The organism is Rhizobium sp. 42MFCr.1, from assembly GCF_000377185.1.
In the GTDB taxonomy this organism is placed as follows: domain Bacteria; phylum Pseudomonadota; class Alphaproteobacteria; order Rhizobiales; family Rhizobiaceae; genus Rhizobium; species Rhizobium altiplani.
Genome location: NZ_KB897827.1, coordinates 1 through 55,377 on the forward strand (window position 1 = coordinate 1; position 55,377 = coordinate 55,377).

59 protein-coding genes and 1 tRNA gene (1 of these 60 only partly in view) are annotated in these 55,377 nt (G+C 59.8%); 31 read left to right on the forward strand and 29 right to left on the reverse strand.

The genetic code is table 11. The features are described from left to right. Window positions 1-626: 626 nt before the first annotated feature. Both C934_RS0111930 and C934_RS0111935 read right to left on the reverse strand, forming a co-directional pair. Window positions 627-1,460, reverse strand: coding sequence for an SDR family NAD(P)-dependent oxidoreductase (locus C934_RS0111930; RefSeq protein WP_018856950.1), 834 nt, complete (start codon window positions 1,458-1,460; stop codon window positions 627-629). A 100-nt stretch (window positions 1,461-1,560) separates the two neighbouring features. Then, window positions 1,561-2,202, reverse strand: coding sequence for a ChrR family anti-sigma-E factor (locus C934_RS0111935; RefSeq protein ID WP_083929853.1), 642 nt, complete (start codon window positions 2,200-2,202; stop codon window positions 1,561-1,563). A gap of 230 nt (window positions 2,203-2,432) precedes the next feature. Between C934_RS0111935 and C934_RS0111940 the strand changes: the two genes are divergently transcribed. The 5 genes from C934_RS0111940 to C934_RS0111960 all read left to right on the forward strand — a co-directional run bounded on the left by C934_RS0111940 (window position 2,433) and on the right by C934_RS0111960 (window position 6,240). Further along, on the forward strand, window positions 2,433-3,473 hold the full coding sequence (locus C934_RS0111940; protein WP_018856952.1) for a cysteine synthase A: 1,041 nt from the start codon (window positions 2,433-2,435) through the stop codon (window positions 3,471-3,473). A 6-nt stretch (window positions 3,474-3,479) separates the two neighbouring features. Beyond that, a complete protein-coding gene (locus tag C934_RS0111945) occupies window positions 3,480-4,217 on the forward strand; it encodes an alanyl-tRNA editing protein (protein WP_018856953.1) in 738 nt (245 codons plus the stop codon). Window positions 4,218-4,235: 18 nt separating this feature from the next. Next, a complete protein-coding gene (gene sseA / locus C934_RS0111950) occupies window positions 4,236-5,105 on the forward strand; it encodes a 3-mercaptopyruvate sulfurtransferase (protein WP_018856954.1) in 870 nt (289 codons plus the stop codon). 4 nt (window positions 5,106-5,109) lie between these two features. Further along, on the forward strand, window positions 5,110-5,673 hold the full coding sequence (locus tag C934_RS0111955; protein WP_025659110.1) for a GNAT family N-acetyltransferase: 564 nt from the start codon (window positions 5,110-5,112) through the stop codon (window positions 5,671-5,673). A gap of 99 nt (window positions 5,674-5,772) precedes the next feature. Continuing rightward, window positions 5,773-6,240: a DUF1203 domain-containing protein gene (locus C934_RS0111960; RefSeq protein WP_018856956.1), complete on the forward strand. Its 468-nt coding sequence runs from the start codon at window positions 5,773-5,775 to the stop codon at window positions 6,238-6,240. Between the two features lie 52 nt (window positions 6,241-6,292). Here the strand turns inward: C934_RS0111960 and ald are convergent, their stop codons facing one another. Beyond that, window positions 6,293-7,411 (reverse strand): alanine dehydrogenase, encoded by a 1,119-nt coding sequence (gene ald / locus C934_RS0111965; protein WP_018856957.1) that lies wholly within the window; start codon window positions 7,409-7,411, stop codon window positions 6,293-6,295. Between the two features lie 156 nt (window positions 7,412-7,567). Here ald and C934_RS0111970 point away from each other — a divergent pair, with 156 nt between their 5' ends. From C934_RS0111970 to C934_RS0111985, 4 genes are all read left to right on the forward strand, one after another. After that, window positions 7,568-8,029 carry an Lrp/AsnC family transcriptional regulator gene (locus tag C934_RS0111970; protein WP_018856958.1) on the forward strand — a complete coding sequence of 154 codons (462 nt, stop codon included), beginning with the start codon at window positions 7,568-7,570 and terminating at the stop codon, window positions 8,027-8,029. Between the two features lie 90 nt (window positions 8,030-8,119). Further along, on the forward strand, window positions 8,120-9,016 hold the full coding sequence (locus C934_RS0111975; RefSeq protein WP_018856959.1) for a DMT family transporter: 897 nt from the start codon (window positions 8,120-8,122) through the stop codon (window positions 9,014-9,016). A gap of 69 nt (window positions 9,017-9,085) precedes the next feature. Next, window positions 9,086-9,421 (forward strand): PilZ domain-containing protein, encoded by a 336-nt coding sequence (locus C934_RS0111980; protein ID WP_018856960.1) that lies wholly within the window; start codon window positions 9,086-9,088, stop codon window positions 9,419-9,421. 87 nt (window positions 9,422-9,508) lie between these two features. Further along, window positions 9,509-11,497, forward strand: a complete 1,989-nt coding sequence (locus C934_RS0111985) for a bifunctional 2',3'-cyclic-nucleotide 2'-phosphodiesterase/3'-nucleotidase (RefSeq protein ID WP_018856961.1) — start codon at window positions 9,509-9,511, stop codon at window positions 11,495-11,497. Window positions 11,498-11,531: 34 nt separating this feature from the next. Here the strand turns inward: C934_RS0111985 and C934_RS0111990 are convergent, their stop codons facing one another. After that, on the reverse strand, window positions 11,532-12,500 hold the full coding sequence (locus C934_RS0111990) for a LysR family transcriptional regulator (RefSeq protein ID WP_018856962.1): 969 nt from the start codon (window positions 12,498-12,500) through the stop codon (window positions 11,532-11,534). A gap of 141 nt (window positions 12,501-12,641) precedes the next feature. On the opposite strand from C934_RS0111990, the gene C934_RS0111995 reads away from it, so the two are divergent. Continuing rightward, complete coding sequence (locus tag C934_RS0111995) at window positions 12,642-13,256, forward strand: FMN-dependent NADH-azoreductase (RefSeq protein ID WP_026371757.1); 615 nt, start codon at window positions 12,642-12,644, stop codon at window positions 13,254-13,256. Between the two features lie 47 nt (window positions 13,257-13,303). On the opposite strand, the gene C934_RS0112000 is transcribed toward C934_RS0111995, so the two are convergent. After that, window positions 13,304-13,882: a TetR/AcrR family transcriptional regulator gene (locus C934_RS0112000; protein ID WP_018856964.1), complete on the reverse strand. Its 579-nt coding sequence runs from the start codon at window positions 13,880-13,882 to the stop codon at window positions 13,304-13,306. Between the two features lie 104 nt (window positions 13,883-13,986). Between C934_RS0112000 and C934_RS0112005 the strand changes: the two genes are divergently transcribed. Then, a complete protein-coding gene (locus C934_RS0112005) occupies window positions 13,987-14,769 on the forward strand; it encodes an SDR family NAD(P)-dependent oxidoreductase (RefSeq protein ID WP_018856965.1) in 783 nt (260 codons plus the stop codon). On the opposite strand, the gene C934_RS0112010 is transcribed toward C934_RS0112005, so the two are convergent. From C934_RS0112010 to ilvA, 3 genes are all read right to left on the reverse strand, one after another. Continuing rightward, entirely contained in the window at window positions 14,766-16,037 is a 1,272-nt protein-coding gene (locus C934_RS0112010; RefSeq protein WP_026371758.1) for a GGDEF domain-containing protein, read from the reverse strand. The two genes, C934_RS0112005 and C934_RS0112010, sit on opposite strands and share 4 nt — an antisense overlap. A 197-nt stretch (window positions 16,038-16,234) precedes the next feature. Next, the gene (locus C934_RS0112015) at window positions 16,235-16,561 is read right to left on the reverse strand and encodes an HlyU family transcriptional regulator (protein ID WP_018856967.1); all 327 of its coding nucleotides are present in this window, start codon (window positions 16,559-16,561) and stop codon (window positions 16,235-16,237) included. A 35-nt stretch (window positions 16,562-16,596) separates the two neighbouring features. Then, on the reverse strand, window positions 16,597-17,847 hold the full coding sequence (gene ilvA, locus C934_RS0112020) for a threonine ammonia-lyase (protein WP_026371759.1): 1,251 nt from the start codon (window positions 17,845-17,847) through the stop codon (window positions 16,597-16,599). A gap of 178 nt (window positions 17,848-18,025) precedes the next feature. Between ilvA and C934_RS0112025 the strand changes: the two genes are divergently transcribed. Both C934_RS0112025 and C934_RS0112030 read left to right on the forward strand, forming a co-directional pair. Next, on the forward strand, window positions 18,026-18,385 hold the full coding sequence (locus C934_RS0112025) for an antibiotic resistance protein VanZ (RefSeq protein WP_018856969.1): 360 nt from the start codon (window positions 18,026-18,028) through the stop codon (window positions 18,383-18,385). A gap of 53 nt (window positions 18,386-18,438) precedes the next feature. After that, window positions 18,439-18,523 (forward strand) — tRNA-Leu (locus tag C934_RS0112030). Between the two features lie 465 nt (window positions 18,524-18,988). Here the strand turns inward: C934_RS0112030 and C934_RS36435 are convergent. The 12 genes from C934_RS36435 to C934_RS0112090 all read right to left on the reverse strand — a co-directional run bounded on the left by C934_RS36435 (window position 18,989) and on the right by C934_RS0112090 (window position 32,063). Beyond that, entirely contained in the window at window positions 18,989-19,225 is a 237-nt protein-coding gene (locus tag C934_RS36435) for a hypothetical protein (protein ID WP_442965922.1), read from the reverse strand. Then, window positions 19,189-19,491: an amino acid permease gene (locus tag C934_RS36440; RefSeq protein WP_026371761.1), complete on the reverse strand. Its 303-nt coding sequence runs from the start codon at window positions 19,489-19,491 to the stop codon at window positions 19,189-19,191. Before C934_RS36440 ends, C934_RS36435 begins: the two co-directional genes overlap by 37 nt. A gap of 310 nt (window positions 19,492-19,801) precedes the next feature. After that, on the reverse strand, window positions 19,802-20,008 hold the full coding sequence (locus C934_RS0112045) for a CsbD family protein (RefSeq protein ID WP_018856970.1): 207 nt from the start codon (window positions 20,006-20,008) through the stop codon (window positions 19,802-19,804). Between the two features lie 323 nt (window positions 20,009-20,331). Next, complete coding sequence (locus tag C934_RS0112050) at window positions 20,332-22,311, reverse strand: ABC transporter ATP-binding protein/permease (RefSeq protein ID WP_018856971.1); 1,980 nt, start codon at window positions 22,309-22,311, stop codon at window positions 20,332-20,334. A gap of 448 nt (window positions 22,312-22,759) precedes the next feature. After that, complete coding sequence (locus C934_RS0112055) at window positions 22,760-23,701, reverse strand: LysR family transcriptional regulator (protein WP_018856972.1); 942 nt, start codon at window positions 23,699-23,701, stop codon at window positions 22,760-22,762. A 189-nt stretch (window positions 23,702-23,890) separates the two neighbouring features. Further along, entirely contained in the window at window positions 23,891-24,598 is a 708-nt protein-coding gene (locus C934_RS0112060) for a class II aldolase/adducin family protein (RefSeq protein WP_018856973.1), read from the reverse strand. A 7-nt stretch (window positions 24,599-24,605) separates the two neighbouring features. Beyond that, window positions 24,606-25,595 carry an ABC transporter substrate-binding protein gene (locus C934_RS0112065; RefSeq protein ID WP_018856974.1) on the reverse strand — a complete coding sequence of 330 codons (990 nt, stop codon included), beginning with the start codon at window positions 25,593-25,595 and terminating at the stop codon, window positions 24,606-24,608. 42 nt (window positions 25,596-25,637) lie between these two features. Next, window positions 25,638-26,744 carry an ABC transporter ATP-binding protein gene (locus C934_RS0112070; protein WP_018856975.1) on the reverse strand — a complete coding sequence of 369 codons (1,107 nt, stop codon included), beginning with the start codon at window positions 26,742-26,744 and terminating at the stop codon, window positions 25,638-25,640. A 96-nt stretch (window positions 26,745-26,840) separates the two neighbouring features. Then, the gene (locus tag C934_RS0112075; protein WP_156828751.1) at window positions 26,841-27,896 is read right to left on the reverse strand and encodes an ABC transporter substrate-binding protein; all 1,056 of its coding nucleotides are present in this window, start codon (window positions 27,894-27,896) and stop codon (window positions 26,841-26,843) included. A 38-nt stretch (window positions 27,897-27,934) separates the two neighbouring features. Beyond that, window positions 27,935-28,996: an ABC transporter substrate-binding protein gene (locus C934_RS31915; RefSeq protein ID WP_018856977.1), complete on the reverse strand. Its 1,062-nt coding sequence runs from the start codon at window positions 28,994-28,996 to the stop codon at window positions 27,935-27,937. A gap of 34 nt (window positions 28,997-29,030) precedes the next feature. Beyond that, entirely contained in the window at window positions 29,031-30,776 is a 1,746-nt protein-coding gene (locus tag C934_RS0112085; RefSeq protein WP_018856978.1) for an ABC transporter permease, read from the reverse strand. Between the two features lie 36 nt (window positions 30,777-30,812). Beyond that, window positions 30,813-32,063: a flavin-dependent oxidoreductase gene (locus C934_RS0112090; RefSeq protein WP_018856979.1), complete on the reverse strand. Its 1,251-nt coding sequence runs from the start codon at window positions 32,061-32,063 to the stop codon at window positions 30,813-30,815. 545 nt (window positions 32,064-32,608) lie between these two features. Between C934_RS0112090 and C934_RS35125 the strand changes: the two genes are divergently transcribed. Further along, entirely contained in the window at window positions 32,609-32,746 is a 138-nt protein-coding gene (locus C934_RS35125) for a hypothetical protein (RefSeq protein ID WP_018856981.1), read from the forward strand. 68 nt (window positions 32,747-32,814) lie between these two features. Here the strand turns inward: C934_RS35125 and wrbA are convergent, their stop codons facing one another. Then, window positions 32,815-33,411 (reverse strand): NAD(P)H:quinone oxidoreductase type IV, encoded by a 597-nt coding sequence (gene wrbA, locus C934_RS0112105; RefSeq protein WP_018856982.1) that lies wholly within the window; start codon window positions 33,409-33,411, stop codon window positions 32,815-32,817. 216 nt (window positions 33,412-33,627) lie between these two features. Here wrbA and C934_RS0112110 point away from each other — a divergent pair, with 216 nt between their 5' ends. The 8 genes from C934_RS0112110 to C934_RS0112145 all read left to right on the forward strand — a co-directional run bounded on the left by C934_RS0112110 (window position 33,628) and on the right by C934_RS0112145 (window position 43,885). Beyond that, window positions 33,628-34,404, forward strand: a complete 777-nt coding sequence (locus tag C934_RS0112110; protein WP_018856983.1) for a competence/damage-inducible protein A — start codon at window positions 33,628-33,630, stop codon at window positions 34,402-34,404. 109 nt (window positions 34,405-34,513) lie between these two features. Continuing rightward, entirely contained in the window at window positions 34,514-35,356 is an 843-nt protein-coding gene (locus C934_RS0112115; protein ID WP_018856984.1) for a universal stress protein, read from the forward strand. Between the two features lie 182 nt (window positions 35,357-35,538). After that, window positions 35,539-36,036, forward strand: coding sequence for a xanthine phosphoribosyltransferase (gene gpt, locus C934_RS0112120; protein WP_025659992.1), 498 nt, complete (start codon window positions 35,539-35,541; stop codon window positions 36,034-36,036). Between the two features lie 196 nt (window positions 36,037-36,232). Then, window positions 36,233-36,820, forward strand: a complete 588-nt coding sequence (locus C934_RS0112125; RefSeq protein ID WP_018856986.1) for a hypothetical protein — start codon at window positions 36,233-36,235, stop codon at window positions 36,818-36,820. Between the two features lie 591 nt (window positions 36,821-37,411). Continuing rightward, entirely contained in the window at window positions 37,412-41,233 is a 3,822-nt protein-coding gene (locus C934_RS0112130; RefSeq protein ID WP_018856987.1) for a vitamin B12-dependent ribonucleotide reductase, read from the forward strand. 157 nt (window positions 41,234-41,390) lie between these two features. Continuing rightward, window positions 41,391-41,630 carry a cupin domain-containing protein gene (locus C934_RS34660; protein ID WP_156828752.1) on the forward strand — a complete coding sequence of 80 codons (240 nt, stop codon included), beginning with the start codon at window positions 41,391-41,393 and terminating at the stop codon, window positions 41,628-41,630. A 369-nt stretch (window positions 41,631-41,999) separates the two neighbouring features. Beyond that, window positions 42,000-42,830, forward strand: a complete 831-nt coding sequence (locus C934_RS0112140; RefSeq protein WP_025659988.1) for an alpha/beta fold hydrolase — start codon at window positions 42,000-42,002, stop codon at window positions 42,828-42,830. Window positions 42,831-43,021: 191 nt separating this feature from the next. Next, the gene (locus C934_RS0112145) at window positions 43,022-43,885 is read left to right on the forward strand and encodes an MBL fold metallo-hydrolase (protein WP_083929854.1); all 864 of its coding nucleotides are present in this window, start codon (window positions 43,022-43,024) and stop codon (window positions 43,883-43,885) included. Between the two features lie 10 nt (window positions 43,886-43,895). On the opposite strand, the gene C934_RS35130 is transcribed toward C934_RS0112145, so the two are convergent. Then, window positions 43,896-44,069 carry a hypothetical protein gene (locus C934_RS35130; RefSeq protein WP_018856991.1) on the reverse strand — a complete coding sequence of 58 codons (174 nt, stop codon included), beginning with the start codon at window positions 44,067-44,069 and terminating at the stop codon, window positions 43,896-43,898. A gap of 212 nt (window positions 44,070-44,281) precedes the next feature. On the opposite strand from C934_RS35130, the gene C934_RS0112155 reads away from it, so the two are divergent. Together C934_RS0112155 and C934_RS0112160 are read left to right on the forward strand one after the other, a co-directional pair. After that, window positions 44,282-44,536, forward strand: a complete 255-nt coding sequence (locus tag C934_RS0112155) for a DUF2188 domain-containing protein (protein WP_026371762.1) — start codon at window positions 44,282-44,284, stop codon at window positions 44,534-44,536. A gap of 2 nt (window positions 44,537-44,538) precedes the next feature. Further along, on the forward strand, window positions 44,539-44,865 hold the full coding sequence (locus tag C934_RS0112160; RefSeq protein WP_018856993.1) for a hypothetical protein: 327 nt from the start codon (window positions 44,539-44,541) through the stop codon (window positions 44,863-44,865). A gap of 217 nt (window positions 44,866-45,082) precedes the next feature. On the opposite strand, the gene C934_RS0112165 is transcribed toward C934_RS0112160, so the two are convergent. From C934_RS0112165 to ftsZ, 3 genes are all read right to left on the reverse strand, one after another. Then, on the reverse strand, window positions 45,083-45,286 hold the full coding sequence (locus tag C934_RS0112165; RefSeq protein WP_018856994.1) for a hypothetical protein: 204 nt from the start codon (window positions 45,284-45,286) through the stop codon (window positions 45,083-45,085). Between the two features lie 92 nt (window positions 45,287-45,378). Then, complete coding sequence (locus C934_RS0112170; protein WP_018856995.1) at window positions 45,379-46,227, reverse strand: oxidoreductase; 849 nt, start codon at window positions 46,225-46,227, stop codon at window positions 45,379-45,381. A gap of 149 nt (window positions 46,228-46,376) precedes the next feature. Beyond that, entirely contained in the window at window positions 46,377-47,405 is a 1,029-nt protein-coding gene (gene ftsZ, locus C934_RS0112175) for a cell division protein FtsZ (RefSeq protein WP_018856996.1), read from the reverse strand. A 195-nt stretch (window positions 47,406-47,600) separates the two neighbouring features. Here ftsZ and C934_RS33635 point away from each other — a divergent pair, with 195 nt between their 5' ends. Continuing rightward, window positions 47,601-47,816, forward strand: coding sequence for a hypothetical protein (locus C934_RS33635; RefSeq protein ID WP_029792471.1), 216 nt, complete (start codon window positions 47,601-47,603; stop codon window positions 47,814-47,816). Between the two features lie 88 nt (window positions 47,817-47,904). Then, window positions 47,905-48,909, forward strand: coding sequence for a ketopantoate reductase family protein (locus C934_RS0112185; protein WP_018856998.1), 1,005 nt, complete (start codon window positions 47,905-47,907; stop codon window positions 48,907-48,909). A 78-nt stretch (window positions 48,910-48,987) separates the two neighbouring features. On the opposite strand, the gene C934_RS0112190 is transcribed toward C934_RS0112185, so the two are convergent. Further along, on the reverse strand, window positions 48,988-50,145 hold the full coding sequence (locus C934_RS0112190) for a pyridoxal phosphate-dependent aminotransferase (protein ID WP_018856999.1): 1,158 nt from the start codon (window positions 50,143-50,145) through the stop codon (window positions 48,988-48,990). 211 nt (window positions 50,146-50,356) lie between these two features. Between C934_RS0112190 and C934_RS0112195 the strand changes: the two genes are divergently transcribed. The 5 genes from C934_RS0112195 (at window position 50,357) to aat (ending at window position 54,174) form a co-directional block, all read left to right on the forward strand. After that, window positions 50,357-51,115 (forward strand): DsbA family protein, encoded by a 759-nt coding sequence (locus tag C934_RS0112195; RefSeq protein WP_018857000.1) that lies wholly within the window; start codon window positions 50,357-50,359, stop codon window positions 51,113-51,115. Window positions 51,116-51,259: 144 nt separating this feature from the next. Further along, on the forward strand, window positions 51,260-51,697 hold the full coding sequence (aroQ, locus tag C934_RS0112200; protein ID WP_018857001.1) for a type II 3-dehydroquinate dehydratase: 438 nt from the start codon (window positions 51,260-51,262) through the stop codon (window positions 51,695-51,697). Window positions 51,698-51,719: 22 nt separating this feature from the next. Continuing rightward, complete coding sequence (gene accB, locus C934_RS0112205; protein WP_018857002.1) at window positions 51,720-52,196, forward strand: acetyl-CoA carboxylase biotin carboxyl carrier protein; 477 nt, start codon at window positions 51,720-51,722, stop codon at window positions 52,194-52,196. 10 nt (window positions 52,197-52,206) lie between these two features. After that, entirely contained in the window at window positions 52,207-53,553 is a 1,347-nt protein-coding gene (accC, locus tag C934_RS0112210; protein ID WP_018857003.1) for an acetyl-CoA carboxylase biotin carboxylase subunit, read from the forward strand. A 6-nt stretch (window positions 53,554-53,559) separates the two neighbouring features. After that, entirely contained in the window at window positions 53,560-54,174 is a 615-nt protein-coding gene (gene aat, locus C934_RS0112215) for a leucyl/phenylalanyl-tRNA--protein transferase (protein ID WP_018857004.1), read from the forward strand. Window positions 54,175-54,177: 3 nt separating this feature from the next. Here aat and C934_RS0112220 read toward each other — a convergent pair whose 3' ends face one another. The 3 genes from C934_RS0112220 to C934_RS0112230 form a co-directional block, all read right to left on the reverse strand. Then, the gene (locus tag C934_RS0112220) at window positions 54,178-54,609 is read right to left on the reverse strand and encodes a DUF2155 domain-containing protein (protein ID WP_018857005.1); all 432 of its coding nucleotides are present in this window, start codon (window positions 54,607-54,609) and stop codon (window positions 54,178-54,180) included. A gap of 105 nt (window positions 54,610-54,714) precedes the next feature. Next, window positions 54,715-55,113: an NADH:ubiquinone oxidoreductase subunit NDUFA12 gene (locus C934_RS0112225; protein ID WP_007792741.1), complete on the reverse strand. Its 399-nt coding sequence runs from the start codon at window positions 55,111-55,113 to the stop codon at window positions 54,715-54,717. A 104-nt stretch (window positions 55,114-55,217) separates the two neighbouring features. After that, a protein-coding gene (locus C934_RS0112230) for a GNAT family N-acetyltransferase (protein WP_018857006.1) crosses the window boundary here: on the reverse strand, window positions 55,218-55,377 show its 3' end. 302 nt of this gene lie beyond the right edge of the window; 160 of the gene's 462 nt are visible here — the last part of the coding sequence; the start codon falls outside the window, past its right edge; the stop codon is at window positions 55,218-55,220.

A 55,377-nucleotide genomic window follows, 5' to 3' on the forward strand; every position in this document is an offset into this window, starting at 1 on the left:
CAGCTTCACGGGCATCGCTATGCCCGCTTTCGAAGTCTCACCCGCGTCGCATGCCAGTGCCTGCTGGCTGCAGCCGCCCAAAACATCAAGAAGATCGCCATGGCGCTCACCAAGCCACCCAGACCAGCCATGGCATGAGGGCCAGAGGCCGCCAACTTCGCCCCGCCTCAGAACCCAACTAAAACAACCAACGTCCAAAAAACAAACCCGCCGAAAATATCGACGGGTTTGTCAGCAGTCTGAAGGGCCGGTGTAACCGGCCCTTCCCCTTTTGTACTGCCGACCCGCTCGGCGGAGGAAGCCACGGTGGCAATACCGCTCCCAGAAGCTGAATTGTCACTGGTCAGAGACTTTTGTTTCTGATTAGACTGCGCCATTCTCCTGCCGAAAGGCGCGAGCGTTTTTGGTCGACATTGGAGCGCATTCGCCTATTTGGTTTTGATGAGCGCTTCAAACGGCCGTTGGGAGTTCGAGTTATTTCGATTGTGAGCAGACTTCCGCACTAGAACATAGACGTTCGCCAGGACGTCTATTCGCGGAGCTGACGAGAGCGGATGGCGGCCCTTTTAGGCAGATGACCTCCTGTCTGGCCGTCATCCGCCTCGTCCTTGCCTGGAAACTGAACATCACTCCGCAGGATGCGGCATCGCCGGACGGGCGTGCTTTTCAAGCGGTCGCTCCCGCCATCCCGTCGAGCGATTGACCAGCCAGAAATAGAGCCCGTAGGGAAGAAAATTGACGAGCTTCATCATGTAGGTGAAGCGCTTCGGGAAGGTAATCTCGAAGCGTTGAGACTTGAGTCCTGCCGAAATCTGTTCGGCGGCCTCCTCGACCGAGACCAGCGAGGGCATCGAGAATTTGTTCTTCTTAATCGCAGGGGTATCGACGAAGCCCGGATTGATGAGCTGAATGCGGATGCCCATCTTGTCGAGATCGAATTTCAAGCTCTCGGCCATGTTGATCAAGGCGGCTTTGGTCGCGCCGTAGGCCGCGCTTGTCGGCAGGCCGCCATAGCCTGATACCGATGAAACGACGGCGATCTGCCCCTGCCCTTTGGCCTTCATGTGCCGCACGGCCGGGATGAGGCAATTCACGACACCCTGCAGATTGACCGCGAAGCTCTGCTCGAAATCGCTGAGCTTCAGTTCTTCCGCGTGGACGGGGAAATAGACCCCCGCATTGAAAACCGCCAGCGCAAGTGCGCCATGTTCATATTCGATTGACGCAAGCACGTGCTCCATGTCTTCGGCGTTGGTGACATCGCCGTCGAGCACGATGATGCTGCCGGGTAGGTCCGAAGCCTCGGCCTGCAATTCCGCAAGCTTCTCGTGGTCGCGAGCGGTGACGGCGACCTTGTATCCGTCTCCGGCGAGCTTCAATGCCAACGCTCGCCCGATTCCGGAACTCGCGCCCGATATCCAGGCTATTCCATGTTCGGGACGGGCGACGAAATCTGGCATGGCACATCTCCTCCGGGCTGTTTTCCAAACGTCAAAACAGGTCCGGGAGTTCCTCGCCATCTCCCGGTTTCAAGGGAATATCACGCCATTGTGGCTGCTTTCAGCCGATCAGGTCTCGGATGAACTGGGGGAAGGAGCCGGTGAGCTTGATCGGCGCGTCAAAAACCGAAAACGCGATGCAGGGACGATCTTTTTCGGCAACAGGTCGGTGGTCGACGCTCTCGTCCGCTACGGAGATGTCGCCAGGCCCGAAATGGCCGCGACTGTCGTTGAACGCGCCGTCCAGGATCAAGGTGAGCTCCATGCCCTTGTGGGTGTGTGCAGGCAGAGCCCGGCCAGCCTTGATCCACATCAGGCTGACTTCGCAGCCATCGATATCGGTCGAGTACTCCTTGAAGCCGGGAAGCTTCGTCTTCCAGGGGACCGTATCCACATCATAGCCGACCAGGTTGCGAATCGCCTTCGGGAAGAACCCCTGTTTTGTCGGCAGGTCGGCTGGCTTTTCAGCTGGCAGCGCAGAGGCGAAGACCGCGGCGAGGCGCACCTGGCGATCGCCCATTGCGGCTTCGGGTGTCTCCTCGAGGGCCTCCCCAGCAAGGGATTCCAGATCTCTCACCAGCAAGCGATGATCGGGCTTCATTTCAAGATGCGATTCGACCAGCACGCGTGCCGGCTCAGGAAGGGATCCGGCGACGTAATGCGCCATCAACGCATCGACCGTGTCGATATGCTCATGAACCATGACGGTTTCGGTTGTTTTTTCTTCTAGAGACTGCTTTGTCGTCATCCCTACGCTGAAAGTCAATCTCCGGATCACAAGGCCGGCGAACGGCTCTGGCTCGAGTGCCTGGACGGCAGCGAAGTCTAATTTTGTCGCTGCGCTCAAAGGGATGGAATAGCATTTCTTGCCAACCTAGCCTTGTGAAGGGAAAAGACCGTTCCTAAACTAAGCGTTCAAAAGAGGCAGAGTCCATGACCGTCCATCCCTCCGTTCTAGAGGCAATCGGCAACACCCCGTTGATCAAGCTCAAGGGTGCGTCGGAAGCGACCGGCTGCACTATTCTCGGCAAGGCGGAATTCCTCAATCCCGGCCAGTCGGTCAAGGATCGCGCGGCGCTCTACATCATTCGCGACGCAGAGAAGAAGGGCGTGCTGCGGCCGGGCGGCGTCATTGTCGAGGGGACCGCCGGCAATACCGGCATCGGCCTGACGGTCGTTGCAAAGGCGCTCGGCTACCGGACCGTAATCGTCATCCCGGAGACGCAGAGCCAGGAAAAGAAGGATGCGCTGAAGTTGCTCGGCGCCGAACTCGTCGAGGTGCCCGCCGTTCCCTACAAAAACCCGAACAATTATGTGAAGGTCTCAGGAAGGCTGGCCGAACAGCTGGCGAAGACGGATCCCAACGGCGCGATCTGGGCGAACCAGTTCGACAACGTCGCCAACCGGCAGGCGCACATCGAAACGACGGCCAGCGAGATCTGGAACGATACCAACGGCAAAGTCGACGGCTTTATCTGCTCCGTCGGCTCTGGCGGGACGCTTGCGGGTGTGGCCGCCGGCCTCAAGGCATTCAACAAGGACATCAAGATCGGCCTGGCCGACCCCGACGGAGCCGCGCTCTACGAATTCTACAAGAACCGCGAATTGAAAGCGTCGGGTTCCTCGATCACCGAAGGGATCGGTCAGGGACGGATCACAGCGAACCTTGAAGGCTTCACGCCCGATTTCGCCTATAGCATTTCGGATACGGAAGCCCTGCCCTACGTCTTCGATCTCGTCGAGCATGAAGGCTTGTGCCTGGGCGGATCGACGGCAATCAACATCGCCGGCGCAGTACGCCTTGCCAAGGAGCTCGGTCCCGGCCATACCATCGTGACAATCCTCGCCGACTACGGCAACCGCTACCAGTCCAAGCTTTTCAACCCCGATTTCCTGACGTCGAAGGGCCTGCCGGTTCCGGCGTGGCTCGCCAAGACGCAAGACATACAGATCCCATACGAACCAGCAGCGTGAGACCCCATGCCCGTCAATGCCCTCTATCGTGACGATTTCTATCTTTCGACATGCGAGGCGGTGGTAACCGCCGTTCACGACGACGGGGGCATTGAGCTGGATCAAACCTGCTTCTATGCGACATCGGGAGGCCAGCCGGGCGATACGGGATTCCTCGAGCGCGCCGATGGCAGCAAGATCACGCTTGGGCAGACGAAGCATGGAGCGACCAAGGACATCGTCGTGCATGTGCCGCTCGAGGGCCAGGAACAGCCGGCCGTCGGCGAGAAGCTGGTACTGCATGTCGACTGGCCGCGCCGCTACAAGCTTATGCGGATGCACACCGCCTGTCACCTGCTCTCCGTCGTCTGCTCCTATCCGATCACGGGTGCAGCTGTCGGCGAGGATGAGAGCCGTGTCGACTTCGATATGACCCAGACGATCGACAAGGACGACGTCACCGAAAAACTCATGGAACTGGTGCGGCAGAACTATCCGGTCTACCTGCAGTGGATCACCGACGAGGAGCTTGCTGCCAACCCTGGTATCGTCAAATCCAAGAACGTCCGTCCGCCGATCGGGCTCGGTCGGGTCAGCCTTGTCTGCATCGGCGAAAACTCTGCGATTGACAGCCAGCCCTGCGGCGGCACACATGTGTCCGAAACTCAGGAAGTCGGTCAGATTCACATTGCCAAGATCGAAAAGAAGGGCAAGGAAAACCGTCGCTTCCGTATTCGCTTCGGCGCTCCCGGCGACGAAGCCTGAAGCCCCAGGGAGAGCAGAATGAGCGAAGAAAAGAGCCGTTTCGTCGTTTCGGCCGATTGGCTGCAGGCGGAATTGGGCAAGCCGGATTTGCGCGTCCTGGATGCGTCCTTCTATCTGCCTGCGCAGAAGCGCGATGCCGACGCCGAATACGCCGCCGGCCATATCCCGGGCGCTATCCGCTTCGATCAGGACAAGATCGCGGATCATTCCGTACTGCTGCCGCACACGATCCCCTCGCCAGAGTTTTTCGCAACCGAAGTCGGCAAGCTCGGCATCGGGGAAAACGATCATATCGTCGTCTATGATGGCATCGGGATGTTCGCATCGCCGCGTGTGTGGTGGCTGTTTCGCGTGATGGGCGCACGGAATGTGTACGTTCTTGATGGCGGACTGGACGGATGGAAAGCGGAGGGCCGGCCGCTTGAGGCAACCGTTCCGCGCCACGAGCCAAAGGTTTTCAAGCCCACCTATGACGCCTCGCGGGTCGTCAATCTCGATGCCATGCGGGAGATCGTTGCACGCGGCGCGCTGCAGATAGCGGATGCCAGGAGCGCGGGCCGCTTTGCAGCGGTCGAGCCTGAGCCGCGCGCTGGCATGCGCTCCGGTCACATGCCGGGCGCGCGAAACCTGCCATCGGGTGTCTTCGCCACCCAGGGCCGCTTCAAATCCCTGCCGGAACTCAAGCAGACGATTGAGGAGGCGGGCGTAGACCTGTCGAAGCCCGTGGTCACGTCCTGCGGTTCGGGCATCACCGCGGCCATCATCACGCTGGCGCTGGAATCCCTCGGCCATACCGACAACAAGCTCTACGACGGTTCCTGGAGCGAATGGGGTGGCCGGGACGACACGCCTGTTGTCACCGGTCCGCCGGAACCGGTCAAAGCCTGACACGATGGTGAAGCCCCCCTCTTCCCTGAAAGCCCATATTACGCGCCTGGAAATGACGGCACCGCCGAAGGCAAGCCTTCCGGTGCCGATCAACATCCAGACGGCGATCATGCGGGCTCCCGACATTCCGCTGCCATTCTATCGCTATCTCTACCGTCAGGTCGGTGCCAGGTGGCAGTGGGTGGACCGGCTGCGGATGCTTGACGAGGATTTGGCCAGGTCGCTGCACGACAAACGCAACAATATCAGCGTGCTCTACGTCAACGGCGCGCCTGCTGGCTTCTACGAGTACTTCGTCGAGGATGAGGACACGATCGAGCTCAGCCACTTCGGGCTGTTCGAGCATGCGCTTGGTCTGGGGATCGGAAAGTGGTTCCTGCTGCAGGCGCTCTACGCGATCTGGACGCTCAATCCGAAGCGGGTGACGACGACGACCAACGATCTTGATCACCCGCGCGCTTTGCAGCTCTACCAGATGTTCGGCTTTTCACCGGTCTCCACCGGTTCGGGCATCGTCCGGCCGCTCAGCGACAAGGAACTTCTGGAGTTGAGCAAGAAGGACTGGTGAGTCGGCCAGGAGCTGGAGCCCTCGAGGGCTCTGGCAGGAATCGGGTGGTTTCTACCCCGATAAAGGCGCATCTCTTGGCAATCATCAAGGAGATCCGCCATGACCGACATCCGCTTTTCCGCCATGCCCACCGCCAACGCGGAGAATCTCTGGAACGGCGGTACAGACGCCTACGGTTTCTTGCCCGAGACGATGGTCTCCGACGGGCCTGGCCATCCCTGCCGTCATTGCCTGAAGAATATCGACGCCGGCGAGGAATTGCTGGTCTTCGCCTACCGGCCGTTTCCGGAGCTTCAGCCCTATGCTGAGACCGGTCCGGTCTTTCTTCACAAGGAGCCCTGCGAGCGCTATGCCGCAGAAGAGGTCCTGCCGCCGGTTCTGACCAGCCCGGATTTCATCGTGCGCGGTTACAATGCCGATAACCGAATCGTGTACGGCACAGGCGCGGTAACTCTGACACCCGATATCCGCTCCTATGCCACCCAGCTCCTCGAGCGGCCTGAGATTGCCTACGTGCATGTGCGGTCGGCACGCAATAACTGCTATCAATGCCGTATAGACAGATGATGGCTGGTCGCAGGAGAATGCGACCAGCCTGCCTCACGTAACGTGATGGGAATTACGCCACGTTTAGTACGCTTTCCGGAGCATAGGCTTCGTAGCCCAGCGCTTCGGCCACCGGCTTATTGGTGACGCGTCCCTTGTGGATATTGAGACCGTTCCTGAGGTGACGATCTTCTGCAATCGCACGCAGGCCGCGATCGGCCAGCGCCAGACCATAAACCAGCGTTGCATTGTTCAGGGCATGTGCCGAGGTGACCGGCACGGCGCCTGGCATGTTGGCGACGCAGTAGTGCACCACGTCATCGACAACGTAGGTCGGTTCGGAATGGGTCGTTGCATGCGACGTCTCGAAGCAGCCGCCCTGGTCGATGGCAACGTCGACGATGACAGAGCCTCGCTTCATCCCCGACAGCATTTCGCGGGTCACAAGCTTCGGCGCGGCGGCGCCCGGAATGAGCACGGCCCCAATGACGAGGTCTGCCGCGAAAACTTCTTCTTCCAGAGCCTGAATGCTGGAATAGCGCGTATGGACGCGACCGACGAAGATATCGTCAAGCTGGCGGAGACGCGGCAGTGACTTGTCGAGGATGCTGACATCGGCGCCGAGGCCCGCGGCCATCCTGGCGGCATGCAGGCCGACGACGCCGCCACCAATAATAGCGACCTTCGCCGGCAGCACGCCGGGAACGCCGCCGAGCAAGATACCCAGCCCGCCATTGGCCTTCTGCAGGGCGGTCGCGCCAGCCTGGATAGACAGGCGTCCGGCCACCTCGGACATCGGCGCAAGGAGGGGCAGACCGCCCCGATCGTCCGTTACCGTCTCATAGGCAACAGCGGTGACGCCGGACGCAAGGAGACCCTTGGTCTGTTCCGGGTCGGGCGCGAGGTGAAGATAGGTGTAGAGAATCTGGCCATCGCGAAGCTGCGCCCACTCGGAGGGTTGCGGCTCCTTGACCTTGACGATCATATCGCACTTCTCGAAGATTTCCTTGGCCGAGGCGGCAATCTTTGCGCCAGCGGCCGCATAGGCCGCGTCATCAGCACCGATGCCGGCGCCCGCCTTGGTCTCAACCCAGACCTCGTGGCCATGGGCGACATATTCACGAACGGATGCAGGTGTCAGTCCGACACGATATTCATGATTCTTGATTTCCTTCGGGCAACCGACACGCATTGAGCGTTCCTCTCTCATTATGTCCGCTTCGCGGAGTGTTTTTGACCGGGAAATCCAACCACCACACCCGCGAAATGTCCTTGCAAAGAAGGTTTGCGCAGCGGGTGATTTTCGAAGAATATTGCGAATTAGAGCAAATAATCGAAAGTTCTTCGAATGTCAGAACCCGACGCCATCGATCTTGCGATTCTGAAGACGCTTCAGTCCGACGCCCGCATTACCAATGCCGACCTTGCAGCCAAGGTTGGACTGTCGCCATCGGCTTGCTCTCGGCGGCTTGATATACTGGAGAAGCGCGGCGTCATCCGTGGCTACCACGCCCATGTCTCTCACAAGGCGCTCGACTACAAGATGATCGCGATCGTGCACATCTCCCTGTCGGGCCAATTTGCGAAGACGCTCTCCGAATTCGAAGCCGCGGTGAAACGCTGTCCGAACGTTTTGGTTTGTTATCTGATGTCGGGCGAATACGATTACATTCTCCGCGTCGCCGCGCGCGACCTCGAGGACTACGAGCGCATCCATCGCGACTGGCTCTCAGCGCTTCCGCATGTCGTAAAGATCAACTCCAGCTTCGCCCTGCGTGAAGTCATCGACAGGCCAAATGTCGGGCTTTGACAGAGAGCTGAAATCGGCAGAATGTCGCAGAATCGGAGCAGCGGCTTCGTCGTCCTCTGCCTGATCCCCCCACAATAAGACCCCGTACGCATGAAATCCAAAACCCAAGGCTATATTTTCGTCCTGCTGGCGATCACCATCTTCTCGCTGCAGGACGGCATCTCGAAGCACCTGGCCTCCGCCTATCCGCCCGTCTTCATCACCATGATCCGCTACTGGGCCTTTGCCGCATTCACCATTGCGCTTGCTTGCAAGATGAGGGGTGGCCTCAAGCAGACAGCCAAGACAAAGAGGCCGCTCCTGCAGGTCTTCAGGGGCGTTTTGCTGGCCTCTCAGGTTGTCGTTGTCATCAATTGCTTCGCCCTGATCGGCCTAGCCCACTCGCAGGCAATCTTTTCCGCAACCCCGATTCTGATTGCGCTGCTCTCGATGCCGATCCTTGGCGAACGGGTGGGCTGGCGCCGCTGGACGGCAATTGGTGCGGGTCTGGTCGGGGTGCTGTTGATCCTGAAGCCGGAAGGCGAGTTTTTCGACGTCAAGCTGCTGCTTGCTGTCTTCTCATGCTTCCTATTCGCATTTTACGTCATCGCTACGCGGCTTGTCAGTCGGGACGACTCGGCGATGACGAGCTTCTTCTATACGGGTGTCGTCGGCGGCATCGCCATGACGCTTGTCGGCCCTTTCTATTGGACCTGGATGTCGGGGTGGGACTGGGGCTGGATGACGCTTGTCTGTCTGACCAGCATCTCGAGCCATTATTTTCTCATCCGGGCCTACGATATGCTGGATGCTGCCGCCGTGCAGCCGCTGACATATCTGCAACTCGTCTATGCATCGATCATCGGCGTGGTGATCTACAGCGAGAAGCTGAGCCTCACCATGATCGTTGGCTCCGCCATCGTCGTGGCGGCAGGCATTTTCACCGTGTGGCGCGAACACGTCGTTGCGCGCAGAGGACGTTTGCAGCGGGGCTCTCCGCAATTCTAGATCGATCAATTAGAGCATTCTTAATGTTCCTCCAGTAGATTTCACTTACATGTTCTGGTGGAGCGTAACATGCAGCGTAATCTGAATATCATTGCCCGAAAGGCCGAGCGGCGGTCCTGCCGTGTATTCGGCAAGGTCCGCTATCTCACCAAAGAAGTTGATGCTCGCATCCTCGATATGTCGGTTACTGGCGTTGCCGTCGAGATCCGGTCGCCGATCCACGCCGCGGCCGGCAGCCGCGTGCAAATCATCGCCGAAGACCTCGGCACGCTTCACGGCATCATCCGCTGGAGCCATAATGGTCGCCTCGGAATTCAGTTCGACCCGAACTCCAATGCCCGTGCGCAGGTGGCCTCATACTTCCGGTTCTTCCACAAGGAAGTAAAGCCAGTCCTCTCGCGATAATTCCCTGTCATTTTCAGGGTTTACTCCTTCGCAAATCACCCTAGTCTCGCCATGGCTGGGCGACGCGTGATTTTCGAAGGAGTTTTCATGTCTTCCATTCTGGATCTGCCACCAGTGACCCGCCGCTCGTTGCTTGGCGGCCTGGCCGCCACGTCAGCGCTCATCCTTCTTCATCCTTTCAGCGCGCGCGCAGCCGCCAATCAGGCGCATCTTCGCCTGATGGAAACGACCGACATTCACGTCAACGTCTTTCCCTACGACTACTATTCCGACAAGCCGAACGACACGATGGGCCTGGCGCGCACCGCGACGATCATCGACAACATCCGGGCGGAAGCTGCCAACTCGCTGCTGATCGACAATGGCGACGTGCTGCAGGGCAACCCGATGGGCGACTACATGGCCTACCAACGCGGGATGAAGGACGGTGACCTACATCCCGTCATCAAGGCGATGAACACGCTCGGCTACACGGTCGGCACGCTCGGGAACCATGAATTCAACTACGGCCTCGATTTCATGTTCAAGGTGCTGAACGGGGCAAATTTCCCGTTCGTCTGCGCAAACCTGACCAAAGGCCAGCTCGCGTCCGATCCGACCAAGGACGAGCTGTTTTTCAAGCCCTATCTCATCGTCGAGAAGACAATCAAGGACGGCGCTGGCAACGAGAGCCCTATCAAGATCGGCTTCATCGGTTTTGTGCCGCCGCAAATCATGCTGTGGGATATCAAGAACCTCGAAGGCAAGGCGCAGACGCGCGACATCGTCGAGGCGGCCAAGGCCTGGGTGCCGGTCATGAAGCAGGAAGGCGCGGATATCGTGATCGCGCTCTCTCATTCCGGCATCGACGGCGCGGCCCCCTCCGAGAAGATGGAGAACGCATCGCTGCATCTTGCCGCGGTCGATGGAATCGACGCGATCTTTACCGGGCACCAGCACCTCGTCTTCCCCGGTCCCAAGACCTGGGATGGCATTCAGAATGCCGATCCGGTGAAAGGCACGTTGCATGGCAAGCCTGCTGTGATGGCGGGCTTCTGGGGCTCCCATCTCGGCCTCATTGACCTCCTGCTGGAAAAGGACGGCAAAGGTTGGAGAATTGTCGACTTCACCTCGGAAGCGCGGCCGATCTACCACCGCGATGATAAGAAGAAAGCCATCGCCGACGTCGCCGACAAAAAGGACGTCATCGAAGCTGCGAAGGCTGAGCATGAGGCCACCCTTGCCTACGTGCGCACTCCGGTCGGCAAGACATCGGCCCCGCTCTATTCCTATTTCGCGCTCGTTGCCGACGACCCATCCGTCCAGATCGTTAGCCAGGCACAGACCTGGTACATCAAGCAGATGCTTGCCGACACCGAATACAAGGACCTGCCCGTGCTGTCGGCCGCAGCGCCGTTCAAGGCCGGCGGTCGCGGCGGCGCGGACTACTATACCGACGTGCCCGCCGGCGATATCGCGATCAAGAACGTCGCTGATCTCTACCTGTACCCCAACACGGTTCAGGCGGTCGCCATCACTGGCGAACAGGTGAAGAATTGGCTGGAAATGTCAGCCGCCATGTTCAACGAGGTGAAACCGGGATCGAAGGACACGGACCTGCTGAACAGTGCCTTCCCATCCTACAACTTCGATGTGATCGATGGCGTCACCTACCAGATAGACCTGTCGCAACCGCGCAGGTTCGATGATGACGGCAAGTTGATCAATGCCGATGCGAACCGCATCCAGAATCTGCAGTTCGACGGCAAGCCTATTGATCTCAAGCAGAAATTTGTCGTCGTCACCAACAACTACCGCGCCGGCGGCGGCGGCAAGTTTCCGGAAATCGCCGCCGACAAGGTCGTCTTCCAGGCGCCGGACACCAATCGTGACGTTATCGTCCGCTTCGTCCATGAAGAGCGCACAATCAATCCGTCGGCCGACGGCAACTGGACCTTCAAACCGTTGCCGGGAACGACGGCCGTCTTCCAGAGCGGTCCGAAGGCCAAGCAGTTCCTCGCTGACGTGAAAAGCGTGAAGATCGAGGACGCAGGTGAAGGCACCGATGGATTCGCCAAATTCCGTCTGGTTCTCTAGGCGTTCAGCTCCCGGCGAGGCCCTTGCGCCTCGCCTATTCCGCCGCTAGGGAGAGATCGCGCGCTGCATACTCCGCCACCTCGGCGGTGAAGTCGGCATGGCTTGGGCATTGCGAAAGCCTGGACCGAAAGGCGTCAACCATCCAGGTGGCAGCCGGTCCGGGCGGGGTTGAGATTCGTCGCATCGCATAAATTGGATACTCGCCTTGCTCGTAGGCCTGGAGATCCAGGTGTACAAGCGCTCCGCTTCTCAACTCGTCTCGAATAAGCGACGCCGGAAGACCACCCCAGCCGAGACCCCCGCGAATAAGAGAGTGCTTCGTCGCGATATCACTAACGCGCCACGTCTTGTAGGAAAGCACATTGAAGTCGCGACCTTTGGTCAATCCCGAAGGGTCGGTGACAACAAGCTGCGTCTCGTCGCGGACATCGGCCAGCGTCAACGGCCGGCCCAACCGCGCCAAAGGATGAGCGCTCGACGCAACCGGCACCATGAAGGAATGGCCGATGCGCTCGGTCACAAGCGAATCATGCTGCTGCAGGATGGCGCCGCCGATCCCGATCGTCGCCTTGCCGTTTGAGACGAGATCCATCACCACGCCGAGTTCACCGACCGCCAGATTGAGCCCGACGGACGGGAACTCGTTGCGAAACTCGCGCAGGACCTCAACCATCGCCTTTGACGGCACCATGACACTGATCGCGACGGAGACCTCGGCCTCCAACCCTTCCTTCAGCCCCTTTACGCGGGCGCGCATCACCTCGAGATCCGAGACGAGTCGCCGTGCGTCTTCGAGGAGTGCCCTGCCCGCCTCCGTCAGCTTCGGTTGCCTCGCACCCGAACGCTCGAAAAGGGGCACCTCCAGCTGCGCCTCGAGGTTGGCGATCGTGTAGCTGATGACCGATTGAGCGCGATTTAGCGTGCGCGAAGCAGCCGAAAAGCTGCCCATTTCCGCAACGGTAAGGAACACTTGCAACTGGTCGAGTGTGGGGTTCGGAAGCATCTTCCATCCAATCTATCGATGATTTTGATCGACATTATCACAGTTTTTTCGATAGTCGGCCAGTCCTATTTTCTGCTTCGAAACAGCGGCTCGAAGCTCCCAAGAACGGCCGCGAACGCAAATTCGAGAGGAAATTCAATCATGCCTTCCATTCTGCTTTTGACTTCCAGCCCGCGTGTAGACTCTCTTTCGACCACGATCGCCGCTGACCTTGCCGAAAAGATCAAGGCTCAGCAGCCGGGCAGCGCCGTCGTTCGTCGCGACCTAGGTGTAAATCCGCTGCCGCACATCGATGATCTCTTCACCGCAGCCATCCGCAAGCCTGCCGATGATCGCACCGTTGAGGAAGCCGCCGCCGTGAAGACGTCGGACGAACTCGTCGCCGAACTGCTCGCAGCCGATACGGTTGTCATCGGTACGGGTCTCATCAACTTCAACATCTACTCGTCGCTGAAGACTTGGATCGACAACGTCGCCCGCGCCGGCCTTACCTTCAAGTACACCGAAAGCGGCCCGGTTGGTCTTGCCACCGGCAAGAAGGTCTACGTCGTTCTTGCTTCCGGTGGCGTCTATTCGCAGGGCCCGGCAGCAGGCATGAACCACGCTGTACCGTACCTGAAGTCGGTCCTCGGCTTCCTCGGTATCACCGACGTCGAAACGATCTACGTCGAAGGCCTCGCCTTTGGTCCGGAAGCTGCCGAGAAGGCAATTGGCGCTGCCAAGGCCCGCGCTGAGGAAATCGCCCTCGCCGCCTAATCGGTGTCGAAATCGATGTTGAAACGGCCGGTTCTCACCGGCCGTTTTCATTTTGTGCCGAACTCGTTCACGAAGGCCTTCACGGTGTCGAGGATCTCGTCGCCAAAGGCTTCATCGTTCGATATCCGTGCAAGGCCCAGCGCTCCACTCATGAGACAGGACATGATGATCGCCTTGCTGCGAGCCTCTGCCTCATCGGTGGCGTCAATGCGCGCCTGCATGCTGTTTACGCTCGTCTTCAGCTGATCTGTCGCAAGCGATCGGCACCTCTCGCCACTGCGGGCCAGATCGGCCGTCAGGGCCGCAAAGGGACACCCGCCGGCTGTATCGTCCCGGTGTTTTCCGCTCAGGTAGATCGCCGCATACTCCTGCAACGGAATGTCCTCTGGAGTCCACCCCTCCGACCGAACCTTCGCCGACCAGGCGCCGAAGGCCGATTGCATTGCCTCGGCCACCAGTTCGTCTCGGGACGCAAAATGCTTGTAGAAGCCACCGACGGTCAGCCCCGCCTCCTTCATCAGATCCGCGACGCCGACGCCATCCAGCCCCTTCTCACGCAGACGCTTCGATGCAATTACGACGATCCGCTCGTGTGTCTTGCGCTTGTCCTGCTGTGAGTGGCCCATAAAAATCTCTCCCCACACCGGTTGACAGATTTAGATTACGATCATAATCCTTCTGGATTCATATCGTAATCCAGATAGCGCAATTTTCCAAGAGGAGTCATGCAATGCGTCTGCAGAACAAGGTCGCCCTCATCACGGGCGGAAATAGCGGCATCGGTCTTGCAACTGCCAAGGTCTTCCTCGACGAAGGGGCGAAGGTGATCATCACCGGCCGGAATACCGAGACACTCGCCGCCGCCGAGAAGGCGTTCGGCAGCAACGTGCTTGCGCTGAGGCTTGATGTAACGGACGTCGCGGCCACGGAACGGGCCTTTGCGGAAGCCGCCGCCAAGTTCGGCAAATTTGACGTGCTCTTTGCAAACGCCGGGATTGGCGGTGCGACTCCCCTTGGTGGAACGTCGCTGGAGCAATTTAACACGATCATCAGCACGAACCTGACCTCCGTCTTCTTTACGGTCCAGTCGGCATTGCCGCATCTGAACGACGGCGGCTCGGTCATCCTAAACGGCTCGGTTCATGCGGTGCTTGGTGCGCCCGGCTATTCAGCCTATGCAGCGACGAAGGGTGCGGTACGTGCCATGACCCGCAATATGGCTTCCGAGCTTGCGCCGCGCGGCATCCGCGTCAACCAGGTCACGCCAGGCGGCACCAAGACACCGATCTGGCAACCGGTGGCGTCGACGGCGGATGCAATGTCGGCGCTTGAAGCCCGGCTGGGCGGAATGAGCCCGCTCGGCCGAATGAGCGAAGCGGAGGAAATTGCCAAGGCCGCGCTCTATTTCGCGTCAAGCGATTCGACCAACGTCACAGGGATTGAAATTGTGGTCGATGGCGGCGCGACGAGCGCCCCGTCCGGCGCCAAAATATTCCGCGCATCGATCGGCTAATCGAACTTCTCGAGTCCGGACTTGCCGACCACACAATTGCGGCCGCTTTTCTTCGCCTGGTAGAGCCTCTGGTCGGCGGCCGAAAGAACCGTTGTGAAGCTCGCGCCGTCAGTATCGGCTGTCGCCACGCCGATACTGACGGTCACGGGCTCGCCATCCGGCGTCTTGACGCTATTCGCGATCGTCCAGCGCAAGCGTTCGGCCAGCCCCATTCCCTCGGCATGGTCGGTTGCCGGGCAGACCGCGACGAATTCCTCACCGCCAAAACGGAAGACACGGTCGGCCGATCGCAAAATGCTGCCGAGACGAAGCGTGATCGCCTTCAACACCTCATCTCCCTGCAGATGCCCGAAGCGGTCGTTGACCTCCTTGAAATGGTCCGCGTCCAGAATGATGACAGTGGCGGAGTGTCCCTGCCGCAGTGCTTCACGAACCATGACCGGCGCTTCCATCTCCATTCGCGCGCGATCGTAGACCCCCGTCAGCACGTCCCTGCCGGTACGATCAAGCAGATCGTTGTAACGCTCCCGGAAGGTCAGGTCACTGAAGACATCACTGATCGGCCGCACGCTCGCGGGAATGCCTTCGCGCCGTATCCAAACTTCGTAGACGGCGAAGAGCAACGCATAGATGCAGACGGCAAACATCTTGCCCTTCCATCCGTCCCAGAAGGCAGAGGCAGGAATCTCGAGGAAGTAGTGGAGCGCACCGAAGAACCCGATCTGATCGAATGTGAGGATGACGAAGCCGCAGATCATAAAGCGCACGATGATCCAGTGCTTCAGGAAGCGACCGAGGCGCTCGTACAGCAGGATAATGCCGATGGAATCGAGATAGAGGAGCGTCGTCCCCCAAACCATGAGCCATCCCATTTCCTTGAGGAAATCGAAGTTCGCGCTGTCGCCCCGAGGGAGCTCGATCGGCGTATGCAGTTGCATCAGCCACGCTACTGCGACCGTCAGGATATTGCCGACAAACAGGCCGTAGATCGGTTGGCGAACGGTAGCAGCGTCCTCTTGCCGATACAGCATGAGAATCATCATCAGCTTGCCAGTGAAGAATACCGACGAACCGGGCGACGCAATGCCGAACGGCAGCGCGACATAAAAGACTGCCGCCAGGTAGGTTTCCATGAAGTGCATGACACCGAGGGCAGTGAGAAACATGCCCAGGCCGAGGCGCTGGCGGAAGTGCAGTAACGTCACCATGAGCGTGAAATAGCCAACGGCGGCAATGGCAAACAGCAGCAGGTTAAAGGCTTCCATCAGCTGCCCCTCTCACCAGCCAGCGCGCATCCAGAGGCGGTCCACCACACCAGCAATTAATGGCGGCGAACATGAGCGGTGGTCTGTGTTTGTCGTAAGGCACGTGGCTGTCCTGCAAGGCTGCGGACACCAAGATTCCTCGTAATCCTTTAAGATTGCGTGAGTATTAGTATCGTCCTACCGACGCCGCGGAAAGCGAATCAGACCTGGCGAACTTTTGCGCCGTCGTTGAACAATGACGGCCCGTTCTGGTCGATGATCTGCTGCGCCTTGCGCACCGTGCACTCGATCGCATCATCCGAAGATCCGAACATGTCGGCGCGAATGAAATTGCGTACGAGGACCTCGTCCCCGACAGTTTTCTCGATCCGGCCGGCAAGGCGGTACTGGCCGCCTTCCTTTTGCGGCTCGGCATAGATCGTGCAGTCCCCATAGAGCTGCGGCTCGGAAGAGACGCCAACCGGCGCGTCAGGCGATTTGCCGCCGCCTGAAAACATTGAGAAAATACTGGAGAAGATCGAAGCCATATTTCGCCTTATCATGGCAGCGCGTGCCGGAAAAGTTAAATGATGAGGTTTGCGAGGATCTCGTTTTCGGTGATGTCCTCGAAGCCGATGGCCGCATTCTCGAAGTTCGCGATGAGCTGCGCGAAATTCTCGGGCGCCTTGGTCTCAATACCGATCAATACCGAGCCGAAATTGCGAGCCGTCTTCTTGAGATACTCGAAACGGGCGATGTCGTCGTCGGGGCCAAGCAGGTTCAGAAAGTCGCGCAAGGCGCCGGGTCGCTGAGGCATCCGCAGGATGAAGTACTTCTTCAATCCGGCATAGCGCATTGCGCGCTCCTTGACATCGGGAAGGCGTTCGAAATCGAAGTTGCCCCCGGAGACAACGGCGATGACGGTCTTGCCTCTCAGCACTTCCGGATCCATCGCGGCAATTGCGGTCAGCGATAGTGCTCCCGCCGGTTCGAGGACGACTCCCTCTACGTTCAGCATCTCGCCGATGGTCACGCAAATGGCGTTTTCCGGCATCAGCATGACCTGCTCGGTGGGAAAGCCTTCCAGGGCGGCGAAGTTCAGATCCCCGATCCGCGCAACGGCCGCACCGTCGACGAAATTGTCAACCTTCGCGAGCGTCACCACCTGCCTTGCTTCGATGCTTCGCTTCAGGCTCGGCGCGCCGGCCGGCTCCGTGAAGATGAAGCCGGATTTTGGCACAAAATCATCGAGATAACGAGTGATGCCAGCCGCCAGTCCGCCGCCACCGACCGGCATGACGACCATATCAGGTGTGGTCCCTTCGGGCAGTTGCTGCAGGATTTCCGCGGCAACCGTCGCCTGGCCTTCGATGATATCCGGATGGTCGAACGGCGGCACCATGACGCCGTCGATCGCCTCGACGTGATCGCGGGCGGCCTTGTAGCATTGATCGAAGAAGTCGCCCGTCAGCTTGATGGTGATGAACTCCGCGCCAAAGATGCGCGTCTTGTCGATCTTCTGCTGCGGCGTTGTCACCGGCATGAAGACAACGCCAGGCACGCCGAAATAGCGGCAGACGAAGGCAAAGCCCTGGGCATGATTGCCGGCCGAGGCGCAGACGAAGGTCTTGCCGCCAGCACCCTCGGCGATCGCCTTGCGGAAGAAATTGAAGGCGCCGCGAATCTTGTAGGAACGCACGGGTGAAAGGTCTTCGCGCTTCAGCCAGATGTCGGCGCCATAGCGCGCCGACAGGTGCTCGTTCAGCTGCAGTGGCGTTGCTGGAAATAGGCTGCGCATGGCCGCCTCGGCGCTCTCGACATCCTGTCTGGTCACAATCGTTCGTCCATTGCTGTTACCGACCCCCGCTATGGCATAAGCGCGCAACGGGAAAAAGCCCATATCCGCCAATATTCTCCACTTGCGAAGTCATCTTTTGTATCGGCTGCCGCCGTTCGCGCAATAACGCGATTGTGCGCTATCAATTCGCTCGCAATGCGGCTACATCGCCCGGATGATCTCAAGCAAATTTGCAAGACCGATTGCCTGGCTGCTTTTCGCGGCCATTATTTTCGTCACCCTGTCGCCGATCGGGTTGCGCCCGCATACGGTCACGTCAGTCAATCTCGACCGCGCTCTGGCTTATTCGTTGGCCGGCTTCATGTTCGCGCTCGCCTATCCGCGGCATTGGATCGCGGTCGCGCTTCTCCTGGCCGCCGGCGCCTTGGCAGTCGAGTATCTGCAATACCTGTCGCCGACGCGCCATGCGCGCTTCCACGACGCCGCGGTCAAGATTGTCGGCGCATCCGCCGGCGTGTTTGCCGGTTGCCTTTTGAATCGGGTCCGTATTGCAGCGCGTCCCGCGCAAACATGAGGAGCCGCGTCGCTCTTGACTGAATCGCCTCAGTCGTTGAAGGAGATGCCTGCGCGAGCGTGGCGAAACTGGTAGACGCAAGGGACTTAAAATCCCTCACCGCAAGGTATACGGGTTCGATCCCCGTCGCTCGCACCAAATCGAAATCGCTATGTCAAATACATCCAGAAATCCGCCCGGAGTGGACGAACTTTATGTAGGGCGCTGCACATGGCCTGAGGGTGTGGATTAAACCGGCAGGCGCCCGGCGATCGATTGATAACAATGATCTACGGTCATGAGTATAGCAGCGTCCATTGGTCCTCCGGACGAAACGTGAGAACTGTTCCCGGATGTCCTATCTCACCTTTTAACATAGGTCATCCGTTGATGCGCCACCTTTGAGCACGGCCTGAGCTTCCTGAATGAGGAATACAACCATTGTCATTCCGGACGCCGGTAAATCCTGAATGTACACACGCCGTAGACAACATGCTGGCGACGCGCCGGTGTCCTTGGCGAGTCCAGGTGCGGCCTGCTGGACAGGCACAGCCTTTGGGTGCTCGTCCGGGCAACGGCACGACGTTGTGATCCGCTTTTTGCATCGCGGTAGCCAGTGAAAGCCTAGATCAGCGCCGTGGCAGTCGTCAGCACGGCGATGGATGCCCGCAGAAGATCGCCCGTGTGTCCCTCAGGGTCGCGATCGTAAGTTTCACCGGTCAGGGCCAGGTGGAGCCCGTAGGCCGCGACCAGGATATAGGGGACCAGGATCATCGAGCTCGTCAACTCAAGCGCCAGATGGAAAGCGTATTCTGCAAACAGCGTCAACACGAGAAAGATCTGGACGACTTGGTAAGCCACAGGGCCATCGAAGGAACGCCGTTCTTGTTTTCGTGGGAAAGAAAGCGCGGCATGGTGTCGTAGTTCGAGGCGGAATAGAGGATTGCAGCTGCGAGGAGCACCCACGTGAGATATGCCCCAGCGACCGAAATCAGCAGGCCGATGCTGACGAAGACGTCGCCCCACCGGCCAACCACGGCCTGCAGCACGCCCGCCATCGAAGGATTGCGAAGGGGGGCGAGATCAGGGCGCAACAGCACGCCGTAGGACAGGATCGTGACCAACACGAGCAGGCACGCCGAGGAAGCCGAACACCGTGGCGACGCCGACATCCGACCGATTGCGGGCGTAGCGCGAGTAGACGCGCCGACGCTGTATGCAGAATTCGGATAACGGAGATCGTTGAAGTCCGGTACAGCCTAGCCCCTCTCGGACGGTCATCGCATCGGGCTGGGCCCTTGGTCGGCATGGCCGGGCTTCACCGTCGATTGCCGTCGGCAACTCGCGCTCGCCAAACGAGGCGAAAACGGTCGAGGCGTTGGCAAAGACTGGAGAGTTCAGAAAGAAAAGGCCCGGAAGCCCGGGGCCCGCTAAAATCTAGTGCCAGGTCTGGTTTCCGTACCACTCATCGATGTCGCGGCGAACTCGGTCGCGTTCGATGCCGTAGCGCTCCTGGATCTTGCCCTCCAGTTGTTCGCGCTTACCGGCGATCTGATCAAGGTCGTCATTCGTAAGCTTGCCCCACTGCTCCTTGACCTTGCCTTTCATCTGCTTCCAGTTTCCTTCGACGCGATTCCAATCCATTGTATTTCCTCCTATTGTGGATGAGGAAGTAACGGGCTTCACCGCCAAGTGTTCCCGAAGCGTCGATGCGGCAACCGGTAAGGATCAGTGCAGGCATGGGCGGGCCGTTGGCCTGCGCGTTGAGCGATCTACGGCTTCGGCCAACTTGTTGCACCGAAGATAACCTGGCCGCTCCACCACGCCGCACTCAACGGCCATGTCGGCAAAATGAGGTTTCGGGATGCCGTCAAGTTGAACTGGTGCCACAAGGCATCCTTGTCATATCGGGTCACAGACGCGAGTTCCCGCTCAGCGAGCTTATCTTGGAATGATCCCTGCCCTTGCTATCCGGGCGTCGTACTGCCTTTCGGCCGGGAGTGCCGGTTTTCGACAAGGCGCGAAAGCAAATTCCGCTTTCTCTTGCGCTGGAGAAGATCAATATCACTGACAAGCTTTGCGCCGCCCTCCCGCCGTTCCAATGTAATTTTGCGACTGTGGAAGGCTTCCAGCTCAGCTCGATGCGCTACGCTTATGATCGTGATCTGCGGCAATTCATGGATGATCATCTCCATCATCTTGTCCTGGCTTTTCTCATCGAGTGCCGACGTTGCCTCATCCAGCACGATCGTATCCGGACTGTGTAGCAGGAGGCGCGCAAACGCGAGCCTCTGTTTTTCACCACCCGACAGCGTCTGGTCCCATGGCGCCTCTTCCTCGATCCTGTCGTTCAGATAGTCGAGTCCCACCTTGTCGAGAGCCGCTTTGATCTTATCGAGCGGCCAGCTATCGGCGGCGCCGGGATAGGCAACCGCCCGGCGAAGCGTCCCGGAGGGGATGTAAGGCCGCTGCGGCAACATGAACAGTCGTCTGTCGCCATGAAAGTTGACGCTGCCGTCACCCCACGGCCAAAGGCCTGCGATGGCCCGCACCAGCGTGCTCTTGCCCGAACCGGACTCTCCGGCCACGAGGACCCGCTCGCCTGGTTCGACCGTGACCTGGGTCTCCTTGACGACGGCGGTACCGTCGTCAAGCGACACCGAGAGATCATTGAGGCTAAGCATCGCATCGCCTTCAGTTTCACCGTGCTGGATGCGCCCCAAGGCATCACTCTGTTCGGCGCGCTCCAGGCCGTCGAGCGACATCATCAGCGAAGCGACGCGCCGAGCGCAGGCGTGCCAATCGGCAAGACGCGGATAGTTGTCGACCAGCCATCCAAACGCGCTCTGAACGATGGCGAAGGCAGAGGCAGCCTGCATCACCTGTCCAAGCGTCATGCTGCCTTCGAGATACTTTGGTGCGCAAAGGAGAAGGGGTACGACTGGCGCAAGCAGGCTCGACCCCTGGGACACGAGCGTTGTGCGCATGTGTTGGCGTGAAAGGAGCGCCCACTGGCGAAGAACATGGGTAAACGTCTTGTCGAGGTCGCTACGTTCCTCCTCCTCGCCGCCCAGCAAGGCAATACTTTCGCCATTTTCCCGCACGTGCGTCAGCGTGTAGCGAAATTCGGCTTCCGCCTGATTCTTGACCTCGGAAACGTGGACGAAATGGCGGCCGATGACGGCCATCGAGCTGGACGTGATAGCCGCATAGAAAACGGCGGTAATGACAAGGAAACCAGGAACAGTCACGGTCGAACCTGCAATTGTCAGGGTCAAGGCCCCGCCGATCGTCCAGAGCACCACGATGAAGGTCGAGGCCGACAGAAATGCGGAAATGACACCAGCGATGAAGTCGACGGGTGACTCGGTCGCAATCCGCAAATCCTCGGAAATGCGGGCTTCCGGGTTCTTGTGGTCACCGCCGATGAGATTCAACTGATAGTAACGGCCGTTGGCGAGCCAGCGCCCGATGAGCGCGGTCGTTAGCCAGGAACGCCAGCGGCGCTGGATCAGCATGCGGAGAAAGACTTGTGTAACGACAAGAGCGACGCTTCCGAGCGCGAGGGGCAGGAACACGGCGCTGAGGAAATATACGGTATGGGCATTGCGTTGCTCAATTGCGTCAAAGATTGCGCGATTCCAGATATTGATTCCATACTGGAAGCCGACATTGGTGACGATTAAGGCGAGCAGCCCAATTGAGCACGGCCACGCGAGCCATTCCCCGCCGCGGCCCCAGTAACCGCGCGCGCTGATCCAGAAGCGCGTCAGCAAATATCTCTTGCGCGCCCGCTCGGCCTCCTCGGGCGTCAGCTCTGGGTCGGGTTCGACGACTTCTGGGGGCAGCGCGCCCTCGTCAGTCGATGCCTTCTCTTGGCGCGATCTCTCGGCACTGTGCTGCTCGGAGCCGTCGACCGATTTCTGATCTAATTCAGCGTCTGACATAAGCGCGACAACGGCTTAAAAATCAAAAGGTTTCATGATGCCAATCTCGAGCCGGGAAGAAGCTGAAGGTGCTGCCCGCCGCGAGCGCTTGCGTGTCGGGATGAAGGCCGGCGACGGTGGTGGATCTCGGTGAGGGAACCAATAGAGAGGTCGCTCGCTTGACCTGGAGGAACAGCGATTTTCTTCCTGCCTCTCGTTTCGCAACTTTCAACTTCCAAGTTCCCCGCGTGTGCTGGCGGGCTTTTGGGGGACAGGACAATGGGAACAAAGTCCGCGACCGAGAGTTTCTTATATACACGCGCGCCTGCCCTGCGACCGCGACAGCAGGGCTCTCTTTCTCGCGTTGACCGCCTCGTGGCAAGCGCGTGATCGTCTCCGCGCATTCGGTGAGCCCCAGCTCGCATAGGGCGAAATCAGCCACCATTTCGTGTTATGCACGCAAGATAGCTTACACAGCTGGCGCTACTTCCTGCTCAACGATCTCGAAGGCCTCGTTCTTGGCTAGATGGCTGATGAAACCCTGGATGATGTGCAGCGCCGAGCCGGCATGTGCGGGCTTTGGCCGGCCAGAGGGCTGGATCAGATAGAGCGTGCGCACGAGCGGCGGATTGACTATGCGCCGGGCGATCAGCGTGCCCGCTTCCACTTCGCGCGCCACGGTGCCATAGGGCAGCACGGCGCAGGCGTTGCCTTCGAGGATCAGACCCTTGATCGCATCCATGGATTCGATCTGGTAGGCAACCTTCAGCGGCAGGTGGAAGAATTCCATCGCATGTCTCAAGAGATTGATGATTTGGCCCTTCTCGGTCGGGATGACAAAGGTCGCTTTGGCAAGCTCGATCAGGTTGATCGGTCCCTCCTGACCGAACTCGGACTTTCGGCCAGTGATGAAGAAGACGGATTCCCGGAGGACGGCCGTTTGCTTGATACCCTTGCGCGGCTCGACATTGAAAGCGAGTGCGAAATCGAGATCGCCGCGGGCGACGCGCTCGCCGAGCAGGTGGCTCATCTCCTCGACGATCTGGACCTTGGCGGACCAGTTCTGACGGCCGAACTCCTGTGCCAGCGGACCGGCGAGCAGCGCCGAGAGGCTGGAGGTGAGACCGATCGAGATGTGTTCTTCCTGCGCCGGGTCGAACTGCTTGATCGTACGGCGGACGGTGGCCAGTCGATCGAGGATTTCCTTGGCCTCTTCGAGGAAATACTGGCCAGCCGGCGTCGTCGTCGTGCCGCGCGGGCCGCGCTCCAGCAACTGCACGCCGAGCTCCTGCTCCAGTGCGTTGATCTGTGCGCCGAGCGCCGGCTGTACGATGTTCAGCGCGGCGGCGGCCTGCGTGATGCTGCCGATTTCGCAGACGCTGACAAAGGATTCGATTTGGCGAATTCGCAAGGGGCCATCTCCTCCACGGCCATGGGCTGACAACCGCAAGACGCTTCCGGTCTCGGGCTCTGGTCTTCCACGTTCCGTGAAGGTCGCCATCCCCCGGTATCCGGGCGCGATTCCGGCGGCAAGCTTTCAGTCTGGCAGGAAAGCCGCGGCTTGCAAATCACTAAATCGCCAGCCGCAGATCGCGTGGCTTCAGTGTCCGGCCCTCGTCGCCCAGTAATCCCAGGCGCGGGCGAGCACCGGCGGTTCGAGGTTCTTCGCGCCGGAAAGCGCGATTTCACCCGCCGTCAGCGGCGTCACGCCGCCGAAGGGCAGCGATCGCAGCAGCACATCACCGTTGCGGCAGAGCTGGATCGTGCGCATGACGAGCTCGCGCAACGAACCGCCGACGACGACTGCGCCGTGACCGCGCAGGAAGACGGCATTGCTGTTTGCGAGCGCCCGGGCAAGCGATGCTGCCTGATCGGCGGTGGAAACCAGCATGTCGGTATCGCCGAATTCCGCCTGGCTGTCCCAGAGAGCGACGCCGGTACCGATCGTCGCGCCGAGATGTGTCACTGGTTTCCAGGCGATATCGGCGACACAGAAGGGCATAATCGCCGGCGAGTGGAAATGCGCGACAGCCTTGACGTCCGGCCGCGCCTTGTAGATGCCGCCATGGATGACGCGTTCGATATAGCCACGTCGCTCGTCGTCGCCGAGAAGCTTCGAGTCGAGATCGTAGCGCTGCAGATCCTCGACCACGACCAGCTCGGGGCTGCGCGAGCGGGAGATGAAGTATTCGCCGTCGGCCTGCGGCGAGCGAAGGCTGACATGGCCGAAGGCATCGAGCACGTCCTCGCGGGCGAGGATGTGATTGGCGGTGACGAGTTCGGCGAGATCGCTGGCAAGTTCGCTCATGGCAGCCTCACACGACAACCTTGGTCATGATGCCCGCCGGGAAGATCTCGTCCGGCGTCATCAGGCGGCTCGCGATGCCCTGCTGGTGGGTGTAGAGCAGCATCTGCTCGAAGGTCTTGCGGTTCTTCTCGATGCCGAAGGGGAAGGGATCGCTGCCGAAGATGTCGCGCATGCGCCGCGCATAGGTCGGCAGCCAGGCGAGCGGATAGCGCGAAACCGCCGGATCGAAGAGCCGCTCCAGGCTGCGGCGCTTGGATTCCTCGAAGGCGTTGTAGAGATTGCGGGCGATCCAGGGGCTTTCGTCGAGAAGATGCTTCTTCATGGCGATGATGTGCATGATCGGCCAGACGCCACTCTCCTGGTAATAATCCTCCTCGATCTCCAGGAAGTTCGGGAAGAGGCGTTCGACGCGCGGGTCCTCTTCGAGGAAGCAGGTCGGCGGGCGGGCGATGATGGCACAGTCGATCTCGCCGGAGGCCAGCATCTCCGACAGCGACTTGTCGGCGACGCGCGTCAGCGTCACGCCTTCCGGCAAGGCAAGATCGACCTTCTCCTCGCGGCCCGGCGCATTGGCGCCGGCCTGATACCAGTGGACGTCCTGCAGCTTGACGCCGCCTTCGTTATGCATCCAGCCGCGCATGTAGACGGCCGCCGAATGAGCCCATTCCGGCGAGCCGACGCGCTTGCCCTTGAGGTCGGCCACGCTTTTGATGTTGCTCGCCTTGTTGACGTAGAACGAGCTGAAACGGAAGAGCCGCGAACAGATGACCGGCAGGCCGATGATGTCGCTGTCGGGGCGGCTCACCTGCGCCATGAACTTGGCGAAGGAAAGCTCGCTGACGTCCCATTCGCGATTGAAGGTGAAGCGGGCAAAGATCTCGTGATGGCTGAGCATTGACCAGGTGAGGTCGATCCCTTCGGGCACCACGGTCCCGAGCCGCAGATCGCGGAAATGGTCATAGTCGGTCGTGGCGATAGAAAGCTGCTTGCGGCTCATGGCATTGTCCTGGGATATGGCACTGGAAACAGGCGCTGGCATTCAGCGCAGGATAACGTTGACTTTCGCGGGCTTGATATTGACGAGGATCCGCCCGCCGATCGGCGTCCTGACGCTCGGATGGACGCGCGCCAGAAGCTTCGCCTTGCCGACATTGACGATGTAGTCTACGCATTCGCCGAGGAAGACCTTGCTGTCGACGATGCCGTCGAGGACATTGCCGGAAAGGCTCTCGCCGTTGCCCGGCTCGACGAGGTGGATGTTCTCCGGGCGCACGGCGACCGTCAGATTGTCCTTGAGGTCAAGCGCCTCTTCGGCGCTGACGTCGATCTTGCCGGCCGGCGTCTCGACGGCCCAGCTGCCGCTCTCCTGACCGCGGCCGAGCACCTTGCCTTCGAGGAAGTTGCTGGAGCCGATGAAGTCGGCGACGAAGCGGGCGGCGGGCGCCTCGTAGATTTCGCGCGGCGTGCCGAGCTGGACGACCTGACCGGCATTCATCACAGCGATCTGGTGCGACAGCGCCAGGGCCTCCTGCTGATCGTGGGTGACATAGAGCGTCGTCAGGTTGAGCTCGCGCTGCAGCCGCTTCAGCTCGAAGCGCATCATCTCGCGCAGCTTGGCGTCGAGGTTCGACAGCGGCTCGTCGAGAAGCAGCAGGCGCGGCTCCATGATCAGGGCGCGGGCGAGCGCCAGGCGCTGCTGCTGACCGCCCGAAAGCCTGGTCGCTTCGCGGCCGGCGTAGTCGCCAAGAGCGACGGCTTTCAGCACGCGTTCGACTTTCTCCTCGATCTGCTTCTTGGAGAATTTCGTCTTGCCGACGTGCAATGGGAAGGCGGCGTTCTCGAAGACGCTCATATGCGGCCAGATGGCGTAGCTCTGGAAGACCATGCCGAAATTGCGATGGTTGGGCGCCACGAAGATGCCCTTGCCGGCGGCGAAGACCGGCTTGCCATCGACGGTGATCGCTCCCTTGACGGGACGTTCGAGGCCCGCGATCGAACGCAGGGTCGTGGTCTTGCCGCAGCCCGAGGGACCGAGCAGCGTAAAGAGCTTGCCCTGCGGCACCTCGAAGGACACGTCCTGGGCGGCCTTGACGACCTTGCCCTTGCCATCCGCATATTCCGTGCTCAGACCCTGCACACTCAGCATGGTATTCTCCTCACATTCCCTGCCGGTCGGATCATCGATCCGATAATTTCTATCAGGCTGGCGCCCCCACGTTCGGACGAGGGGCGCCCTGCCCGTTCATTTTACAGTCGCATTGAAGGTATCGCGCCACTTGGCAAGCTGATCCAGCATCTTCGGCCCATCGACGACCTGGACGTTCAGGCCTTCCGGCAGCGGCACCAGCTTAACATTCGCGGGCGTGAAGCCGCGATCGGCGAGAATCTTCTGGCCGTCGGTCAGCGTGAATTCCTGGAAGAGCAGCGCGGCGGCGGGATGCGTCGCCGTCTTGGCAACACCGAGGCCGTTGACGCGGGCGACGGAGGGACCGAGCTGCAGCTTCTGGATCGGCGCGCCGTCCTTGTTCATCTGGTCGACCTTGTAGAGGTAGTTCGTCAGCGACACCGGCACTTCGCCGGAGACGACAAGGTTGGTCAGCAGCGTATGACCCTTGCGGAGCGAAATGCCGTTGGTCTTGGCCAGCTTCTGGAAGAAGTCTAGACCCTGCTGCTCGCTCGGGAAGCTCTGGTCGATCGTCGCCAGCCAGTCATAGGCTTCGGCTTCGAGACCGATCTTGCCGGACCACTTGGGATCGAGCAGATCATCCCAGCTCTTCGGCACGTCGGCGTCGGAAACGAGCTGCGTGTTGTAGGAGGCAGTGATGATGTTCAGGCGGCTGCCGACCCACTCCTTGTGGGCAGGGACGGCCTGCGGGAAGATATCGGCCATGGTGGCCGAATTGACCGGCTCGAAAACCTTCTCGCGATGCAGGGCCTCGAGTTCCGGCCCGTTCGTCTCGATGATGTCGGCATCATAGCGACCGGCCTTGATCTCGGTGACGGCACGGCGCAGCACGTCCTCCGAGCTGCCACGCCAGGTGGTGACCTTGATACCGTATTTGGCGGTGAAGGCATCGGTGATGGCGGCGACGTCCTCGACCGGCGTTGCCGTATAGAGCGTCAGCTCGCCTTCCGCCTTGGCCGCCTCCGCTAGCTTCTCCAAGCGGTCGGGGCCGTTGTAATTGGCGAGGTCAGCAAGGCTCGACTGCGCATAAGCAGAGCCTGTGGCAACGGCTCCCAGCAGCGCCATTCCGCCAAGCAAGCGGATGGCCGAAGTCATTTTAAACGATCGCAACATTTTCTCCTCCCGAGTATTCGGTTTGATCGCCGATGGAATTACTTGAACGTCTTTTCGAATTCGCCGCGCCAATCGCCCAGGTTATCAAGGGCGGCATCCGGATTGATCACCTTGACCTGCATGCCTTCAGGCAGCGGCGCGATCTTGATATTGGTCGGCGTAAACTGTCTCTCCGCCAGGATCTTCTGTCCTTCAGTGAGGGTGAAATCCTGATACAGGATCGCGGCATTTGGATGGGGCGCTGTCCGCGCCACGCCAAGGCCATTGATGCGGGCAATAGCCGGGCCGATCATGAACCGCTTGATCGGAGCACCGTCCTTTTCCATTTGCGCGACCTTGTAGAGATAGACCGTCAGGCCGAGCGGCACCTCGCTGGAAACAACGAGATTGGTCAGCAGGGGATGGCCGTTGTAGAGCCCCGGATGATCGGTCTGCGATAGCTTGCGGAAGAATTCCATCCCCTTTTCTTTGGACGGAAAGGTTCCGGCGGCCGTCGCGAGCCAGTCATAGGCAACGGCCTCGACGCCGAGCTTGCCGGCCCATTTCGGATCAAGCAGTTCCTCCCATGTCTTCGGAAGGTCCGCTTCGCTGACTGCATTCGTGTTGTAGGCCGCGGTGATGATGTTCAGCCGGCTGCCGATCCACTCGTGATGAGGCGGGACGGCATCCCGAAAGATGTCCGCAAAGAGCGGCGACTGGATCGGTTGCAGTAGCTTTTCACGATGAAGCGCCTCGAGTTCCGGTCCGTTCGTCTCGATAACATCAACATCATGACGTCCGGCCTTCAACTCGCCGACGGCACGCCGCAGGACGTCTTCGGAACTGCCACGCCACAAGGTCACCGGTATGCCGTACTTGGCTTCGAATGCCTTGGTAATGACGGTCACATCCTCGACGGGGGTGACGGTGTAGAGCGTTAGAGCGCCCTCCTGCTTTGCGGCGGCGACCAGCTTGTCCATCCGATCGGCGCCGGTATAGCCGGCGATCTGGTCGATGCTGGACTGGGCGTGGGCCCCAGTGGCCAAGGCGGCCGCAGCAATGGTTCCCAATAGCATCCCACAGCGCAAGAGCCGCTGCACATTCTTCATGAATTCAGGCATTTTGTCCTCCCATGCCAATCCTCGAGGCTTCTCCTCAAGCCTCCTTGACGCCGAAGCGTTTGCCGACCCACTGGGCCAGCATGACGATCGTGAACAACACCAGGATCATCATCACGCCGAAGGCCGAGAGTTCGACATACTGGCCATTCTGCCAGAGCTCCCAGATCACCACCGAGACCACCTCAGAGCCGGGGCTGTAGAGAAGGACCGAGCTCGACAGTTCACGGATCGAGACGACTACGATGTAGATCCAGCCCGCCACCAGGCCTGGCTTCAGGAGCGGTAAGACGATGCGCCAGAAGCTCTGGCCCCAGGAGGCACCGCTCATGGCGGCGGATTCCTCAAGATCCTTGTGGATCTGCAGCATCGACGTTGTGTTGTAGCGGATGCCGTAGGGCATGAAGCGGGTGAGATAGGCGATCAGGATGATCCAGGTCGTGCCGTACACGCCGATATCCAGATAAAGATAGAAAATCATGATCGACAGGCCGAGCACGAGACCGGGGAAGACCATCGGCAGCGAGGCAAGGTTGTCGAGCAGCCAGCGGCCCGGCAGCTTGGTGCGAATGACGATCCATGAGATCACGGCTGTCAACAGCATCAGGCCGGTCGCCGCGCTGAAGGCAAGGATCGCACTGTTCCAGACCGCCTGGCCGACGGCCGGATAGTTGATGACGGTCACATAGGCATTCAAGGAAAGCCGGTGCATCGCGCTCCAGGAGGGCACGCTGTAATATTTGTTCAGGGACGACCAGAGAAGCACCAGGAACGGCAGGATAATCACCAGCACCATGTAGACGACGATCAGGACGGCGGCAGGAACGCGCCACGGGCCAAGATCGAACGGCCGCGGGCGAAAACCCTTTCCGGTGACGGTCGAATATTTGCTGCCCTTGGTCGACAGTCGCGACTGGAAATAAATGCCGAAGGAGGCAATCACCAGAAGAAGGATCGCATAGGCCGAAGCGAGGCCGACATTGCTCGGATATTCGCGGATCGCGTCATAGATCGACGACGTGAAGACCTCGATGCCGACAGGCGTGCCGAGCAGCGCAGGGACCTCGAAAGATTCGATCGAGCGCGTGAACATGATGAAGAAGGCTGCGACCAGCGCCGGCCAGACAAGCCTCAGCGTGATCCGGAAGAGGATCTGCCAGATCGAAGCACCGGACATCAGCGCCGATTCCTCGAGCGACGGGTCCATGGCGCGGAAGGCCGCCGACATCAGCAGGAAGGCGACCGGCGAATAGTGCAGGCCCTCGACCCAGATCATCCCGCCCATCGAGTAAATGTTGAAGACAGGTCCGGCGATGCCGAAGGTATTTTTCAGGACAAGATTGAAGAGGCCGATCTGCGGGCTCGCCATCATGATCCAGGAGACGGTGAAGAGGATCGACGGGATGACGAGCGGCACGATCGAAGCCGCATAGAAGAGCATCTTGAAGGGTGTGTTCGTTCGCTCGTTCAGCCACGCGAAGAGCGTGCCGATCGTCAGCGACAGACAGGCTGTGCCGGTCGCGAAAATCACCGAATTGCGGAACAGCGGCAGGATGCGGCTGTCGCTGAAGGCCTTTGTGTAATTATCGAGGGTGAAGACGGCAGGCACATCGCCTGCCGCCGGGGTCATGAAGCTCTGCCAGATCAGAAAGACGAGCGGCACGAGGGCGAGCCACGCGACGGCGAGGATCACGGCCGCGATGACCAGCCATTTCGCGTTGATCCTCGCAAGGGGTCCATGGTTTTGCGCCATCTTGGCGTAAGTACTTTCCTGCAATGACATGAAGGCCTCCCAACCGACGTCTTTCCTCCGGGTCCGTCAGGACCCGGCCGGTACAGCGAGGTTATCCTTATGATAACCGGCAATGCGCTGATAGTTTGTGGAGAGCTGCTCGAGATCTTCACGGCTAATGACGTCGTCAATATGATCGAACGGCTTGTCCTCGGTGCGCAAGAAGACTTCGCGCAGGATCGCATCCGGCGGATTGGCGCGATTTGTCAGCACGACCTTGGCGGTTGCCGGGCGGCGGATCGCCTCATAGGCATGCATGGCCTTGATCGGATCGCCTTCACGGACGAGCGCGTCGGTCAGCGCGCGGCAATCGAGGATCGCCTGGGCCGAGCCATTCGCGCCGCGCGGATACATCGGATGGGCGGCATCGCCGAGCAACGTCAGGCGACCGAAGGTCCACTGGTCCAGCGGGTCCTGGTCGACCATTGGATATTCGAGGATCGCATCGGCGGCCTTGAACATCGCCGGGCAATCGAGCCAGTCGAATTTCCAGTCCTTGACGACGTCGAAGAAGTCTTCGAGGCGGCCCGGCTTGTTCCAGTCGCGCTGCGACTTGTACTTGTCGGTCTCGATGTCGACGACCCAATTGATGAGCTGGTTGCCTTCGGCGTCGATATTGTCGCGGATCGGGTAGATCAGCACCTTGGCGGTGTTAAGCCAGCCGACGCGCACCATGCTGGCGCCGGTCAAGAACGGCTTCCAGCGCGTGACGCCGCGCCACATGTTGATGCCGGAATACCGCGGCGGGCCTTCGTTCGGATAGAGCTGCTTGCGGATCCTGGAGTGGATTCCCTCGGCACTGACAACCATTTCGGCCTTGACGGAAGGCCGGGCGGAACCGTCGCGCGGATCGACGAAATGCAGGGTTACGCCGCTGTCGTCCTGGTCGAAGCCGGTGCAGGACCAGCCGGTCATCAGGCGGTCAGCGCCGATGCGCTGCTTGAAGGCCTCGACGAGGACCATGTGCAGGTCGCCGCGATGGATGGAGAATTGCGGCCATTCGTAGCCGGCATGGCGACCCGTCGGCTCGGTGAAGATATGCTGGCCATGGCGGTTGTAGAAACCGGACTCGCGGGTCGTGATGGCGACCTTCGCAAGCTCTTCCTCGAGGCCGAGCTGGCATAGTTCGCGGGAGGCATGCGGCAGAAGATTGATGCCGACGCCGAGCGCCTTCAGCTCGGGCGCGGCCTCGTAAACACGGGATGGGATTCCCTTTTCGTGCAGCATCAGAGCAAGCGTCAGCCCCCCGATCCCACCACCAACAATCGTGACTTCCATAGTCGACTCCAAATGTCCTGGCCGGGAAACCCGGCAAAGTTCGAATAGGGCATCGTCCAACAGGATTGGAAAATGCCGATGTCGCTTCAGATGAAAGCTGCAGGCAATGGAAACCCGTTCGCCGAAGCAACGCTCCGACAGCGGCAGTTATTCCAGATTTTGCCGATCATCCTCCGATAGGCACCGGTTGCTCTTTCATCGCCCGAACCACTCGCGCGTCCTCACTCGAAAGAACCATCCGATGTTGGAAGGACCCTAGAAACAAAATTGACATTCATCAAATAGATAGATTTTTTGAGGTCATAGCGAAAACAGATGACTGAGGTCCCTCACCGTGAAACACTCAAGTGCGGCTGGCCTGACCTTTGCTATGGGGCACCTGGCTTCGATCCCGTCGCTCGCACTATCATGCCCGAGGGCACCGACTTCCGACGGCAAGTCCCTTGGCCTTTATAATCTCTTGCGAATGTGCTTGTATGCGCGCGCCAGAAGGACCGCGGTTGGGGCTGCGCATAGTTGTAAGCTAGTCTTGTGGGAGTATGGCAATGGTTTACGATTGGGATGGCACAAGAGCGCGACGTCTCAAATTGTTCAGGGCAGGAACGGCGTTCATGATCGCGATTGCGGTCGTCGGAATACCGCTTCTTTTCTTCGCAGCAAAGCTGCACAACCTCTACGGCTGAATTGGCAAGTTCGTTGCCCGGTATAAGCAGGCGTGACCCAATGGCCGCGCCTGCTAGTGAGGACTGATTTAGCCGAGCTTTGCAGCGATCTTGGCGACGTGAGCGCCCTGATACTTGGCTGCCTCAAGCTCGATCGCTGAAGGCTGGCGGGATCCATCGCCATCCGTGATGGTGGATGCGCCGTAGGGCGAACCGCCCTTGATTTCATCAACACCCATCTGGCCCTGGAAAGCATAGGGAAGACCGGCAACGACCATGCCCTGGTGCAGGAAAGTGGGGATGAAGCCGAGGATGGTGGATTCCTGGCCGCCGTGCTGCGTGGCCGAGGACGTGAACACAGAGCCTACCTTCCCGACCAGCTTGCCGGCGAACCAGAGGCCGCCCGTCTGATCCCAGAAATTGCGCATCTGCGAAGCAACGGTTCCGAAGCGCGTACCCGCACCGACGATGATCGCGTCGTAATCGGCAAGTTCGTCGACCGTGGCGATCGGGGCAGACTGGTCCATCTTGTAGTGCGACGCCTTGGCAACCTCAGCAGGAACCAGTTCCGGAACGCGCTTGACGGTGACGTCCGCGCCGACCGACTTTGCGCCTTCGGCGACGGCGTATGCCATGGTTTCGATGTGGCCGTAAGCCGAGTAGTAGAGCACGAGTACCTTAGCCATTTATCTAACTCCATCAATTGCGTTTGAATTCGTGAACGTGCGGAGTTGTAGCAGCGGTGTGTGTCGAACATAGCCCCACGCGGCAGAACGCACTGTTCAATGGTCATAGACGAAAACTTGCTTGCAGCCATTTCCCAAGTTGGCGGCGGCGACACGGTTTGCAAGACAGGCGAAGGGCGCTACCTATGTGGGAACGCAAATGTTCGGAAATTTCCAATGACCAATGAGACGATTGTCACCGCCGCCATGCTTGCCATTGGCGACGAACTCTTATCCGGCCGCACCAAGGACAAGAATATCGGCCACCTGGCTGACATGCTGACGCTTTCCGGCATCGACCTCAAGGAAGTGCGCATCGTCGGTGACGAGGAGAATGCCATCGTCGAGGCTCTCAATGCGTTGCGCGCAAAGTACGATTATATCTTCACCTCGGGAGGTATCGGACCGACCCATGACGACATCACCGCCGATGCCGTATCCGCAGCGTTCGGGCTGCCCTGCGAATACGATGCTGACGCAATGACCCTGCTCGGCGAGATGTACGCGCGCCGCGGGCTCGAATTTACGGAGGCCAGAAAGAGAATGGCTCGCATGCCCAAAGGGGCGCGCCATATCCCCAACCCGGTCTCGACCGCGCCCGGGTTCGTGATCGGCAATGTTCATGTCATGGCCGGCGTGCCGCAAGTCTTCCAGGCCATGGTCGACGCGGTCATCCCGACATTGCGGACCGGCACGCGAGTGCTCTCGCTCGGTATCTCCTGCCCTTATGGTGAAGGCGACATCGGTACACCGCTTGCTGCGATCCAGAAAGCTCATCCGGAGACGAGCATCGGCTCCTATCCCCGCTATATTGGCCAGGCGTTCTCAACGGAAATCGTCGTCCGCGGACGCTCACAGGATGCGGTCGATGCAGCGGGAGATGATGTGCGCGCTATGATCGAGACCATCCGCCAATCAAAGGAGGTGGCTGAAAACCGCTCGGCAGAGGCGTAGCATCGAGGTGATCCCGGTTCGCCGTTGATATGCATCAAAGAAGCGGCGCCCTCGCCGGCGCATTCTCGTTGAAAATTAGTCGATTTCATCCGCGTAAGGAGAATTGCTGATGTCTTACAAAACCATACTTGCCATTCTCGATACCGTCGATAACGCCACAGCCGTGGCCGATTTTGCGTTTGCCATTGCCGCACAGACCAATGCCTACGTTATCGGACTTCATGCGGAAACCGTCGCGGTCGTGCCGCTCGTAGCACCGATGGAGATACCCGACCCCGTCGCCGTGCAGGCGCTGCAGGACATGGCGCGCGCGCAAACGCTCGAAATCGAACGCATCTTCCGCAGGAAGGCGCAGGCTGAAGGCGTTTCCCATGAATGGCGCAGCTTCGCCTCATCCACCGGCTACGGCTCGGCGCCGCTGATCGAAAGCGCCCGAAGCGCCGACTTGCTCATCGCCTCACAGGCCGATCCGTTGAAGCCGTCCGACAGTCACGTAGACATCGACAACTATCTCTTCGAAAGCGGTCGCCCGGTTTTGATGATTCCTTTTGTGATGCGCCAGCCGAAACCGATCAAGCGTGTCCTCGTCGCATGGAACGGCTCAAGGGAGGCCGCGCGTGCGGCGTTCGATGCCTTGCCCATCCTGAAGGCGGCCGCCGAAGTCGAGATTTTCTCCGTCGATCCCGTCGACAATGCACTTCAGTCTGCGGCCGTCGCAGGCGCCGACATTGCTGCGGCTCTTTCCCGTCACGGCGTCAAGGTAACTCTGGCAACTGCGCAAAGCGTTGACAAGTCCGCCTCGGCTGTCATCGAGAACCGCCTCTCCGACAGCAGCATCGACCTGCTCGTCATGGGCGCTTACACGCATTCGCGTCTCTGGCAGTTGATCTTCGGCGGCACCACGAGAACGCTGCTGCAATCAATGACGGCCTTGACGCTGCTGTCGCGATAAGAATCGCGAGGGGCTTGCGTTTTGCCTCCGGAATCCGTTAATTGCGGCGACCGATGACGAGCTCCGGCTTCGGTCCTCCTATCGCGCAGTCTCGGCTGCGCGATTTGCGTTTGGCCGATCGCGGAATGCCTTGTCCGGCCGCCGGCAAACGGCGTGTCATCATTCATGCCGCGGAGCACACCATGTCTCTTCCCGATAAAGCCTTTCCCGTTTCCTGGGACCAGTTCCACCGCGACGCGCGCGCGCTCGCTTGGCGTCTCGCCGGGCTCAAGCGCGATTTCAAGGCGATCGTCTGCATCACGCGCGGCGGTCTCGTACCCGCGGCAATCATCTCGCGCGAACTCAATATCCGGCTGATCGAAACGGTCTGCGTCGCCTCCTACCACGACTACGTGAACCAGGGCGAAATGATGCTCCTGAAGGGCATTGCACCGGAGCTGACCGCCGACCAAGGCGAATCCGTCCTGGTCATCGACGATCTTACCGATACCGGCAAGACCGCCTCCGAAGTTCGCTCGATCTTGCCCAAGGCACACTTCGCCTGCGTTTACGCGAAGCCCCAGGGCGTGCCGACGATCGATACGTTCGTTACGGAAGTCAGCCAGGACACCTGGATCTACTTCCCCTGGGACATGGGGTTCACCTATCAGGAACCGATCTCCAAGGCCGGCCGCGGCTGAGCGCTATCCGCGGCGCAACCAAACAGATTGGTGACAATTTCAAATTGCACCAATCTTTGTTTAACTAACCCATCGGATTCCGCTATCGCGTCGGCCGCGCTGACCTTATCCTTCAAAGCAATTCCCGCGCGGCACCCTTGTCGCGTTGCGGACTTGCGTTAGAGGTTAAGTCGCGGGGCGCGACCTTGGAATGAATATGATGCGTTGGGGCTATGTCGAGATAGCGGCGGCTTTCGGTTTGTGTCTCTGTCTCTCGCATTTGACCGCTTCGGCGGAGCCGGCCTATGTGTCCGTCGTTCGGAAATATGTCGAGACAACAGTCAAGCCGATGGTGAATGTCGCGATCGTCAAGAAGGCGATCGAAGCTCAGAATACCAAATTCAGCAAAATCAGCGACATGGACATCCAGGTGCTGGATAACACCTATCGGTCCGAAGTTCTGGCCGGCGGTTGGCAGATGGTGAGGCAACTGCTCAACAAGCCGGTGTCGCGATACCTCAAATCCAAGCAGGATGATTCGCAGGGCGCCATCGTTGAATTCTTCGTGACCGATCGCCACGGACTCAATGTCGGCCAGGGCACGATAACCAGCGACTATTGGCAGGGCGACGAAGACAAGTTCCTGAAAACATTCGGAAGACAGTCCGACGACATATTCATTGATCGGGCCGAGCGCGATGAACAGACACAATTGCTGGAAACGCAGGCAAGTTTCGTCATCAATGATGAAAACGGACAGCCTATAGGCATCGCAACGGTGACGATTGCGATCGACGCATTGTGATTGAAATTAACATGAACGAATCGGCTGTCGCATTTGGCCGGCAAAAGCTGCAACCAAATCAACACGGTCGCAACTTTTCTTAGATTTTTTACGCTCCGGGACGACGAAAGCTCGCAACCCATTGAATTTCTTGCACGACTTTCTTTTCCCCATTCTCCACAGCCCGATCCACAATATGTTGTGGTGAACGCTTCATTAAAAACAACCTCTTGACGGAATCGCACGATTCAAACTTAATAGGTTCCGATGTTGCGACGGCAGTTGGACCGGAATTAACGAGGCCGGTTCCCTCCAAAAATCGAGCGTAGAATCAGGGTGTTGCGTCCATGAAGGGCGACCGCCATGAGGGGTTTCGTGCGCGATTTTTATCTTCCGGAAAAGTGACATCCGGGGCTGGCGATAATAAGCTGTTAATACTATATTTAGTGTTTGCAGCCACGATCACTACAAGATACGGGAGAAGCATCTCCGGATGACACTCCTGTGATAGTACGGAAACGAGAACTGGCTGCGCTCCTCACGGCGCGGCCGGAGGTGGAAACTTGCGCCTTGGTCGACGGGGACGGGGCGCGCAAGCTAGAGGTTAGAGAAATGCGCATAGAACGCCGTTTCACGAAGGCAGGACTGAGCGCTTACGCGGACATCGAATTCCGCAAGGCGACGAGCGAGATCAAGAACCCGGACGGGTCGATCGTATTCCGCCTCGAGAACATCGACGTTCCGGCGCAGTTCTCCCAGGTCGCCGCCGACATCCTGGCGCAGAAGTATTTCCGCAAGGCCGGCGTTCCCGCCAAGCTGAAGAAGGTCGAGGAAAACGAGGTTCCTTCCTTCCTGTGGCGTTCGGTTGCCGATGAAGCAGCTCTGAAGGATATTGCGAAGGACCAGCAGTACGGCTCCGAAACCGACGCGCGCCAGGTCTTCGACCGTCTCGCCGGCACCTGGACCTACTGGGGCTGGAAGGGTGGCTATTTCTCCTCCGAGGAAGACGCCCTAGCCTTCAAGGATGAACTTGCCTACATGCTTGCCACCCAGCGTGTTGCCCCGAATTCCCCGCAGTGGTTCAACACCGGCATGCACTGGGCCTACGGCATCGACGGCCCCGGTCAGGGCCACTTCTATGTCGACCCCTTCACCGGCAAGCTGACGAAGTCGAAGTCAGCTTACGAACATCCGCAGCCGCACGCCTGCTTCATCCAGTCCGTTGAAGACGATCTCGTCAACGAAGGCGGCATCATGGACCTGTGGGTCCGCGAAGCACGCCTCTTCAAGTACGGCTCCGGCACCGGCTCCAATTTCTCCTACCTGCGTGGCGAAGGCGAAAAGCTGTCCGGCGGCGGCCGTTCTTCCGGCCTGATGAGCTTCCTGAAGATCGGCGATCGGGCTGCCGGCGCCATCAAGTCGGGCGGCACGACGCGCCGTGCGGCCAAGATGGTGGTCGTCGACATCGACCATCCTGATATCGAAGAGTATATCAACTGGAAGGTGAAGGAAGAGCAGAAGGTTGCTGCCCTCGTCACCGGTTCCAAAGTTGTCGCCAAGCACCTCAAGGCAATCATGAAGGCTTGCGTCAACTGCGAGGCTGACAACGGCGATTGCTTCGACCCGAACAAGAACCCTGCCCTGAAGCGCGAAATCCGCGCTGCCAAGAAGGACCAGGTTCCGGAGAACTACATCGGCCGCGTCATCCAGTTCGCCCGCCAGGGCTACAAGGATATGGAGTTCAAGACCTACGACACGGACTGGGATAGCGAAGCTTACCTTACCGTATCCGGCCAGAACTCCAACAACTCGGTCTCGATCAAGGACGACTTCCTGCGCGCCGTTGAAAGCGACAGCGACTGGCAGCTGAAGGCCCGCAAGGACGGCAAGGTTATGAAGACCTTGAAGGCGCGCGACCTGTGGGAGTCGATCTCCTACGCCGCCTGGGCATCGGCCGATCCGGGCCTGCACTTCAACACGACGATGAACGACTGGCATACCAGCCCGGCTGCCGGCCCGATCCGCGCATCCAACCCGTGCTCGGAATACATGTTCCTCGACGACACGGCCTGCAACCTTGCCTCGCTGAACCTCATGCAGTTCAAGGATGCCGCCACCAAGCGCATCAACATATCAGACTACGAGCATGCGGTTCGCCTGTGGAGCGTTGTTCTCGAAATCTCCGTGATGATGGCGCAGTTCCCGTCGAAGCGGATTGCCGAGCTCTCTTACGAATATCGCACGATCGGCCTCGGCTACGCCAACATCGGCGGCCTGCTGATGTCTTCCGGCATTCCCTATGACAGCGACGAAGCCCGTGCCATTGCCGGCTCCCTGACCGCGATCATGACCGGCATTTCCTACGCCACCTCGGCTGAGATCGCTTCCGAGCTCGGACCGTTCCCGATGTTCGCGCCGAACCGCGAAAACATGCTGCGCGTCATCCGCAACCATCGCCGCGCCGCTTACGGCGAGACGTCTGGCTATGAAGGCCTGTCGATCAACCCGGTCGCGCTCGTCCACTCCGAGAACCCCGACCAGGATCTGGCGGCTCATGCCAAGAGCGCCTGGGACAAGGCTCTCGAGCTCGGCGAAAAGCACGGCTACCGCAACGCCCAGGCAACCGTCATCGCGCCGACCGGCACGATCGGCCTCGTCATGGATTGCGACACAACCGGTATCGAGCCTGACTTCGCACTGGTGAAATTCAAGAAGCTCGCCGGCGGCGGCTACTTCAAGATCATCAACCGCGCCGTTCCGGAAGCCCTGCGCACGCTCGGCTACTCCGAGAGCCAGATCGCCGAGATCGAAGCCTACGCTGTCGGCCACGGCAATCTGAACCAGGCGCCGGCCATCAACCCCTCGACGCTGAAGGCCAAGGGCTTCACCGACGATAAGGTGGAAGCCGTCAACGCCGCGCTGAAGTCGGCCTTCGACATCAAGTTCGTCTTCAACCAGTGGACGCTCGGCGCCGACTTCCTGAAGGCGACGCTGAAGGTTTCCGACGAACAGCTTGCCGACATGAGCTTCAACCTGCTCGAGCACCTCGGCTTTGCCAAGAAGGACATCGAAGCTGCCAACGTTCACGTCTGCGGCGCGATGACGCTGGAAGGCGCACCGTTCCTGAAGAACGAACACCTCGCCGTCTTCGATTGCGCCAACCCTTGCGGCAAGATCGGCAAGCGTTACCTCTCGGTCGACAGCCACATCCGCATGATGGCTGCTGCCCAGCCGTTCATCTCGGGTGCGATCTCCAAGACGATCAACATGCCGAACGACGCGACGGTCGACGATTGCAAGAGCGCCTACATGCTCTCCTGGAAGCTCGGCCTGAAGGCAAACGCTCTCTACCGCGATGGCTCCAAGCTGTCGCAGCCGCTGAACGCCTCGCTGATCGAAGACGAAAGCGATGAGGACGCACTGGACGATCTGCTGCAGCAGCCGGTCGCCGCCCAGGCCGTCACCATCACCGAGAAGATCATCGAGCGTGTCGTCGAACGCGTCACCCGCGAGCGGGAGAAGCTCCCGAACCGCCGCCAGGGTTACACCCAGAAGGCCGCCGTCGGCGGACACAAGGTGTACCTGCGCACCGGCGAATTCGGCGACGGCCGTCTCGGCGAGATCTTCATCGACATGCACAAGGAAGGTGCGGCCTTCCGTGCGATGATGAACAACTTCGCGATCGCCATCTCGCTCGGCCTGCAATACGGCGTGCCGCTCGAAGAGTATGTGGAGGCCTTCACCTTCACCAAGTTCGAACCGGCCGGCATCGTCATCGGCAACGACGCGATCAAGAACGCCACGTCGATCCTCGACTACGTGTTCCGCGAACTCGCCGTCTCCTACCTCGGCCGCCACGATCTGGCGCATGTCGATACGTCCGACTTCTCCAACACGGCGCTCGGCAAGGGGATCCAGGAAGGCAAGACGAACCTCGTCTCGACCGGTTGGACCCGTGGCTACAAGCCGACCCTGGTAACGGGCAACGAGCGTCAGGCAGGCGGGGAGCCGAAGGGTGCCGCGACGGCGGCCCCCGCGCGCGCATCCTCCGGCGCCACGGTGACCTCCTTTGCGGGTGCTGCCGCCCGCAAGATCGAGCCGACGCTTGCCGTCTCCTCCTCTGAAATCGTCGCCTTCAAGCGCGACTACGAGGAGCGGGCAAAGGAACTGGCCGAAGAGATCGCCGAGGAAGTGGCCGAGGAGATCGCAACCGAGACCCAGCAGCAGGCAACCGCCCTCTTCTCCGACAAGGCCGCCGCCGACGCGGCATCGGCCAAGACGGAGGCCAAGAAGGTCGAAGCCGAACGCCGCGCCCGCTCCATCATGCAGGGCTACACGGGCAACATGTGCTCCGAATGCCAGAACTTCACGATGGTCCGCAACGGCACCTGCGAGAAGTGCGACACCTGCGGCGCGACGAGCGGCTGCAGCTGATAACCGGCAATTCCGGCGGTTGGTGATGATGATGATAGCTTTCACCCCTCACCCGCCGGAACGTTGTCCGACCCAGGTCGGGAACTTGACGCGAAGACAAAAGTCAAAGAGCGGCCCTTGGCCGCTCTTCTGCTGTGATCAACGGCAACCTCGGCAAGTGACCGCCGGCGAAAGCGCCTTCTTCCCACGCGGCATTCCGCACCAGCTTATGAACCCGAGCGACAATCATTGCAGGCACGTCCTGATCGACACCCCTGCTCTCTTCGATCAGTTTATCAAGGAAGACGGACCTGACGAAGTCTTCGGGCCACCGACTGCGAAGGGAATTGAGCGTCTGCGGGCGACCTGCCCCAGGTTCGGCATCACCCTGCTCTCGAACTGCCCAACGCCTCAGTAAGTCAACGCCAGGCGCAACGGCATAACCAGGGCCCAGCTTAATGTTGAGGCCCAATTCGAGGGCTCCACGCCAGACCAGCCCTCGAAACCGATGTTGCTTCTGTACGGGCGCGTTACCGGCGCTATCCGTCCACAGGGGTGTTATACACGCAAGCATCACTGCCATTCTTCAACATGGCATCTTCCCTTCTTCTTGATTTTGGTCAAATTACCGTTGGCTCGCAGCGCCGCTAACGTCGCGTCATGACGAGGACGTAGAGGGGCAGCGACGCGAGTCAGGCTTTGCCCGACGCCCGACAATATGGGCACCGGCAGGATGCTTGCGTGCCTTTACCACCAATGCAATCACATCCAGAAAGAGGACTTCATCATGCCATTCATCAAGACCACGGACGGAACCGAAATCTTCTACAAGGATTGGGGTCCAGCCACCGCCCAGCCTATTGTTTTCCATCACGGCTGGCCGCTCAGCGCTGACGATTGGGACGCGCAGATGATGTTCTTTCTGGACAAGGGCTATCGCGTGATTGCCCACGACCGGCGCGGCCATGGCCGTTCCAGCCAGACGTGGCAGGGCAACGAGATGGACACCTATGCCGCCGACGTCGCGGCCCTCACAGATGCGCTCGATCTCAAGAATGCAATCCATGTCGGCCATTCGACCGGCGGCGGTGAGGTTGCCCACTACGTCGCCCGCGCAAAGCCCGGACGCGTCGCCAAGGCGGTGCTGATCGGCGCCGTGCCGCCGATCATGGTCAAGTCGGACAAGAACCCCGGTGGCCTGCCGCTCGAGGTCTTCGATGGTTTCCGTGCCGCGCTCGTCGCCAACCGCGCGCAGTTCTTCCTCGACGTGCCCGCAGGCCCGTTCTATGGCTATAACCGCCCGGGTGCCAAGGTCAGCCAGGGTGTTATCGAGAACTGGTGGCGGCAAGGCATGATGGGTGGTGCAAAGGCGCATTACGATTGCATCAAGGCCTTCTCCGAAACTGATTTCACCGAGGATCTGAAGCAGATCACGGTGCCGACGCTCGTCATGCACGGCGACGACGATCAGATCGTTCCCTATGCCGACTCCGCACCGCTGTCCGTCAAGCTCTTGAAGCACGGCATACTGAAGACCTATGCCGGCCTCCCGCACGGCATGTGCACGACGCATCCGGATGTGATCAACGCCGATCTGCTGGAATTCTTCCTGGACTGAGATGTTGGCTCGACCGCCGGCCTTCTGATGGAACGGAGGCAAGACAACACTCGTAGGCGGGTCCTCTTCGCCCCGCCTGCGGCACGCCGGATATTTTCTCTTCAAGGGAGGCGCTTGTGATAACGCGAGATACCATTTCGGACGGCTTGTCCCGCCGCGATCTGCTGAAGTTGACGGCCGCGGCAGCAGCGATGCTCGCGTCACGTAGCGCCGTCGCAGCCGACTTCCACCGCTTCAAGCATGGCACGTTCGACATCACGGTCGTCAGCGACGGTTTTCTCACGCTCCCAGTCGAGATCTTGTTGCCCGACGCCACGCCTGAAGAGCGCAAGGCGATCATGCCTCGGCTGGGCGGAAGTTCGGCGGCCGCTCCGGTCCAGGCCAACATCCCGCTGATCCGCCATGGCGACGACCTGATCCTTATCGACACTGGCTCAGGTAACCGCTTCCAGGCCAGCGCGGGCAAATTGGCCGCAAACCTGCAATCGCTTGGGATCGCGCCCGAAGCGATCACCAAGGTGGTTTTCACCCATGCCCATCCGGACCACTCCGGTGCGACGACGACGGCCGATGGAAAGGTCCTTTATCCGAACGCCCAGTATTTTGTCAGCGAAGCCGAGTGGGACTTCTGGACCCACAAGGACTTTGAGATGCACATGCCGTCGGCGCTTCATGATTTTGCGCGAGGCGCGCAACGTGACCTGTTTGCGGTCAAGGACCGGCTGACGCTCTTGCGCCCGGATCAGGAGATCATTCCCGGAATGCGGATTTTGGAAACCCGCGGCCATACGCCGGGCCATGTCTCGATCGAACTGGCGGGCGACGGCGGCCTGCTGATCACAGGCGACGCCTGTACCAACGACGTGATTTTCTTCGAGCATCCCGCCTGGCATTTCGGCTTCGACACCGAACCTGAGATCGCGCTGAAAAACCGCCAGATGCTGCTCGATCGCGCCGCGAGCGAAAAGCTCAAGATGCTCGGCTATCACTGGACCTATCCGGCCGTCGGATATGCCGAGCGCAAGGATGCCTCCTACCGATTTCTGCCGGCTTAGGATCGCCGAATTATCGCGCCTCGGCGGTTTCCTCGAGCGCGGCAGATTGCTGCGGCATTTCTTCCGCAATCTCCTCGGCAACGGCTGCAAGATCGAGGTTGCCCCAGATCGACGCTGACTGGCGACGTTCTGGGCGGCGGGAGGATTTGACTTCGACGACGAACGGCTTCGACTGAGCGCGCATGAGTTTCCTATGAAGAGGCGTTGAACGAATCCATCAACGCCCCAAGCCTATGAAGCGTTCCGCGCTTGCGCAAGGTCGCCATTCGCTTTGAATCCAGCCTCACACAGGCCAGACCGCGACGGAACAAGCATATGGCGAGCCGCGTTTCGGCCTTTCAATCTGCATGGAGCCTCTACGCAAATTCCTGCGAAAAGTCCTTGAAGGAACGATCGATGTCGATTACCTACCACGTCGCCGAACATGATGGCGCCTGGGCCTACCGCCTGGACGATGTCTGGTCGGAAACTTTCCCAACTCACGAAGAAGCATTGGCAGCGGCTAAACATGCCGCGGAGCGACAAAAGCTCGGTGGCCAGGATGCGGACATTACATATCAGCGTGCAGACGGCAGCTGGACAGCGGAACGGTCGAACGGAGGCGACCGCCCCGAGGCCGATGTCGTCGATGACGCCAAGGAAAAAGACTAGGAATGACTATCAAAGAACGCTTTTTGAAGCAGCAGCATGCGTGGATGCTCGGCGCATGCTATTCCCGGAAACATCCCGACTTTCATCGCTTTGGCGGCGTCGATGTTTCGATCTCGCCTCGCTGGAAAGACAGCGTTGAAACCTTCGTCAATGATATGATCGACACCCTGCCGCGCAGCCTCTCCGAGCGCCGGATGGCACTGAGAAACCCGCGCCGCCCGTTCGAACCCGGGAATGTGGAATGGGTATTCGCAAGCAAGCATTACGGCCTTCGCGCTCCTGACGGCACACGGCCCGACATGGCGGACGTTCGCGCGCGCCGCGTATAAACCGCTATTTACTCGTTACAATCTTCGCCGGCGGAAACATGGCTAGGGCCTTCTTTCGCCGGCGAACTGTTTTATGGCGGCAGTAGTCACCCCGAAATCACCAGTCAGTGACGACATGCAAGCCGCTTGCATGACCATCCGTTCGGTGCCCCAGTCGTTGGCTGCCGCGCTTGACGACGTATGTTGCACTCCGGGCCAGTTCGCAGTGCCGCTGAATTCAGTGCGACCGGTGCCGCGCGTTCCTCGTCACCACAATCACAACAAGTCCGACGACGACAGCCAGCGCGCCCCAATAGACCCATGACGTCTGGTTGATCATGAAGCTTTCCGCCGGGTAGGGAAAATAGCCGCTACCCTGCCCCATCCAGACCAGCCCGATAAGGATCAGCACGCCGGCGATACAATAGGCGATCTTCACCATTCAATGTTCCTCCACCATACCAGTTGCGTAACGTCATGCACCCGTCGCGGACGCAGTGCTTCGACGGAGCGCTCTGGCACGCCTTGAGGACCTTACTCTTTCGGGAAATCGGCTCCCAGGCTCGTTTCGCGCCATTCCTCGATCTGCGCCAGCCGTTCGCGCAGCTTGTTGGTGACGTTGTTGTAGCCAAGTTCGCCAAGCACGAGATGCCGCGGTGGGTTCTCCACTTCCGTGATCCGGATCATCGCCTCGCCAGCGCGCACGGGATCGCCGGCTTGCTTGCCGCTGTATTCAGCTGTTTGCCGCATGCGGGCTGCCGCGGTTTCGGCGTAGTCCGGAATTGTGCTCTTCGTCTGCCGGAGTGACCGGCCCGCCCAATCGGTGCGGAACGGACCGGGCGCGACGCAGGTCACCTTGATGCCGAGCGGCCTGCCCTCGGCGTGGAGTGCATCGGAAAAACCCTCCACCGCATGCTTGCTAGCGGCATAGAAGCCGGAGCCAGGAAAGCCGATAAAGCCGGCAACCGAGGTGATGTTGATGATGTGGCCATGCCGGCGCCGCCGCATACCGGGCAGGACAGCGCGGGTTATCGCAAACAGGCCAAAGACGTTCGCCTCGAACTGATCGCGGATTTCCTGCTCTTCCGCCTCCTCTACCGGTGACTGGTAGCCATAGCCGGCATTGTTGACCAGCACGTCGATGCGGCCGAAACGCTGCTCGGCGGCCGCGACTGCCGCTTTGACCTGAGTCGGATCGGTCACATCGAGATCCAGCGCCAGCGTGTTCGCTTCATGAGCGGTTGCCAGATCGGCAACGCGCGCCTTGTCGCGCGCCGTCACGACCGTCGGCCAGCCACGGGCAATGGTGAGTTTCGCAAGCTCACGGCCGAAGCCGGTAGAGCAGCCGGTGATGAGCCAGACGGGAGACTTGTCCTGAGACATATGATTTTCCTGATGCTGTCGGGGACGCCTGAATGGGCGAGAGCGGATTTAGGGCCGCCGCCTGACATTTCCAGCGAATGAGTACGCCGAAAACTGCGTGGATCAGGACAAGCCTGCGCGCCCGATCGGACGCGCAGGCGATAGGAGACTTACTGGAGCGTACGCGTGTGGATGTCCTGGCCGAGCGCGACGCTAGGACGGGCCTGCGTTCCAGCGGCCACGCCGTCGAGGCCCGTCGCCACTACGGAGACGCGGAACTTACCGTCCAGGTTGCGATCAAAGATTGCTCCAACAACGATATCGGCTTCATCCTGGACCTCGTCGCGGATACGGCTTGCCGCCTCGTCCACTTCGAAGAGCGTCATGTCGGAGCCGCCGGAAATCGAGATCAGCACGCCCCTGGCACCCTTCATGGAAATATCGTCGAGCAGCGGGTTGGCAATGGCAGCCTCCGCGGCCTTCATCGCGCGCCCCTCACCCGAAGCCTCGCCGGTGCCCATCATTGCCCGGCCCATGCCGCGCATGACGGACTTCACGTCAGCGAAATCGAGATTGATCAGGCCTTCCTTGACAATCAGGTCGGTGATGCAGCCAACACCGGCATAAAGCACGCGGTCGGCGGTCATGAAGGCATCGGCGAAGGTGGTCTTTGCATCGGCGATGCGAAAAAGGTTCTGGTTCGGGATGACGATCACCGTATCGGCTGCCTCGCGAAGCGCCTCGATACCGGCATCAGCGGTCTTCATGCGGCGATTGCCTTCGAACGTGAACGGCTTCGTCACGACTCCGACTGTCAGGATGCCAGCGTCGCGAGCAGCCTTGGCAATAACAGGTGCAGCACCTGTGCCGGTGCCGCCGCCCATGCCTGCGGTGACGAAGCACATGTGGGAACCGGCCAGATGGTCCATGATCTCGTCGATCGATTCTTCTGCAGCTGCGCGGCCGACTTCCGGCAGTGAGCCGGCGCCCAACCCTTCGGTCACATGGGCGCCGAGCTGGATACGGCGGGGTGCCTTGGAGGTCGCCAATACCTGTGCATCGGTGTTGGCCGCAATGAAATCGACGCCTTCGAGATTTTCCGCTATCATGTTGTTGATGGCATTGCCGCCGCCGCCGCCGACACCAATTACTGTAATTCTGGGGCGCATTTCGGAAATTCCGTTCTTGGCGTTCGACATCGCAATCTCCTTCGTGCGTTTTCGTCGTGGCTCCACCTCTTATGGAGCCGAATCGAGCATTAGCGTAGTGGCGCAACAAGGCAGAGCCGGGGCGAAAGAACAAGATGAAGCGTCCTTGAAACTTTATCCGGAACCTTTTTTGCATTCGCGCTTTATTTTGAATCATCCCCTGTCAGAGAGAGGAGCACCGTGCAGATGATCACGCCAGCCACCCGCCACTCAGTTACCCCTCCCAACGAGCATATTCTTACGGCTCAAGAGGCCTTAGAACCACTGTTCCTCAAGATCGAAGAGGAGGCCGAAGTCCGGATGATCGCTGCGGCCATCCGCGCGGGCTGGTCTGCCGAAGATGCCGTGGCGGCCATCGACCAGCTTCGCCGGAACGAACTTATTCCCGGCAGCGGCCACTAAAACCTTTCGGCGGCTTCAAAATATCACTCGCCTTGAGAAAGGGATGACCTAAGTTCAGCGCGACCACCAATCGCGGAAAGATCATCGCATGTCCTTCAGAAATATCTGCATCTTCGGCGCCGGTGCACTCGGCGGCGCCATCGCTGCCAAGCTTGCCTCTTCAATCGGCGCAGAGGCGACAGTTTCGGTCGTTGCCCGCGGCGCTCATCTCGACGCCATCCGACGCGATGGATTGCGTCTCATGGAGGCGGACGTAGAAGCACCCCTCACCATAAACCTCACGGCGACCGACAATCCGAGGGAACTGCCGCCGCAGGATCTCCTCATCACCGGGCTAAAGGGCCACCAGCTCAGCGCCGCCGCAGAGGGAATCGGCCTTCTGCTGAAAGATGGCACACGCGTGATGATGATCCTCAACGGCATTCCGTGGTGGTATTTTCATCGCGATCAGGACAGTGGGCATGCGGAACTACAGTTCGATGAGCTCGATGAGGGCGGCAAACTATGGCGACTTGTCGGCCCGGAACGCGTCATCGGCTGCGTCGCCCATCAGGGCGCTGAAGTCAGCAAGCCCGGTGAGATCAGGCTCAGCAACAAAGGGCATTTCATCCTCGGCGAGCCCTCCGGCGACATCAGCAATGATTTGCGCAACGTCGAAGCGCTGCTGCAACGCGCCGATATCGGCGTGAAGCTCTCGAGCCGAATTCGCGACGACATCTGGAGCAAGCTGATGGGCAACGCCTCCTTCAACCCGATAAGTGCGCTGACGCGATCTTTGATGTCCAACCTGATGGCCGATGCGGCAATCACCGACCAGATCGGCAAGGTCATGAAGGAGGTAAAGGCGGTCGGAGAGGCGCTCGGCGCGAATGTCGGGATGTCCGTCGAGCAGCGACTGGAACAGGCCCGACAGATCGGGCCCGTTCGCACCTCTATGCTCCAAGACCTCTTGGCGGGAAAGTCGCTCGAGACTACGCCGCTGGTGGGAATGGTCGTTTCACTGGGCCGCCTGACGGCAACGCCGACCCCGGTTTCAGAAACGATCCTGGCGCTGGTGTCGCAGCTCGACCGTGAGAATTGCCAAATCGGCTAACTAAGTAGGGCGGCCCGCCGCGAAGCCGCTCAGAAATTGCCTTAGCAAGTCTCCAGAGGACTCTCCATTAGAAGAAACTTATTTCAACCACGCTGCGATACGTTCGATTGCTTCGATGATCTCGGCTTCGGAACCGGCGTAGGACATGCGCATCGAGCGATTACCTTCCAGCGGGTCGAAATCCAGGCCCGGCGTCGCGGCGACGTTGATCTCCGCCAACATCCGCTTCGCGAAGGCCATGCTATCATTGGTAAAGCGCGTTACGTCGACATAGGCGTAGAAGGCGCCATCCATCGGCGATGCGATGGACAGGCCAATCTCCGGCAGACGCTTCAGCAGAAAATCGCGGTTGGCCGCGTAGCTCGCCTTGTAGACATCGAGTTCCGCGGCCGCGCCGAGAGCGGCCGTCGCGGCGATCTGCGAGAGTTCGGGCGGCGAGATGTAGAGGCTTTGCGCGACGCGCTCGATCGGGCGCACCAGCCGCTCGGGCAGCACCATCCAGCCGATCCGCCATCCCGTCATGCAATAATATTTGGAGAAGGAGTTGATGACGATCGCCTCGTCGGTCAATTCCAGCGCGCTGGTCTCTTCGCCGGCAAAGGTCAGTCCGTGGTAGATTTCGTCTGAAATGAACGCGATCGAATTGGCCGCGCAATAGTCGGCCAAGGACTTCAGCCCCTGGCGGCCGGTCACGGTACCTGTCGGGTTGGCGGGGCTCGCCAGCAGAACGCCCTTCAGCCTGACATTGTTTGCCGTTTGCGCGGCCTCGAGACTCTCGGGCGTCAACGTGAAGTGGGTTTCGGCCGTTACCGGCACCTCGATCACCCTCAACCCCAACGCGCCGAGGATGTTGCGGTAGGCGGGATAGCCCGGCCGGGCAATCGCGACCGCGTCGCCGGCATCGAACAGCGAGAGAAACGCCAAATTGAAGCCGGCGGAAGAACCCGTCGTTATCGCGATCCGTGCAGGATCGATTTTCAGCCCGTGACGGCCGCGATAATGGTCGGCCAGCGCTTGTTTCAGTCTCGTCGTACCAAGCGCGTCCGTGTAGCCGATCTTGCCCTCCACAAGCGCAGCCTGCGCTGCCTCCCGCGCCGCCCGCGGCGCCGGATGGGATGGCTGGCCGACGGCCATGGAAATGACCGGATGGCCGTTCGCTCGCCGCCTTGTCGCCTCCGCCAGAACATCCATGGCATGAAAGGGTTCGACTTCGCTGCGTTGGGAAATGGAAAACAAGATCGCTTCTCTCTAACTTTGCTTGCGGCCAGACAATTGCCGCAATAATCGGGTCATCACAATCCCGCGATTGAACCGCGGATGCGAAAATTCCTGTTTGAAGACGACCGGACGCACCGTAATTTGGCGGCAGCGGCGTGCCGCCGTTAACCGGGCAGTGTTATTCGACGCCTAGAACCGACGCATGTAAACTGCTGATGACGAGGATATAATGGCCATACTTCCGAAAATCTTCACCGCGCTCGCGCTCACTGCCTCGGTGGCAACTGCCTATCCGGCGGCAGCACTCGACGACGCGCAGAAGAAGGAGTTCGGCGAGTTCATCAAGCAATACCTGATCGAAAATCCAGAGATCATGCTCGATGTTCAGGATGCGCTGCAGAAGAAGCAGGAGCAGGCGCGCCTCGTTAAAGCCAACGCCGTGATTGCTGACAACAAGTCGACGATCTTCGATTCGAAGTATGACTTGGCGATCGGCAACCCGAAGGGCGACATCACGATCGTCGAATTCTTCGATTACAATTGCGGCTATTGCAGGCATGCGCTTTCGGACATGCAGACGATGCTCGAAAAAGACAAGAACGTCCGCTTCGTGCTCAAGGAATTCCCAATCCTCGGACCGGAATCGGTTGCCGCACACAAGGTATCCGACGCATTCCGCAAACTGGCGCCGCAGAAATATAGCCAGTTCCACATCGCATTGCTTGGCCGCGACGGCCGCGCCGACGAAGCGAGCGCTCTCGAAGTCGCAGAGTCCCTTGGCGTCAGCGAAAAGCAGATAAGGGATGAGATGGCCAAGAGCTCCAGCGATGCTTCCGTCAAGGAAACCTATGACCTTGCTCAGAGCCTCGGCATCACAGGCACACCGTCCTATGTGGTCGGCAACGAGCTCGTTCAAGGCGCGGTTGGCTTCGACGACCTTGAAGCCAAGGTGAAGAATATGCGCGCCTGCGGCAAGACGAGTTGCTGAGGCGACGCTCATCAAATCGCCAAAATCGAAGCGTTTCAGCCATGTGGACAAATATGGCGTGATTCGGGCTGCGCTTCCCAAAGGGCTTTCATTAGGCCCGTGGGGAGTCTATAGGTTGCCGTCCCGCACTTATTGGAACATTCGATGACGCAAACGATATTCGTCCTGAACGGCCCCAACCTGAACATGCTCGGCAAAAGAGAGCCCGGCATCTATGGTGGCAAGACCCTTCAGGATATCGAGGCGGACTGCAAGGCGGCCGGGCGTGAGCTCGGCTTCGATATTGATTTTCGCCAGAGCAATCACGAAGGCACGCTCGTTGATTGGTTCCATGAAGCGAACGACAAGGCCGTTGGTGTCGCGATCAATGCAGGTGCCTACACGCATACGTCGGTCGCGCTCCACGATGCAATTCGCGCTATTTCCATTCCGGTAATAGAGCTCCATATCTCCAACGTTCACGCGCGGGAAGAATTCCGCCACAAGTCGATGATTGCGCCAGCGGTGAAAGGCGTCATCTGCGGCTTCGGGCCTTACAGCTATATTCTGGCGCTCCAGGCGCTGAAGAATCTTACGGCATAAAAAGAAGACAGGGCAAACACTCATGGCTGAGAAGAAAAACGGTATCGACCAGGCGCTGATCCGCGACCTCGCGAACATCCTCAACGACACGGATCTGACGGAAATCGAAGTCGAGCAGGACGATCTGCGCATCCGCGTTTCGCGCGCCGGCAACACCCAGTACATTCAGGCTCCGATGGCTGCGCCCGCGTTCGCAGCGGCTCCGGCCGTAGCGGCCCCGGCAGCTGCAGCACCTGCGGCTCCGGCAGCGGCGGTACGCAACCCTGCCAACACTGTCAGCGCTCCGATGGTCGGCACCGCCTACATGGCTCCGGCTCCCGGTGCACGCGCCTTCATCGAGCTCGGCGCGACCGTGAAGGAAGGCCAGACGCTGCTCATCATCGAAGCGATGAAGACCATGAACCAGATTCCTTCGCCGAAATCCGGGAAGATCACCGAAATCCTCGTCGAGGACGGAAGCCCCGTCGAATACGGCCAAGCCCTCGTCGTCATCGAATAAGGCGGGCGTCATGGTCTCGAAAATCCTCATCGCCAATCGCGGGGAAATCGCGCTTCGCGTGCTGCGCGCTTGCAAAGAGCTCGGCATCCCGTGTGTCGTGGTCCATTCGACCGCCGACGCCGACGCTATGCATGTGCGCCTCGCCGACGAGAGCGTCTGCATTGGTCCTCCGCCCTCACGCGACAGCTATCTGAACATCCACCAGATCGTGGCCGCCTGCGAGATCACGGGCGCCGATGCTGTGCATCCTGGTTACGGCTTCCTCTCCGAAAACGCCAAGTTTGCGGAAATCCTGGAAGCGCACGGCATCACCTTTATCGGCCCGACGGCGGAACACATCCGGCTTATGGGTGACAAGATCACCGCCAAGACGACCGCCCAGGAGCTCGGCATTCCTGTCGTTCCGGGTTCGGACGGCGAGGTAAAGACCGAAGAAGATGCGGTGCGGACGGCTGCCGAAATCGGCTATCCGGTGCTGATCAAGGCAACCGCCGGCGGCGGTGGTCGCGGCATGAAGGTTGCCAAGTCCGAGGCCGACCTGATCGAAGCCTGGTCGACGGCCCGTACCGAAGCGGCGGCCGCCTTCGGCAACGATGCGGTCTACATGGAAAAGTACCTCGGCCAGCCGCGCCACATCGAAATCCAGGTGTTCGGTGACGGCGAAGGCAATGCGATCCATCTCGGCGAACGTGATTGCTCGCTGCAGCGCCGCCACCAGAAGGTCTGGGAAGAAGCCAATTCCCCGGCTTTGAACGTCGAGCAGCGCATGAAGATCGGCCAGATTTGTGCCGACGCCATGAGGAAGCTGAAGTATCGCGGTGCCGGTACGATCGAGTTCCTGTACGAGAACGGCGAGTTCTATTTCATCGAAATGAACACCCGTCTGCAGGTGGAACATCCGATCACCGAAGCCATCACCGGCATCGACCTTGTTCACGAGCAGATCCGCGTCGCTTCGGGCGGCGGGCTCTCCGTCAAGCAGGAAGAGATCAACTTCAACGGCCACGCCATCGAATGCCGGATCAACGCCGAGGACGCGCGGACCTTCGTACCCTCCCCGGGCACGATCACCCACTTCCACGCACCGGGTGGACTTGGTGTTCGCGTCGATAGCGGCGCGTACCAGGGCTACAAGATCCCGCCGTACTACGACAGCCTCATCGGCAAGCTCATCGTCTTCGGCCGTACGCGCGTCGAATGCATGATGCGTCTGCGCCGCGCGCTCGACGAGTTCGTCGTCGACGGTATCAAGACGACGCTTCCGTTGTTCCAGGATCTGGTGGACAATCAGGATATCGCCAACGGCGACTATGATATCCACTGGCTGGAAAAATATCTGGCCAAGAAACCGGCGTAACAAAGAATGGCAGGATCGCGCAGGAAGTCTCCAGGCATAACACCGGAAATCCTCCTGCGCGCCTACTCTATCGGTCTTTTCCCAATGGCCGAATCGGCTGACGATCCAGAAATATTCTGGGTCGAGCCCGACCTTCGCGGCGTCCTGCCGCTCGACGAATTCCACGTTTCCAAAAGCCTCGCCAAGACGATCCGGCGCAAGCCGTTCGATATCCGCTTCAATTACGATTTCGACGCGGTCATTGCGGCCTGTGCGGCAGAGACCGGGGACAGGCCCAGCACCTGGATCAATCAGACCATCAAGACGCTATATTCGACACTGCATCGTATCGGCCATGCTCACTCGGTCGAGGCCTGGGACGGCGACGAACTTGTCGGCGGATTATACGGAGTGTCGCTGGGCTCGGCATTCTTCGGCGAAAGCATGTTCTCGCGGCGGACCGACGCCTCGAAGATCTGCCTCGTTCATCTGGTGGAACGGCTGCGCGCCAAGGGTTTCACCTTGCTCGATACGCAGTTTACGACCGAGCACCTGAAGACGTTCGGGGCGATCGATGTTCCGAAGAATGAGTACGCCCACATCCTCACGGCGGCAATGGAATCGCCGCACCTTGAATTCTAGGAACTAGTTGGCTGCCTTGTCAGGCGCGGGAACGTCCGAGTTCTGCTTGCAGTCCTTTAGCCAGACGTCATAGATCGGATGCTCTACGGCATTGAGGCCGGGGCTGTCGGCAAACATCCAGCCGGTGAAGATGCGGCGGATCTTACGGTCGAGCGTGATCTCGTCGACTTCCACAAAACCATCGATCTTCTGCGCTTCCGCCTGATCGCGCGAATAGCAGGCCTTCGGCGTCACCTGCAGCGCACCGAACTGCACGGTCTCGTTGACATAGACGTCGAAGGTGGTGATACGGCCGGTGATCTTGTCGAGGCCGGAGAAAACGGCAACCGAGTTCTCAATGCGGGCAGCGGAGGCAGCCTGCGGCAGAAGGATCGAGCCAAGCACCAGGGAAAGCCCGGCGGCACGCAGGAGCTGGTTCCGCGTGATAAGCTTCATATCTGCCCGTCTCCACAGCGTCTGAAAATCGAAGGCCGCAATCGCTGCGGCCATTCTGCGGGTAATAGTCAATTGTGGCTAAAAGCAGGGTCGGCGACCAGCTGCTCAGTTGCCAGGCGTCCAGGCGTCGTAGTCGCCGGTAACCCGCGGACGTTCGCCGGGAACGACGAGCGAGCCCGGCGGACGATAAGCCTGCGGCGACCCGGTCGGGTTTGCGCGATGCGGCTTCTGCCATTCCTTGGCAACGTAATTTTCCTGGCTCGGCGGGACATTCGTGCGATGATGCATCCAGCCATGCCAGCCCGGCGGAATTGCAGAGGCTTCGGCATAACCCTTGTAGATCACCCAACGCTTCGGAAGACCGTAGGATGACATACCGCCTTCGTAATAAACATTACCCAATTCGTCTTCACCGACGCGCTTGCCAAAACGCCAGGTCGCAAAACGCGTACCGATCGTCTGACCGTTCCACCAGGTGAAGATTTGCACGAGGAGATTCTTCATGTCTTTTCCTTGAGCTAGCCGGAAGGCAAGCGGGACCAGAATTTGATCCCTCGCTTATGCCGCCAGCGATCCGCATTGTCCAGTGATTCCGGTGCCACACCGGCTCATTTCAGCGCCATCTTGAAGCCGAGATGCGATTGCTTGAAACCAAGTCTTTCGTAGAAGCGGTGCGCATCCGTGCGGCTGGCATTCGACGTCAGTTGCACGAGCCGCAAACCGCGACGTTTTGCCTCCGCAATGGCAAACTCAATCATCTGGGCACCG

Bases quoted from the DNA above. Each gene is read 5' to 3' on its own strand.
- C934_RS0112155 (WP_026371762.1), top strand. From the start codon at position 44,282: ATGTCGATTACCTACCACGTCGCCGAACATGATGGCGCCTGGGCCTAC.
- wrbA (WP_018856982.1), bottom strand. From the start codon at position 33,411: ATGGCTAAGGTACTCGTGCTCTACTACTCGGCTTACGGCCACATCGAA.
- C934_RS0112000 (WP_018856964.1), bottom strand. From the start codon at position 13,882: ATGGGCCACTCACAGCAGGACAAGCGCAAGACACACGAGCGGATCGTC.
- accC (WP_018857003.1), top strand. From the start codon at position 52,207: ATGGTCTCGAAAATCCTCATCGCCAATCGCGGGGAAATCGCGCTTCGC.
- C934_RS0111985 (WP_018856961.1), top strand. From the start codon at position 9,509: ATGTCTTCCATTCTGGATCTGCCACCAGTGACCCGCCGCTCGTTGCTT.
- C934_RS0112110 (WP_018856983.1), top strand. From the start codon at position 33,628: ATGACCAATGAGACGATTGTCACCGCCGCCATGCTTGCCATTGGCGAC.
- C934_RS0112115 (WP_018856984.1), top strand. From the start codon at position 34,514: ATGTCTTACAAAACCATACTTGCCATTCTCGATACCGTCGATAACGCC.
- C934_RS0112050 (WP_018856971.1), bottom strand. From the start codon at position 22,311: ATGTCAGACGCTGAATTAGATCAGAAATCGGTCGACGGCTCCGAGCAG.
- C934_RS0112160 (WP_018856993.1), top strand. From the start codon at position 44,539: ATGACTATCAAAGAACGCTTTTTGAAGCAGCAGCATGCGTGGATGCTC.
- C934_RS0111980 (WP_018856960.1), top strand. From the start codon at position 9,086: ATGCAGCGTAATCTGAATATCATTGCCCGAAAGGCCGAGCGGCGGTCC.
- C934_RS0112130 (WP_018856987.1), top strand. From the start codon at position 37,412: ATGCGCATAGAACGCCGTTTCACGAAGGCAGGACTGAGCGCTTACGCG.
- C934_RS0112220 (WP_018857005.1), bottom strand. From the start codon at position 54,609: ATGAAGCTTATCACGCGGAACCAGCTCCTGCGTGCCGCCGGGCTTTCC.
- sseA (WP_018856954.1), top strand. From the start codon at position 4,236: ATGAGCGAAGAAAAGAGCCGTTTCGTCGTTTCGGCCGATTGGCTGCAG.
- accB (WP_018857002.1), top strand. From the start codon at position 51,720: ATGGCTGAGAAGAAAAACGGTATCGACCAGGCGCTGATCCGCGACCTC.
- ftsZ (WP_018856996.1), bottom strand. From the start codon at position 47,405: ATGTCGAACGCCAAGAACGGAATTTCCGAAATGCGCCCCAGAATTACA.
- C934_RS0112090 (WP_018856979.1), bottom strand. From the start codon at position 32,063: ATGGAAGTCACGATTGTTGGTGGTGGGATCGGGGGGCTGACGCTTGCT.
- C934_RS0111935 (WP_083929853.1), bottom strand. From the start codon at position 2,202: ATGGTTCATGAGCATATCGACACGGTCGATGCGTTGATGGCGCATTAC.
- C934_RS0112085 (WP_018856978.1), bottom strand. From the start codon at position 30,776: ATGTCATTGCAGGAAAGTACTTACGCCAAGATGGCGCAAAACCATGGA.
- C934_RS0112165 (WP_018856994.1), bottom strand. From the start codon at position 45,286: ATGGTGAAGATCGCCTATTGTATCGCCGGCGTGCTGATCCTTATCGGG.
- C934_RS0112065 (WP_018856974.1), bottom strand. From the start codon at position 25,595: ATGAGCCGCAAGCAGCTTTCTATCGCCACGACCGACTATGACCATTTC.
- C934_RS0111990 (WP_018856962.1), bottom strand. From the start codon at position 12,500: ATGCTTCCGAACCCCACACTCGACCAGTTGCAAGTGTTCCTTACCGTT.
- C934_RS0111970 (WP_018856958.1), top strand. From the start codon at position 7,568: ATGTCAGAACCCGACGCCATCGATCTTGCGATTCTGAAGACGCTTCAG.
- C934_RS0112170 (WP_018856995.1), bottom strand. From the start codon at position 46,227: ATGTCTCAGGACAAGTCTCCCGTCTGGCTCATCACCGGCTGCTCTACC.
- C934_RS35125 (WP_018856981.1), top strand. From the start codon at position 32,609: ATGGTTTACGATTGGGATGGCACAAGAGCGCGACGTCTCAAATTGTTC.
- C934_RS0112195 (WP_018857000.1), top strand. From the start codon at position 50,357: ATGGCCATACTTCCGAAAATCTTCACCGCGCTCGCGCTCACTGCCTCG.
- C934_RS0111945 (WP_018856953.1), top strand. From the start codon at position 3,480: ATGCCCGTCAATGCCCTCTATCGTGACGATTTCTATCTTTCGACATGC.
- C934_RS0112145 (WP_083929854.1), top strand. From the start codon at position 43,022: ATGCTCGCGTCACGTAGCGCCGTCGCAGCCGACTTCCACCGCTTCAAG.
- aat (WP_018857004.1), top strand. From the start codon at position 53,560: ATGGCAGGATCGCGCAGGAAGTCTCCAGGCATAACACCGGAAATCCTC.
- aroQ (WP_018857001.1), top strand. From the start codon at position 51,260: ATGACGCAAACGATATTCGTCCTGAACGGCCCCAACCTGAACATGCTC.
- C934_RS31915 (WP_018856977.1), bottom strand. From the start codon at position 28,996: ATGCCTGAATTCATGAAGAATGTGCAGCGGCTCTTGCGCTGTGGGATG.
- C934_RS0112140 (WP_025659988.1), top strand. From the start codon at position 42,000: ATGCCATTCATCAAGACCACGGACGGAACCGAAATCTTCTACAAGGAT.
- C934_RS0111930 (WP_018856950.1), bottom strand. From the start codon at position 1,460: ATGCCAGATTTCGTCGCCCGTCCCGAACATGGAATAGCCTGGATATCG.
- C934_RS0112015 (WP_018856967.1), bottom strand. From the start codon at position 16,561: ATGGCTTCGATCTTCTCCAGTATTTTCTCAATGTTTTCAGGCGGCGGC.
- C934_RS0112060 (WP_018856973.1), bottom strand. From the start codon at position 24,598: ATGAGCGAACTTGCCAGCGATCTCGCCGAACTCGTCACCGCCAATCAC.
- C934_RS0111995 (WP_026371757.1), top strand. From the start codon at position 12,642: ATGCCTTCCATTCTGCTTTTGACTTCCAGCCCGCGTGTAGACTCTCTT.
- C934_RS35130 (WP_018856991.1), bottom strand. From the start codon at position 44,069: ATGCGCGCTCAGTCGAAGCCGTTCGTCGTCGAAGTCAAATCCTCCCGC.
- C934_RS33635 (WP_029792471.1), top strand. From the start codon at position 47,601: ATGATCACGCCAGCCACCCGCCACTCAGTTACCCCTCCCAACGAGCAT.
- C934_RS0112225 (WP_007792741.1), bottom strand. From the start codon at position 55,113: ATGAAGAATCTCCTCGTGCAAATCTTCACCTGGTGGAACGGTCAGACG.
- C934_RS0112185 (WP_018856998.1), top strand. From the start codon at position 47,905: ATGTCCTTCAGAAATATCTGCATCTTCGGCGCCGGTGCACTCGGCGGC.
- C934_RS0112005 (WP_018856965.1), top strand. From the start codon at position 13,987: ATGCGTCTGCAGAACAAGGTCGCCCTCATCACGGGCGGAAATAGCGGC.
- C934_RS0111940 (WP_018856952.1), top strand. From the start codon at position 2,433: ATGACCGTCCATCCCTCCGTTCTAGAGGCAATCGGCAACACCCCGTTG.
- C934_RS0111960 (WP_018856956.1), top strand. From the start codon at position 5,773: ATGACCGACATCCGCTTTTCCGCCATGCCCACCGCCAACGCGGAGAAT.
- C934_RS0111975 (WP_018856959.1), top strand. From the start codon at position 8,120: ATGAAATCCAAAACCCAAGGCTATATTTTCGTCCTGCTGGCGATCACC.
- C934_RS0112070 (WP_018856975.1), bottom strand. From the start codon at position 26,744: ATGCTGAGTGTGCAGGGTCTGAGCACGGAATATGCGGATGGCAAGGGC.
- C934_RS0112125 (WP_018856986.1), top strand. From the start codon at position 36,233: ATGATGCGTTGGGGCTATGTCGAGATAGCGGCGGCTTTCGGTTTGTGT.
- C934_RS0112025 (WP_018856969.1), top strand. From the start codon at position 18,026: ATGATCTCAAGCAAATTTGCAAGACCGATTGCCTGGCTGCTTTTCGCG.
- C934_RS0111955 (WP_025659110.1), top strand. From the start codon at position 5,110: ATGGTGAAGCCCCCCTCTTCCCTGAAAGCCCATATTACGCGCCTGGAA.
- C934_RS0112075 (WP_156828751.1), bottom strand. From the start codon at position 27,896: ATGTTGCGATCGTTTAAAATGACTTCGGCCATCCGCTTGCTTGGCGGA.
- ald (WP_018856957.1), bottom strand. From the start codon at position 7,411: ATGCGTGTCGGTTGCCCGAAGGAAATCAAGAATCATGAATATCGTGTC.
- C934_RS0112045 (WP_018856970.1), bottom strand. From the start codon at position 20,008: ATGGATTGGAATCGCGTCGAAGGAAACTGGAAGCAGATGAAAGGCAAG.
- gpt (WP_025659992.1), top strand. From the start codon at position 35,539: ATGTCTCTTCCCGATAAAGCCTTTCCCGTTTCCTGGGACCAGTTCCAC.